Annotated in this window: 50 protein-coding genes and 1 pseudogene (1 of these 51 running past the window's edge); 21 read left to right on the top strand and 30 right to left on the bottom strand. The window is 73.6% G+C overall.

What is annotated here, in order from left to right:
* From ABZ484_RS19945 to ABZ484_RS19915, 7 genes are all read right to left on the bottom strand, one after another.
* On the bottom strand, positions 1–492 hold the 5' portion of the coding sequence (locus ABZ484_RS19945; RefSeq protein ID WP_358867217.1) for an alpha/beta fold hydrolase. The gene continues 378 nt to the left of window position 1, outside the view; only the first 492 of its 870 coding nucleotides appear in the window; its start codon is at positions 490–492; its stop codon lies off the left edge, out of view.
* Between the two features lie 93 nt (positions 493–585).
* Positions 586–1161 (bottom strand): flavin reductase family protein, encoded by a 576-nt coding sequence (locus ABZ484_RS19940; RefSeq protein ID WP_358867216.1) that lies wholly within the window; start codon positions 1159–1161, stop codon positions 586–588.
* A complete protein-coding gene (locus tag ABZ484_RS19935) occupies positions 1154–1639 on the bottom strand; it encodes an SRPBCC family protein (RefSeq protein ID WP_358867215.1) in 486 nt (161 codons plus the stop codon). Before ABZ484_RS19935 ends, ABZ484_RS19940 begins: the two co-directional genes overlap by 8 nt.
* A gap of 64 nt (positions 1640–1703) precedes the next feature.
* A complete protein-coding gene (locus ABZ484_RS19930) occupies positions 1704–2987 on the bottom strand; it encodes an aminotransferase class III-fold pyridoxal phosphate-dependent enzyme (RefSeq protein WP_358867214.1) in 1284 nt (427 codons plus the stop codon).
* Positions 2984–4090, bottom strand: a complete 1107-nt coding sequence (locus tag ABZ484_RS19925; protein WP_358867213.1) for an SDR family oxidoreductase — start codon at positions 4088–4090, stop codon at positions 2984–2986. Before ABZ484_RS19925 ends, ABZ484_RS19930 begins: the two co-directional genes overlap by 4 nt.
* 84 nt (positions 4091–4174) lie before the next feature.
* The gene (locus ABZ484_RS19920) at positions 4175–5308 is read right to left on the bottom strand and encodes an acyl-CoA dehydrogenase (RefSeq protein ID WP_358867212.1); all 1134 of its coding nucleotides are present in this window, start codon (positions 5306–5308) and stop codon (positions 4175–4177) included.
* 716 nt (positions 5309–6024) lie between these two features.
* A complete protein-coding gene (locus ABZ484_RS19915; RefSeq protein WP_358867211.1) occupies positions 6025–6603 on the bottom strand; it encodes a TetR/AcrR family transcriptional regulator in 579 nt (192 codons plus the stop codon).
* 268 nt (positions 6604–6871) lie between these two features.
* Between ABZ484_RS19915 and ABZ484_RS19910 the strand changes: the two genes are divergently transcribed.
* From ABZ484_RS19910 to ABZ484_RS19895, 4 genes are read left to right on the top strand one after another with little or no spacing between them, the layout of a single operon-like run.
* Complete coding sequence (locus ABZ484_RS19910) at positions 6872–7498, top strand: 2Fe-2S iron-sulfur cluster-binding protein (protein ID WP_358867210.1); 627 nt, start codon at positions 6872–6874, stop codon at positions 7496–7498.
* Positions 7495–8487 carry a xanthine dehydrogenase family protein subunit M gene (locus ABZ484_RS19905; protein ID WP_358867209.1) on the top strand — a complete coding sequence of 331 codons (993 nt, stop codon included), beginning with the start codon at positions 7495–7497 and terminating at the stop codon, positions 8485–8487. Before ABZ484_RS19910 ends, ABZ484_RS19905 begins: the two co-directional genes overlap by 4 nt.
* A complete protein-coding gene (locus ABZ484_RS19900) occupies positions 8484–10622 on the top strand; it encodes a xanthine dehydrogenase family protein molybdopterin-binding subunit (protein ID WP_358867208.1) in 2139 nt (712 codons plus the stop codon). Before ABZ484_RS19905 ends, ABZ484_RS19900 begins: the two co-directional genes overlap by 4 nt.
* Entirely contained in the window at positions 10615–11772 is a 1158-nt protein-coding gene (locus tag ABZ484_RS19895) for an XdhC/CoxI family protein (RefSeq protein WP_358867207.1), read from the top strand. Before ABZ484_RS19900 ends, ABZ484_RS19895 begins: the two co-directional genes overlap by 8 nt.
* 104 nt (positions 11773–11876) lie before the next feature.
* Here the strand turns inward: ABZ484_RS19895 and ABZ484_RS19890 are convergent, their stop codons facing one another.
* The 4 genes from ABZ484_RS19890 to ABZ484_RS19875 all read right to left on the bottom strand — a co-directional run bounded on the left by ABZ484_RS19890 (position 11877) and on the right by ABZ484_RS19875 (position 18059).
* On the bottom strand, positions 11877–14786 hold the full coding sequence (locus ABZ484_RS19890) for an AAA family ATPase (RefSeq protein ID WP_358867206.1): 2910 nt from the start codon (positions 14784–14786) through the stop codon (positions 11877–11879).
* A gap of 167 nt (positions 14787–14953) precedes the next feature.
* Positions 14954–16042, bottom strand: a complete 1089-nt coding sequence (locus ABZ484_RS19885; RefSeq protein WP_358867205.1) for a (-)-alpha-amorphene synthase — start codon at positions 16040–16042, stop codon at positions 14954–14956.
* A 5-nt stretch (positions 16043–16047) separates the two neighbouring features.
* Positions 16048–17451, bottom strand: coding sequence for a cytochrome P450 (locus ABZ484_RS19880; RefSeq protein WP_358867204.1), 1404 nt, complete (start codon positions 17449–17451; stop codon positions 16048–16050).
* A gap of 191 nt (positions 17452–17642) precedes the next feature.
* On the bottom strand, positions 17643–18059 hold the full coding sequence (locus tag ABZ484_RS19875) for a DUF5997 family protein (protein ID WP_358867203.1): 417 nt from the start codon (positions 18057–18059) through the stop codon (positions 17643–17645).
* Between the two features lie 59 nt (positions 18060–18118).
* On the opposite strand from ABZ484_RS19875, the gene ABZ484_RS19870 reads away from it, so the two are divergent.
* On the top strand, positions 18119–18970 hold the full coding sequence (locus tag ABZ484_RS19870; protein WP_358867202.1) for a LysR family substrate-binding domain-containing protein: 852 nt from the start codon (positions 18119–18121) through the stop codon (positions 18968–18970).
* A 24-nt stretch (positions 18971–18994) separates the two neighbouring features.
* Here ABZ484_RS19870 and ABZ484_RS19865 read toward each other — a convergent pair whose 3' ends face one another.
* Entirely contained in the window at positions 18995–19471 is a 477-nt protein-coding gene (locus tag ABZ484_RS19865) for an Lrp/AsnC family transcriptional regulator (RefSeq protein WP_306190707.1), read from the bottom strand.
* A 298-nt stretch (positions 19472–19769) separates the two neighbouring features.
* Between ABZ484_RS19865 and ABZ484_RS19860 the strand changes: the two genes are divergently transcribed.
* Both ABZ484_RS19860 and ABZ484_RS19855 read left to right on the top strand, forming a co-directional pair.
* Positions 19770–21320: an FUSC family protein gene (locus ABZ484_RS19860; protein ID WP_358867201.1), complete on the top strand. Its 1551-nt coding sequence runs from the start codon at positions 19770–19772 to the stop codon at positions 21318–21320.
* A 175-nt stretch (positions 21321–21495) separates the two neighbouring features.
* The gene (locus ABZ484_RS19855; protein ID WP_358867200.1) at positions 21496–22536 is read left to right on the top strand and encodes a lactonase family protein; all 1041 of its coding nucleotides are present in this window, start codon (positions 21496–21498) and stop codon (positions 22534–22536) included.
* Positions 22537–22728: 192 nt separating this feature from the next.
* On the opposite strand, the gene ABZ484_RS19850 is transcribed toward ABZ484_RS19855, so the two are convergent.
* The 4 genes from ABZ484_RS19850 to ABZ484_RS19835 form a co-directional block, all read right to left on the bottom strand.
* Positions 22729–23652, bottom strand: a complete 924-nt coding sequence (locus ABZ484_RS19850) for a hypothetical protein (protein WP_358867199.1) — start codon at positions 23650–23652, stop codon at positions 22729–22731.
* 206 nt (positions 23653–23858) lie between these two features.
* Positions 23859–24788, bottom strand: a complete 930-nt coding sequence (locus ABZ484_RS19845) for a BadF/BadG/BcrA/BcrD ATPase family protein (protein ID WP_358867220.1) — start codon at positions 24786–24788, stop codon at positions 23859–23861.
* 68 nt (positions 24789–24856) lie between these two features.
* Complete coding sequence (locus tag ABZ484_RS19840) at positions 24857–25534, bottom strand: uracil-DNA glycosylase (protein WP_358867198.1); 678 nt, start codon at positions 25532–25534, stop codon at positions 24857–24859.
* Between the two features lie 135 nt (positions 25535–25669).
* On the bottom strand, positions 25670–26755 hold the full coding sequence (locus ABZ484_RS19835) for an exo-alpha-sialidase (RefSeq protein WP_358867197.1): 1086 nt from the start codon (positions 26753–26755) through the stop codon (positions 25670–25672).
* 292 nt (positions 26756–27047) lie between these two features.
* Between ABZ484_RS19835 and ABZ484_RS19830 the strand changes: the two genes are divergently transcribed.
* Positions 27048–27668 (top strand): hypothetical protein, encoded by a 621-nt coding sequence (locus tag ABZ484_RS19830; RefSeq protein ID WP_358867196.1) that lies wholly within the window; start codon positions 27048–27050, stop codon positions 27666–27668.
* A gap of 198 nt (positions 27669–27866) precedes the next feature.
* On the opposite strand, the gene ABZ484_RS19825 is transcribed toward ABZ484_RS19830, so the two are convergent.
* The gene (locus ABZ484_RS19825) at positions 27867–28673 is read right to left on the bottom strand and encodes a pectate lyase (protein WP_358867195.1); all 807 of its coding nucleotides are present in this window, start codon (positions 28671–28673) and stop codon (positions 27867–27869) included.
* 392 nt (positions 28674–29065) lie between these two features.
* Between ABZ484_RS19825 and ABZ484_RS19820 the strand changes: the two are divergent.
* A pseudogene (locus tag ABZ484_RS19820) lies at positions 29066–29320 on the top strand (hypothetical protein); the annotation flags it as partial.
* Between the two features lie 584 nt (positions 29321–29904).
* Positions 29905–34254: a cation-translocating P-type ATPase gene (locus ABZ484_RS19815; protein ID WP_358867194.1), complete on the top strand. Its 4350-nt coding sequence runs from the start codon at positions 29905–29907 to the stop codon at positions 34252–34254.
* A 376-nt stretch (positions 34255–34630) separates the two neighbouring features.
* Here the strand turns inward: ABZ484_RS19815 and ABZ484_RS19810 are convergent, their stop codons facing one another.
* Entirely contained in the window at positions 34631–35710 is a 1080-nt protein-coding gene (locus ABZ484_RS19810; RefSeq protein ID WP_358867193.1) for an NADH:flavin oxidoreductase/NADH oxidase, read from the bottom strand.
* Between the two features lie 141 nt (positions 35711–35851).
* Between ABZ484_RS19810 and ABZ484_RS19805 the strand changes: the two genes are divergently transcribed.
* Positions 35852–36250, top strand: coding sequence for a helix-turn-helix transcriptional regulator (locus ABZ484_RS19805; protein ID WP_358867192.1), 399 nt, complete (start codon positions 35852–35854; stop codon positions 36248–36250).
* Positions 36251–36270: 20 nt separating this feature from the next.
* On the opposite strand, the gene ABZ484_RS19800 is transcribed toward ABZ484_RS19805, so the two are convergent.
* From ABZ484_RS19800 to ABZ484_RS19790, 3 genes are all read right to left on the bottom strand, one after another.
* Entirely contained in the window at positions 36271–37617 is a 1347-nt protein-coding gene (locus ABZ484_RS19800) for an FAD-dependent oxidoreductase (protein ID WP_358867191.1), read from the bottom strand.
* Between the two features lie 921 nt (positions 37618–38538).
* A complete protein-coding gene (locus ABZ484_RS19795) occupies positions 38539–39213 on the bottom strand; it encodes a helix-turn-helix domain-containing protein (protein WP_358867190.1) in 675 nt (224 codons plus the stop codon).
* Positions 39214–39368: 155 nt separating this feature from the next.
* Positions 39369–40082, bottom strand: a complete 714-nt coding sequence (locus ABZ484_RS19790; RefSeq protein ID WP_358867189.1) for an NAD(P)H-binding protein — start codon at positions 40080–40082, stop codon at positions 39369–39371.
* A gap of 97 nt (positions 40083–40179) precedes the next feature.
* Here ABZ484_RS19790 and ABZ484_RS19785 point away from each other — a divergent pair, with 97 nt between their 5' ends.
* Positions 40180–40818, top strand: a complete 639-nt coding sequence (locus ABZ484_RS19785) for a TetR family transcriptional regulator (protein ID WP_358867188.1) — start codon at positions 40180–40182, stop codon at positions 40816–40818.
* A gap of 152 nt (positions 40819–40970) precedes the next feature.
* On the opposite strand, the gene ABZ484_RS19780 is transcribed toward ABZ484_RS19785, so the two are convergent.
* The 4 genes from ABZ484_RS19780 to ABZ484_RS19765 all read right to left on the bottom strand — a co-directional run bounded on the left by ABZ484_RS19780 (position 40971) and on the right by ABZ484_RS19765 (position 44211).
* Complete coding sequence (locus ABZ484_RS19780; protein ID WP_358867187.1) at positions 40971–41696, bottom strand: HAD-IA family hydrolase; 726 nt, start codon at positions 41694–41696, stop codon at positions 40971–40973.
* 15 nt (positions 41697–41711) lie between these two features.
* The gene (locus ABZ484_RS19775; protein ID WP_358867186.1) at positions 41712–42395 is read right to left on the bottom strand and encodes a phosphatase PAP2 family protein; all 684 of its coding nucleotides are present in this window, start codon (positions 42393–42395) and stop codon (positions 41712–41714) included.
* A gap of 64 nt (positions 42396–42459) precedes the next feature.
* Positions 42460–43395: a M56 family metallopeptidase gene (locus tag ABZ484_RS19770; RefSeq protein WP_358867185.1), complete on the bottom strand. Its 936-nt coding sequence runs from the start codon at positions 43393–43395 to the stop codon at positions 42460–42462.
* A 213-nt stretch (positions 43396–43608) separates the two neighbouring features.
* On the bottom strand, positions 43609–44211 hold the full coding sequence (locus ABZ484_RS19765; RefSeq protein ID WP_358867184.1) for a DUF5134 domain-containing protein: 603 nt from the start codon (positions 44209–44211) through the stop codon (positions 43609–43611).
* 203 nt (positions 44212–44414) lie between these two features.
* On the opposite strand from ABZ484_RS19765, the gene ABZ484_RS19760 reads away from it, so the two are divergent.
* Complete coding sequence (locus tag ABZ484_RS19760) at positions 44415–46115, top strand: FUSC family protein (protein ID WP_358867183.1); 1701 nt, start codon at positions 44415–44417, stop codon at positions 46113–46115.
* Between the two features lie 182 nt (positions 46116–46297).
* The gene (locus ABZ484_RS19755) at positions 46298–46795 is read left to right on the top strand and encodes a MarR family transcriptional regulator (RefSeq protein ID WP_358867219.1); all 498 of its coding nucleotides are present in this window, start codon (positions 46298–46300) and stop codon (positions 46793–46795) included.
* 64 nt (positions 46796–46859) lie between these two features.
* Here ABZ484_RS19755 and ABZ484_RS19750 read toward each other — a convergent pair whose 3' ends face one another.
* Positions 46860–47642: a VOC family protein gene (locus ABZ484_RS19750; RefSeq protein ID WP_358867182.1), complete on the bottom strand. Its 783-nt coding sequence runs from the start codon at positions 47640–47642 to the stop codon at positions 46860–46862.
* Positions 47643–47744: 102 nt separating this feature from the next.
* Positions 47745–48137 carry a VOC family protein gene (locus ABZ484_RS19745; RefSeq protein WP_358867181.1) on the bottom strand — a complete coding sequence of 131 codons (393 nt, stop codon included), beginning with the start codon at positions 48135–48137 and terminating at the stop codon, positions 47745–47747.
* A gap of 205 nt (positions 48138–48342) precedes the next feature.
* Between ABZ484_RS19745 and ABZ484_RS19740 the strand changes: the two genes are divergently transcribed.
* Positions 48343–48882, top strand: a complete 540-nt coding sequence (locus ABZ484_RS19740; RefSeq protein ID WP_358867180.1) for an N-acetyltransferase — start codon at positions 48343–48345, stop codon at positions 48880–48882.
* A 56-nt stretch (positions 48883–48938) separates the two neighbouring features.
* On the opposite strand, the gene ABZ484_RS19735 is transcribed toward ABZ484_RS19740, so the two are convergent.
* On the bottom strand, positions 48939–49622 hold the full coding sequence (locus ABZ484_RS19735; protein WP_358867179.1) for a glycerophosphodiester phosphodiesterase family protein: 684 nt from the start codon (positions 49620–49622) through the stop codon (positions 48939–48941).
* Between the two features lie 473 nt (positions 49623–50095).
* Here ABZ484_RS19735 and ABZ484_RS19730 point away from each other — a divergent pair, with 473 nt between their 5' ends.
* The 4 genes from ABZ484_RS19730 to ABZ484_RS19715 all read left to right on the top strand — a co-directional run bounded on the left by ABZ484_RS19730 (position 50096) and on the right by ABZ484_RS19715 (position 54065).
* Positions 50096–51493, top strand: a complete 1398-nt coding sequence (locus ABZ484_RS19730; protein ID WP_358867178.1) for a DUF6421 family protein — start codon at positions 50096–50098, stop codon at positions 51491–51493.
* Between the two features lie 35 nt (positions 51494–51528).
* A complete protein-coding gene (locus ABZ484_RS19725) occupies positions 51529–52281 on the top strand; it encodes an SDR family NAD(P)-dependent oxidoreductase (protein WP_358867177.1) in 753 nt (250 codons plus the stop codon).
* Positions 52278–53348: a low specificity L-threonine aldolase gene (locus ABZ484_RS19720; protein ID WP_358867176.1), complete on the top strand. Its 1071-nt coding sequence runs from the start codon at positions 52278–52280 to the stop codon at positions 53346–53348. Before ABZ484_RS19725 ends, ABZ484_RS19720 begins: the two co-directional genes overlap by 4 nt.
* Positions 53349–53471: 123 nt before the next feature.
* Positions 53472–54065 (top strand): transglutaminase domain-containing protein, encoded by a 594-nt coding sequence (locus tag ABZ484_RS19715; protein WP_358867175.1) that lies wholly within the window; start codon positions 53472–53474, stop codon positions 54063–54065.
* Here ABZ484_RS19715 and ABZ484_RS19710 read toward each other — a convergent pair.
* Together ABZ484_RS19710 and ABZ484_RS19705 are read right to left on the bottom strand one after the other, a co-directional pair.
* The gene (locus ABZ484_RS19710; protein WP_358867174.1) at positions 54062–54289 is read right to left on the bottom strand and encodes a hypothetical protein; all 228 of its coding nucleotides are present in this window, start codon (positions 54287–54289) and stop codon (positions 54062–54064) included. The two genes, ABZ484_RS19715 and ABZ484_RS19710, sit on opposite strands and share 4 nt — an antisense overlap.
* Before the next feature lie 72 nt (positions 54290–54361).
* Positions 54362–55090, bottom strand: a complete 729-nt coding sequence (locus tag ABZ484_RS19705) for a lysophospholipid acyltransferase family protein (RefSeq protein ID WP_358867173.1) — start codon at positions 55088–55090, stop codon at positions 54362–54364.
* Positions 55091–55355: 265 nt separating this feature from the next.
* Here ABZ484_RS19705 and ABZ484_RS19700 point away from each other — a divergent pair, with 265 nt between their 5' ends.
* Together ABZ484_RS19700 and ABZ484_RS19695 are read left to right on the top strand one after the other, a co-directional pair.
* Complete coding sequence (locus tag ABZ484_RS19700) at positions 55356–55703, top strand: thioredoxin family protein (protein WP_358867172.1); 348 nt, start codon at positions 55356–55358, stop codon at positions 55701–55703.
* A 196-nt stretch (positions 55704–55899) separates the two neighbouring features.
* Positions 55900–56069, top strand: a 170-nt coding sequence (locus ABZ484_RS19695; RefSeq protein WP_358867218.1) for a flavin reductase family protein, incomplete at its 3' end; no start/stop codon positions are given.

Below are 56069 nucleotides of genomic sequence, written 5' to 3'. Positions count from 1 at the left end.
CGCGATGCCGACCACGTGGTGCACCTTGTCGGCGCCGCCGAGGTACTTGAGGTAGTAGTGCGGGAGCATCCCGCCCTGCGAGTGCCCGACGAGGTTCACCTTGGGCGCGCCGGTGTCGGCGAGCACCCGCTCGACGAAGGCGGCGAGCTCGCGGGCGGACAGCCGGATGTCGGCCAGGCCGTACAGTCCGGGCAGGCTCGGCATCTCCCCGTAGTTCAGGCGGAAGACGCGGTGCCCGGCGGCCTTGACCGCGGGCACCGCCTCCCGCCAGACGTACTGCCGGTCGCCGAGCGTGCCGTGCACGAGGACGACGGGGTGGGGGCGTTCCGGGTCCGGCGGCCGGCCCCAGTCGTCGGCCGCGGTGTCGGGGCCGAGGGCGGCGGCGGCCCGGTGGCCCGCGGCCGTGGCGTTGCCGGACAGCCGCTCCGGCGCGCGGGTCAGCTCCGTCCGCACGTCGTCGGCGTTCACTCCGGGGATGGGGGGCAGGGACATACGACCTCCTGGATGTGGTGAGGTGGTGGGCGGACACGCGGACGCCCGGCCGGTGTGGCAGGTGGCCGGGCGTCCGGGACGGCGAGCGAAACGTCAGCCTCCTTCGGGGGGCGGGCAGGTGAGTGTGCGGAAGGCGCGGTCGTGCCAGAGCAGCGGCCGGCCGTCGCCGACCTCCACCGCCCGTACCCGGCCGACGACCAGGTCGTGGTCGCCGTACCGGCGCACGTCCTCGACCAGGCACACCGTCCAGGCCAGCGCCTCGGACAGCACCGGCAGACCGAGGACGTGCCGTACCGGGACGCCGGTGAAACGCCCGGCGGGCGGCAGGGCCGGATCGGCGAACCGCTCGGCCACGGTGCGCTGGTGCTCCGCCAGGAAGCTGACGGCGAACACGCCGCGCGCCCGCGCGGCGGCCAGCGTTCGCGAGCCGCCGCGCAGACAGGCCAGCAGCAGCGCCGGGCGGGCCGACAGCGAGGTGAGCGCCGACACCGTGGTCCCGGCCTGCCGGCCCCCGGCGTCGAGCGCGGTGACCACGGTGACACCGGCCGTCAGCTTGGCGTACAGGCCCAGGCAGCGCACCGGGTCGGGGCCGGGCTCGTCGCGCAGGGTGTCCCAGCCCGCGCCCTCGGGCGCTCCGGGCCGGCGCGGGGCGAGGGCGAGCTCAGCCATGGGCGGGGGCGGCCATCCGGGCCAGGGGTGCGGAGGGCAGCGCGCTGACCCGGCCCAGCAGCCCCCGCAGAATGAGTTCGATGTTGGTCCGCAGGGTGGACTCCGCCACCGGGTCGAGGAGATCGGCCAGGGTGGGGATGCCGAGGTCGAAGGCGGCGTCGAAGGTGACGGCCGTGCCGTGCTCGGCGGACGCGCACCGCCAGCTGCCCTCGAACACCTGGAAGTCACCGCGCAGTTGGGTGAAGGCGAGGGTCAGCTCCTCCGGCCGGAAGGAGTCGCGTTCCGTCCACCGCATCAGGCCGTTGCGGAAGCGGACGGTCCAGTCCGACACCACCGTGCCGTCGGCGCCGGGCGGATGCACCACCACCTCGCGGACGGTGTCGGTGACGTCCGGATAGCGCCGGAAATCCCTGATCCGCCGGTAGGCGGCCTCCGGCTCGACGTCGTGGGCGGTCATCCGTACGGTCACATGACGCATCGGCATACCTTTCCGCCGCCGCGGGGGACGGCTCCTCCAGCGTGGTTGTGCGGGGCCGGGCCGGTCAGCCGAGGCGGGTCGCCACGGCGTGCAGGGCCTCGGACAGGGCGGTGAGGAACAGGCGCAGTTCCTCGTCGGTGACGACGGCCGGCGGGGTCAGGCGCAGCACACGGCCGGCGTTCAGGGAGTGGTTCACCAGCACGCCCCGGCCGACGAGTTCCAGGATCAGCTCGCCCACGGCCTGCTCGGCGCCGAACTCCAGACCGATCAGCAGCCCGCGTCCGCGTACGTCCCGGACGAGGCCTCCTGTGTAGGGGGTGCAGGCGGTGCGCACACCGTGCAGCAGCCGGATGCCGAGCGTCCGGGCCCGGCCGGGCACGTCCTCCCGGTCCAGCGCCTCCACGGCGGCCAGCGCGGCGGCGCAGGCCAGGGGAGAGGCGGCGAAGGTGGAGGTGTGCAGGTAGGGGTCCCGCGAGAAGGGCGCGTACGCCTCGTCGGTGGCCACCATCGCGGCCACCGGCACCACCCCGCCGCTCAGCCCCTTGCCGACGAGCAGCACGTCGGGGCGGACGTGCTCGGTGTCCACGCCCCACCACGAACCCAGCCGGCCCAGGCCCGTCTGGATCTCGTCGACGATCAGGAAGGCCCCGTGCGTACGGCACAGCCGGCCCACGTCCGCCAGATAGCCGGGCGGAGGGATGCGCACACCGCCCTCGCCCTGCACCGGCTCGACGATCACACAGGCCCGCTCCCCGAACCGGGCGAGCGCCTCCGCCAGCGCTTCCCGGTCGCCGAACGGCACCGCCACGCTGTCCGGCAGCAGCGGGCGGAACGGGTCCTGGTAGGTGGGGTTGGCGGTGACGCTGAGCGCTCCGAGGGTCTTGCCGTGGTAGCCGCCGACGGTGCTGATCAGCGCGGTGTGCCCGTGCGCCCGGGCCAGCTTCAGGCCGGCCTCGGTGGCCTCCGCCCCGGAGTTGACGAAGTGCACCCGGTCCAGGCCGAGCGGGGTGTGCGCGGCCAGCGCGGCGGCGGCACGGCCCGCGACCGGCTCCAGAAAGACCCGGGTGGCCAGCGGGTGCGCGTCGATCTGCCGGTGCACCGCCGCGGTCACGGCCGGGTGCCGGTGTCCCAGGATGAAGACGCCGTAGCCGCCGAAGTCCAGATGGCGGCGGCCGTCCTCGGTGTGCACCCAGGCGCCCTCGGACCTCGTCTCCACCATGCCGCCGAGCACCTCGCCGAGCATCGCCCGGCCCACGGCCAGGTGTTCGCGGTAGAGGCGGGCCGTGTCCACGCGGTCGGCGGGCGGTTCCCCCACCCGGGGGACCGTACCGGTGGGCAGCGCCGTCATGACGCCAGTTCCCGCGGCGCGGAGTCCTGGGCGAGCGCCGGCCGGGCCTGTCGCTGCCGGCGCGGGCCGCCGGGGCCGGCCGCCCAGGCGGTCAGGTTGCGCACCAGCGCCCGGCGCAGGTCGTCCTTGGCGACGGCCGTACCGCAGTGCGCGGAGCCGAGCGACGAGTCGAAGGGCAGCGCACGCTGGAAGACCAGCAGCAGCTCCGCATAGGTGTGGAAACGGCGGCGCAGCGACTCGGGGAAGGCAGGTCCCTCGATCAGCGGCAGCAGCAGGCGGTGCACCGACTCCAGCGGGATCAGCCGCGGCGGATGCGGCCGCGGGCCGTAGCGGTCCGCGAACTCCAGGCAGACGTCGACGACTTCACTTTGCAGCAGGGCCGCCGAGCCGGCCGTCAGCCAGTACTCGCCGCCGGTGACACCGGCGCGCAGCAGGTCGCCGACGGCACGGGCGACGACGTCCTGCGGCACCATGTCGATACGCGCCCCGGGCTCTCCCGGCAGGACCGGGACCTGGCCCTTGACGATGGCGCCCAGCGCCCGGGTCAGACCCTGGGCCCCCGCGATCCGGCCGGTGACGGAGTCGCCCATCACCACCGAGGGGCGCAGGATCGCCCCCGGCACCGGCGCCTCGCGCACCACCTGCTCGGCGGCCGTCTTGGAGGCCAGATAGGCGGCGGCACCCGGGAAGCGCTCCTGCTCCTCCGCGGCCAGCGGGTTCGCCACGAACGCGGTGCTGATGTGGTAGAACGGCGCCTCCGCGTGAGCGGCGAGGTCCAGCATCGTGGCGGTGCCGTCCAGATTCGCCCGCCGGATGGCCTCCGGGGCCGCCTTCCAGTTGGTGGCGGCGGCGGAGTGCACGACGAGGTCCACCTCGGCGGCGAGCCGGTCGAACCCCGCGCGGGACAGACCCAGACCGGGCTCCAGCAGATCGGCGCCGACCTCCTCGACCCTGGGGTCGTCCACGGGAGTGCGGTGACGCAGGCAGATGATGCGGAAGGCGGGCGACAGCTCCTCGATCAGGGCGCGGCCCAGGACGCCGGAGCCGCCGGTGAGCAGGAGCGCCGGGCGGCGGGGCGGCGGAGGCGGCGGAAGATGAGGCATGCGAAGGTTCCCCTCGGTCGGAATGAGTGGAGGGCGCTGGTCGGGCAGGGTCGGCGGGAGGTGAAGTCGTGAATCGACGGCACGTCAGGCGATGGTCAACGGTCCGTCGGCCAGGTAGCCGGCGAGCGGTCCGGTCATCCGTGACCGGGAGGGCGGGTGCAGCGCGAGGCCGTTCGCGCAGGCGGCGAGATAGCCGACCTCGTCGGAGGTCATGAAGTTGAGTCCGCCGAGCAGTTCCACGGCCCGCGGGACGATCCGGGCCAGGGCGTCCTGCACGCCGTAGCGCACATAGAGCGAGTCGGCGAGCGTGCACTCGTCGGGCGTGGCCTCGTCCACCCGCCGGGCCAGGCCCTCGACCGCGGCGGCGGCGCCCTCGACGGCGACCAGCAGGGCGACCCGCTCGCCCTCGGGCACCCGGTCGTTCAGCAGCACCCGCTCCACCAGGGCGCTCGCGGCGCCCAGGTAGCTGCCGGTCATCAGCAGCTCGAACCAGACCAGGCCGACCGTCTGCACCTCGTCCAGCCGGGCACCGGGCGGACACGCGGTACGCACCAGCAGATCGGGCGGCACCAGGACCCCGTCCAGGGTCACCTGGTCGCTCTCGGCGCCGGCCAGGAAGCCGCTGGACCAGAAACCGCTGACGCTCAGGCCCTCGCTCTCGGCGGGGATCAGGGCCACGGCCAGCTCCCGGCCCTCGCCGTCCTCGCACGGCACGAGCACGCTTGCGGTCAGCAGATCCATGGAACGGGCCAGGCTGCACGGCCGTTTCACCCCGCTGATCCGCAGTCCCTCCGGCGTAGGGGTGGCCGTCATCGACGGCGACAGGATGCCGCTGCCGCTGCGTCCCTCGGCGAACCCGGAGGCCATCAGCTTGTTCTCGGTGGCGACGGCCTGGACCAGCATCCACTCCAGCCCCTCACCGGAGTTGCTCAGTCCGACCAGGGTCGCCATCGAGAAGTGGTGCATGGTGGTCGCCACGGCGAGCGAGGGCGAGCGGCTGCCCAGGGCGCGCTGCACCCGTACGGTGTCCAGCGCCGAGGCCCCCCGGCCCTGGAGGGACTCCGGGGCGAGCAGGCCCGGGCCGCCGCTCTCCCGGAACAGTCCGATCGCCGGGCTTCCGGGCTTCTCCAGGGTCATCAGCGGTACGGCTCGCAGACTGTCGTCCAGCCCCGGCAGCAGTTTGGTGAGGGCCGCGCGCTCACGGTCCAGGAATCTCATGTCGTCCCCTGCTCCTTGGTCCTCGGGCGCTGCCGACGGCGACGGTCCACGGTGTCGCTGTCGTGGCAGCGTCGCTTTTGTTTACGCCCGGGACACGGGAACCCCTCGGGGAGAACCGGGATGACGTGAACAGACGGAGCCCCCGGAGCTGTCGGACACGGCCCGCCCGGGGCACTTCCGGCGGGGCCTGCTGGCGCCGGCGGGGTCCGTGGCCGCTGCTGGGGGCTCGTTGTCGCCGCTGGGGGCCCGCTGCCGCCGCCGGTCCGTGGCCGCCGTCGGGGTCCCGTTGTCGCCGCTGGGGGCCTGCTGGCGCCGGTGGGGTCCGTGGCCGTCGTCGGGGACCCGCTGCGGCGCACTACCGCCGCCGGGGCCCGCGATCCGCGTCCCGCTTCCCGCGGCCGGCTTCCTGCGACCCGCTTCCCGCGACCGGCCGTCCGCGACCGCTCCCTGTGACCAGCCGCCCGCACCCGCGCCCGGTGATCGTCGTCCCGCTTCGCGCGCACCCATCGCATGCCCGCGCTGCAACCGGGCGCCTCACATGCCCGCGCCCGCACCGCGCGTCCTGAGGCGGGGCGCGCCCTCCGGGAGCATGCCTGGTGCTGCGTCGGCCTGCGTCCGGGCGCTGGTGGTGTGCCGGTGGCGGCCGTGCGCCCCGCATGGTGCGCGCGGCCCGCGCCGCGCCGCGCCGCACGGCGCTCACGCCGGGCGCGCCGCCGTCACCGGCCGGGCGCTCCCGCGCGCAGGCCGTCCATGACGAGGTCCAGGAGGCGGGTGGCGCGCGACTGCCAGTCGCCGTGGGGATCGAGCTGCCAGAGGCCGGCGATGGCGAGGACGAAGTCCTCGGAGGTCACGCCCGGGCGGATCGTCCCGGCTTCCTCGTTGGCGCGCAACAGGAGCTCGGCCGCCGCCATCAGCGGGCTGTTTCCCGGCTTCGCCGGGCTGCCGGGCCCGGTGGTGGCCTGGCGGATCGCGTCGGCGAGGCCCGCCTTCGTCATGGCGAACCGGGCCAGGTGGTCCATCCACTCGCGCAGGGCCCGGTCCGGTTCCCGGCAGGCCAGCAACTCGGCCGCGCTGTCGGCGACCTGCTTCATCTCGTGGCGGTAGATCTCCAGGACCAGCGCCTCGCGGTTGGGGAAGTTCCGGTAGAACGTGCCCTGACCGACTCCGGCCTTCCGGGCGATCACGCTCAGCGGGGCGTCCGCGCAGCGGGTCAGCTCGGCCACCGCCACTTCCAGGATGGTCTCGCGGTTGCGTTGCGCGTCCGAGCGCAGCGGCGCGTCCTTCTTCTGCCGCACTCGTCCTCCTTTTGGGTGCGTCGCCGAACCCGGTCTTGCTAAGCGGACAGCTGTCCGGTAGGTTTTCGGATAACGGACAGCTGTCCGCTTACTACCACCATAGTTGCGGGACGTGTGTTTCCGCCATGTACGGCACTTTCTCTTCCTGCTCTTTTCTCGTCTCAAGACACCTCCGGCTCCTCGACTCGCTGCTCTCCGTCCGTCCCTGATTCGTCCGTCTGCCAGGCCGTCCCTCGACGTGCTTCCGGATACGCGAAAGAAGCTGATCATGGACCCAGCCTCCCCGGCCCTCCCGACGTACAGCGCCATCACCTTGAACATCAACGGCGAGAAGCACACACTGACCGCCGACCACCGCACCACCCTGCTCGACGCCCTGCGCGAGCGTCTGGATCTGACCGGCACCAAGAAGGGCTGCGACCAGGGGCAGTGCGGAGCCTGCACCGTCCTGGTCGACGGGCGCCGGGCCGTTGCCTGCCTCCAGCTCGCGGTGGCGGCCGAGGGACGCGAGATCACCACCATCGAGGGAGTGGCCGAGGGTGACACGCTCCACCCGGTGCAGCAGGCCTTCCTCGACCTCGACGGCTTCCAGTGCGGTTACTGCACACCGGGACAGGTCTGTTCGGCCATCGCGGTGATCGAGGAGCACGCGGCCGGCTGGCCGAGCGCGGTCACCGACGACGTACGCCCCGAAGCGGGACCACCCTCGCTGACCGCCGACGAGATCCGCGAGCGGATGAGCGGCAACCTGTGCCGCTGCGGCGCATACGTGTCGATCGTGCGTGCCGTCGCCCGGGCCGCCGGGACGGCCGCGGGCAGCGAGGACGTGCGAGCCGTGCGGGCGGGCGAGTCCGCGCCGGCCGCCGAGAGCAAGGACAAGGAGGCCGCCGCATGAAGGAGTTCGGCTATCAGAGGGCCCACGACGTCGCTGGCGCCGTGGCGCTGCTGGGCGCCGATCCCGAGGCCCGCTTCCTCGGCGGCGGCACCAACCTCGTCGACCTGATGAAGACCGGCGTCGAGCGGCCCGCCCGCCTCGTGGACGTCCGCGAACTGCCACTCGACGGGATCGAGGTCACCGAGGACGGCGGCCTGCGCATCGGCGCGACCGTCACCAACAGCGACCTCGCCGCCCACCCCGAGGTCCGTCGCCGCTACCCGGTGCTGACGCAGGCCGTCCTGGCCGGCGCCTCCGGACAACTGCGCAACATGGCCACCGTGGGCGGCAATCTGCTCCAGCGCACCCGCTGCGGCTACTTCACCGACGTGACCCAGCCGTGCAACAAGCGCACCCCCGGCAGCGGCTGCCCCGCGATCCAGGGCGAGCACCACAACCACGCCATCCTGGGCGCCTCCGCGCACTGCGTGGCCGTCCACCCCTCCGACATGGGCGTGGCGCTGACCGCCCTCGACGCCGTCGTCACCTACGAGACGGCCGACGGGCCGGGCGAGCTGCCGCTCGACGACTTCTACCTGCCCGTGGGCGACACCCCGCACCGCGAGACGGCCCTGCCGCCGGGCGCGCTGATCACCGGCGTCACCCTGCCGCCCGTCCCGGCCGCCGCCCGCTCCCGCTACCGCAAGGTCCGCGAGCGCGCCTCCTACGCCTTCGCGATCGGCTCGGTCGCCGCCGCGCTGGACGTCCAGGACGGTGCCGTACGCGAGGCCCGCCTGGCCTTCGGCGCGGTCGCCTCCCGGCCCTGGCGGGCCCGGGCGGCCGAGCAGGTGCTGGCCGGGGCACCGGCCGACGCCGAGACCTTCGCCGCCGCAGCGGACGCCGAACTGGCGGCGGCCGATCCACTGCCCCACAACGCGTACAAGGTGACCCTGATCCGCAACCTGGTGGTGGCCGTGCTCACCGAACTCACCGAGGAGGCCGCCCGATGACCACCGCCACGACCGGGACCCGCACGACCACCAAGGGCTTCACCGGAACCTCGCACACCCGTGTGGAGGGACGCGACAAGGTCACCGGAGCCGCCCGGTACGCGGGCGAGATCCCCTTCGCCGACCTCGCCCACGGCTGGCTGGTGCTGTCCACCGTCGCCCGCGGCCGGATCCGGTCCATCGACACCGCCCCCGTCCTCGCCCGGCCGGGTGTGCTCGCCGTACTGCACCACGAGAACGCCCCGCGCGTGGAGACCGACTACGTCGGCATGCTGGGCGTCCCGGACCCCACCTGCGCCGTCTTCCAGCACGACCGGGTCCCGCACCTGGGCTGGCCGGTGGCACTGGTCGTCGCCGAGACGTCCGAACAGGCCCGCGAGGCCGCCGAAACACTCGTCGTGCACTACGAAAAGGAGCAGCACGACATCGACTTCGCCGCCGCCCGCCCAAACGCCCACCCGGTGGACGGCTACATGCCGGCGGTGGTCGAGAAGGGCGACCTGGACGCCGAACTCGCCGCGTCCCACGTCGTCGTCGACGAGGAGTACACCACCCCCGAAGAGCACCACGCCATGATGGAGCCGCACGCGGCGACCGCCCGGTGGGACGGCGGCCGGCTCGAACTGGTCGACTCCAACCAGGGCACCACCTGGGTCGTCGGCGAACTCGCCAAGATGTTCTCGCTGGACCCGGCCTCCGTGCGGGTACGTTCAGAACACGTCGGCGGGGGCTTCGGCAGCAAGGGCGTCCGCGCCCACCAGGTGGCCGCCGTGATGGCCGCGACCGTCCTCCAGCGCCCCGTACGGGTCGTCATGACACGCCGTCAGATGTTCTCCCTGACCGGCTACCGCAGCCCCACAGCGCAGCGCGTCCGGCTGGGCACGGACGCCGACGGACGGCTGCGGGCACTGGAGCACCGCTCGGTCAACCTCACCTCGACCGTGTACGAGTTCGTCGAGTCCGCGGCCGGCCCGGCCCGGGTGATGTACGACGCCGACGCCCACCACACCGCCAACCGCGTCGTACGGCTGAACGTGCCCACCCCGACCTACATGCGCGCCCCGGGCGAGGCACCGGGCTCGTTCGCCCTGGAGTCCGCGCTCGACGAACTCGCCGAGAAGTGCGGGCTCGACCCGATCGAACTGCGGCTGCGCAACGAACCCGAGCGCGGTCCCGTCTCCGGACTGCCGTTCAGCGGCCGCAACCTGCCCGCCTGCTTCCGCGAGGGCGCCCGCAGGTTCGGCTGGGCGGACCGGGATCCGCGCCCCGGTGTGCGCCGTGAAGGGCGCTGGCTGCTCGGCACCGGTACGGCCGCCGCCTCCTTCGGCGCCGGAGCCGGACCCTCCACGGCCGTCGCCACGGCCGAACCGGACGGCACGTTCACGGTGCGGATCGCCGCCGCCGACATCGGCACCGGAGCCCGTACCGCGCTCACCCTGATCGCCGCCGACGCGCTGGAGGTCTCACCGGACCGGATCGAGGTCCGGATCGGCGACAGCGACTTCGGACCGGCGATGATCGCCGGCGGGTCCATGGGCACCCGCTCCTGGGGCTGGGCGGTCATGACGGCGGCCGGCGAACTGCGGGAGCGGCTGGCGCTCGGTGCCGACATCCCACCGGAGGGCATCACCGTACGGTCCGACACCACCGCTGCCGTCGGCGCCCTCGCGCAGAAGGAACGGCACTCCTTCGGCGCCCAGTTCGCCGAGGTCGCGGTCGACGTCACCACCGGCGAGGTACGGGTGCGCCGCATGCTCGGCATCTTCGCGGCCGGCCGGATCGTCAACCCGCTCACCGCACGCAGCCAGCTCGTCGGAGGCATGACCTGGGGCATCTCCATGGCCCTGCACGAGGAGGCGGTCCGCGACCGCGCCACCGGCGGTCTCTACGGCGCCGACCTGGCGGGCTACCACGTCGCCACGCACGCGGACGTCCCCTTCGTCGAGGCCGACTGGGTCGACGACCCGGACCCGGACGACCCGGTCGGGATCAAGGGCATCGGGGAGATCGGCATCGTCGGCGCCGCCGCCGCGATCGCCAACGCGGTGTGGCACGCCACCGGCGTCCGCCACCGCAACCTTCCCATCCGCCCGGACCGCGTCCTACAGAGCCTCCCCGGGGAACCGCATGCTTGACATCGCCGGCGAGCTGCACCGCTGGATCGAGGAGGGCCGGGACTTCGCCGTCGCCACCGTGGTGGCCGTCGGCGGCAGCGCACCGCGTGGTCCCGGCGCCGCCCTCGCTGTCGACAGCGAGGGCACGGCGATCGGATCGGTCTCCGGCGGCTGTGTGGAGGGGGCGGTCTACGAGCTGTGCCGGCAGGCGCTCCAGGACGGCGAGAGCGTCCTCGAACGGTTCGGCTACAGTGACGAGGACGCCTTCGCCGTCGGCCTGACCTGCGGCGGCGTCATCGACATCCTCGTCACCCCCGTTCGCGGGGACACGCCGCTGCGGGCGGTGTCGCGGGCGGCGCTGGCGGCCGCCGTCCGCGACGAGCCGGTGGCCCTCGCCCGCGTCGTCCGGGGACCGGCCGGCCTCCTCGGTGCCACGCTGCTGGTCCGGCCCGACGGCAGCTACGAGGGCGGTCTCGGCGGCCGTCCGGGGCTGGACCGCACAGCGGCGGCCGAGGCCCGCGCCCTGCTGGAGGCCGGCCGCACCGGTGTTCGGGAGCTGTCGGAGGACGGATCGCACTGCCCGGGCGGCCTGAGCCTGCTCGTCGAGTGCAACGTGCCCCCGCCGCGCATGATCGTGTTCGGGGCGGTCGACTTCGCCGCCGCACTCGTCAAGGCGGGCAAGTTCCTCGGCTACCACGTGACGGTGTGCGACGCCCGCCCCGTCTTCGCCACACAGACCCGCTTCCCCGAGGCCGACGACATCGTCGTCGACTGGCCCCACCGCTATCTACGGAGCACCACGACCGACGCGCGCACGGTGCTCTGCGTGCTCACCCACGACGCCAAGTTCGACATACCCCTGCTGACCCAGGCCCTGCGGATGCCGGTGGCGTTCGTCGGCGCGATGGGCTCACGCCGCACCCACGCCGACCGCGAGCGGCGGCTGCGCGAAGCAGGCCTCGGCGAGCGGGAACTGGCCCGGCTCAGGTCCCCGATCGGTCTCGACCTCGGCGCGCGGACACCCGAGGAGACCGCCCTGTCGATCGTGGCGGAGATCGTGGCCACCCGGCGCGGCGGCACCGGCGTCCCCCTGACCGGCTCCAAGACACCGATCCACCGGGAGGAACGGCGGGAGACGGAGCACGGCGACGGCGGCACCCGCGCGGCCTGAGCACCGGCCGGCCACCCGGACGCCCAGCGGGGACGCCGGGCCCGGGCGCCCGGGGCGACCCGACGCCGGGCCACCGAGGACGCCGGGCCCCCGCCGGGGGTGGGTCACGTCCGGGGCCGGGGAAACGTCTCCAGGGCGGTGGCCAGCCCGGCGGCGTCGGTGCCGACCTTGCGGTACACGGAGGAGAGCAGTTGCCGTACACCCTGCTCCGGGAGGTGCAGCTCCTTGGCGACCACCGCCACCGGATGGCCCTGGGCGGCCCGCTCGGCGGCCTTGCGTTCCTGAGCGGTGAGCGTGTCCGTCTGCGCGTACCGCAGGGGCAACGGCCGCAGTCCGGCCGAGGAGAGCTCCTCCCGGGCCCGGCCGGCCAGGGCCTCCGCCCCGCAGTGCACCGCGGTCTCCAGCCCCTGGTAGAGGCGGTCGGCGGCCTCCTGCAACCGGCCGTTGCGGGACAGCGCGGCACCGTGCCCGACCAGCGCCCGGGCCAGCTCGTACGCGGCGGGTGACCGCTCCAGCTGCTCCACCGCCTCCGCGTGCAGATCCAGCGCCGCCGGCCCGCCGGTCACCTCGGCCAGCGTGTGCAGGGCCTGCCCGGTCGCCGACGCCGCACCGAACTCCCGGGCCCGCTGGACGGCATCCCGCGCGAGCTCCACCGCCCGTTCGGGCTCCGTGGAGGCCAGCGCGGACGCCAGGTCCAGCTGCCACGGACACCAGGCGGGGTTGCGCCACGCCCGCCCGTCCAGCCACTCACCGACGTCGGTCAGCAGCGCGGCCGCATCGGCGTGCCGGCCCTCGGCCAGCAGCAACTCGGCGTACACCGTGCGCGGATCGGGGTAGATGACCGCGTTCGGCACGCCCTCGCCGTAGTGGTAGGCATCGGCGATCCGCCGTGCCTCCTCCGTCCGTCCCCGGGCCAGCAGCGTCTGGATCAGCACCCCGATCGCGAACCACTGCGCGGGCACCGCCCCCTCCACCTTGTCCGCGATCCGCAGCCCCTCCCGCACCAGCTCCTCGGCTTCGGCGAGAGAGCCTCGGTGGTAGCGGATGTAGGCGAAGAGGGTCTGGCCGACGGCCAGATGGGAACCCCGCCAGCCCTTCCTCTCGCACTCCGCGATGCCTGTGGTGAACAGCTCTTCGGCGCGCCGCGGCTGGTCGCAGTACATGAACGTCAGAGCGACCGAGACGGGAATCTCGAAGCCCCGGTTCTCGTCCGTCCAGCTCATGCCGCCGTCCAGGGCCTGTTCCGCGCACGTCAGCACGGTCTGCCGCGGCTCACCGCGCACCAGGGCGTCCCAGGCCCGCAGGCCCAGGATGTACCGCTCCTCCAGGTCCCGGCGGGTCAGTCGTGCGGCCAGCTTCGCCAGCCGTCGGGAGCGGGCGGCCGAGTCCGGCTCGTCGGTGCGGAAGGCGCTCCATACGAAATGATCCGCCTGAAGACGCAGCCGGAGACGTGGGCTGGTCGCCTGCTGCGCCGCGTCCGCGGCCACGGTGGCGGCCTCGGCCAGCCGGTCGGTGTGCGCCAGCGCCTGGGCCAGCCGGTACACGATGGAGGCGCGTAGTTCGGCGTCCACGCCGGGTTGTGCCAGCGCCTCCCGGAGATGGCTGACCGTGGCCGTGGGTTCGATCAGGAAGGTGGACCGGGCCAGTTCATGAAGCAACTCGGCCCGCTGCTCGGCGAGTGGAGGCTCTTGCAGTGCCCGGGTCAACAGACGTCGAGCGGCTTCCGGTGCGCCTGCGCGCAGATACTCACGGGCGGCATCGCTCAGGCATGTCACGGCCTCGGTGCTGCCCTCGCAGGGGACCTCCAGCAGATGCCGGGCGGCCGCCGTGGAGCCCAGGCCGGCGGCGAGGATGGCCTCCGCGGCGGCGTTGTGCAGCCCGACCCGCAGTTCCGCGGGGATGGAGCGGTAGATCGCGGTGGCGATCAGCGGGTGCACGAACTCCAGGTTGCCGTCGGGACCGGGCCCGTCCGCCAGGATCCGGGCGCGCCGCAGCCTATCGACTTCCTGGGCGGCCTGCTCGATGCCGACCACGGCGAGAGCGGCGGCCAGTTCCTGCGAGATGGACGTGCCCAGGACGGCGGCGGCCCAGGCGAAGCGGACGGTGGTCGTGCCGTGCCGGTGCAGGCGATCGAGCAGCCCTGGCCCTTTCACCGCCGAGGCCAGGTCGCGCATGACGGGCAGTTCGTCCCGTGACCCGGTCAACTTCCGTTCGGCGAGCCTGATGGCGAGCTCCACCGTCTCGAAAGGGCTGCCGCCGGTGACCGCGCAGCACTCGGCGCAGAACTCGTCCTCGGCTCCCTCGCCCACGTGTTCCCGGACGATCCGCGCCACCGCGACCGCGCTGAGCGGCTCCAGCGCGTGGGGACGGCTTCCGTGGTGTTCGACCAGCGTGCGGAACGCGGCGGCGTCGGACGGCAGTTCTTCGGGCCGGTAGGCGACGACGATGAGCAAGGGAAGGTTCTCGGCCCGTGGCGCGAAGGAGGCGAGCCAGCTCAGTGACTCGGCGTCGGCCCAGTGGGCGTCGTCGACGAGCAGGACGACGGGCGCCTTCAGCATGGTGAGGCGTGTCACGACCCAGTCCAGACCGTCCCGTACACCTGTCGGGTCCGGCGCCCGGGCCGGGTCCGTGGCCTCCAGACCGAGGGCGGTGGCGACGATCTCGTACCAACTCCCCAGGAAGGCCTGCCGTTCCGGCTCGGTCATCGCCGCCAGCGCGGGCTGCACGAGCTGACGGACCACATGGAAGGCCAGCTCCTGCTCGTTCTCGCCGCCTCTCGCCGAGAGCACCGTGAGTCCGTGGGCCACGGCCCGGGCGCGCACCTGCGCCATGAGTGTCGTCTTGCCCAGCCCGGCAGGACCGGTGAAGGCGAGCAGTCCACCGCGTCGGGCTCCGGGTAAGCCATCGGGTGCCGCGGTGAGGTCGGCCAGCGCGGCATCGAGTGCGTGGAGTTCTCGGTGGCGTTCGAGCAACGGCTGATGCCCGTTGATCGACTGCCGTGGCCCATATGCCATGCGCCCTTCCGCTTCCTGTCCTGTGACCATCGGGGGGCAGGCCAGAGCGTACGCTCGCGTGGCTCCGCGCCGGCCGGACAGAGCGCGGAAGGGACAAGGAAGGGTGAATCGGCGGGCGGAGAGGGTTCGTCCCCGCCACGGAGGGGTATCTCGCGTCGGATGGACGTCTACCAGGCGGGCGCCTCCGCCGTGTCCGCGTAGCGGGGCACACTGCGGGACCAGTAGTAGCAGCCGCGGATCCAGCCGATCATCCCGTCCACATAGCCGATGCCGGCGGGGCTCAGTTCGGGCTCCGTCGCGGCGTACAGTTCCACGAACTCGCGGATCGTCCGATCGATGTGCCTGATGGCCAGTGTGACGGCCACGGGCAGGGTGCACCGATGGGCGCCGTGGTAGGCCAGGGCCAGATTGATCACTCCGCCCGTCCGCTGCTCCTTCACCGCCGAGAACAGGTCCGCCGTCCACACCGCCGCGTCGACCGACAGCCGCCTCAGCCGGCGCATCACGGGATGGTGGATCTCCTCGGCAGGCAACTCACAGGGCTGGGCGGCCTCGTAGAGCGGATAGAACGGCTCCACCCCCGCCGTGAGCGACCGTATCGACGTGCACAGCCCGATGCGCAGCGGGGCGGATCGGGTCTGGGCCACCGCTTCGTACAGCAGGCCGTGCACGTACTCGCGGCTGTTCCAGGCCCAGCGGGCCGCCTGGGCCGGGGTGCAGCGCTGCTGGACCTGCCGGTGGAGGTCGGTCAGGGCCGCGCCGAGGGGGGTGAGCGGCGGCTCGCCGTCCCGGAGGATCGCGATGCTCTCGCACAGCATGGGCAGCAGCCGTTCCGGACCGTGCTGTCCCACCTCCTCCGCACGGTCGTCGAAGACGAACTGGTAGGCGATCTGGCTGGCCACGATCTGAAGGATGTCCGGTGGCACGTCCGGGCTGTTGTACGAGGCGAGCTGCGCCGGACGGGTACGGACGATCATGTCCGCCACGCCGGGTTCCGCCGTCAGCCCCCACCGGTGGAGCCACGCGTCCACGCCTGCCGCCGCCTCGGCTTCGTGCGGGTTGCTGCGGAAGGGGAAGGGCATGTGGAGCTGGGCGTCGATCAGGTCCTTGAGGGTCGTGGCCCGGGGCGTGCCCGGATCGTGGGTCGCCTCCGGGGCCGGGGGGACCGGCTTGCCGGCGGCCGGGGCCGCCGTCGCTTCCCGGGCCGGGGCCGTGCGCTGTGAGGGAACCGTCCATTTCCTGTGCGTCGTCGACACCTTGGTCACCTGGCCTTGGGAGAGTCCTGTGCGAGGGACGTGCGCGGTTCGCAGGTCATCACCAGCGACCGCGGACCGAGCGTCACCGCCGGGCGCGGTGGTGCCACCGGACCGGGCGGATGGCGCAGCCGTACGCGGCTCGCGATGGTGGCGAGGGCCACCGTGGCCTCGGTGACGGCGAACGCGTCGCCGATGCATTTGCGGTTGCCCGCGGCGAACGGCAGCATCGCGCCCTGCCGCACCGCCGGCGCCCGGTCCGGGAGCCACCGCTCCGGAAGGAAGCGGTCCGGGTCGGGGAACGAGGCCGGGTCGTGGTGCAGCAGATAGGGGCTGTACAGGACGGTGGCCCCTCGGGGCAGCCGGCATCCGGCGAGCTCGGTCTCCCGCGTCGTGACACGGGTGAACAGCCACCCGGGCGGCGCGTGGCGCAGCGTCTCGGTGATCACGCTGCGGGTGTGGACGAGGTCCGGCAGTCGGTCGGCGCGGGGAGGCCGGCCGGCGAGCAGCGTGTCGACCTCGGTGTGCACGCGGTGCTCCGCCTCCGGATGGCAGGCCAGCAGGCTGAACGCGGAGGCCAGACACAGGGCGGTGGTCTCCACCCCGGTGAGCAGCAGCGTGATGAGGTGGTCGTGGACCTCCCGCGCGGTGATCTGGGGTCCTTCGGCGTCGCCGCGCTCGGCCGCGAGCAGGGTGCCCAGCAGATCGTCGCGCGGGGCGGCGGCACGGCGCTGAGCGATCATCGTGTCGATGACCGTGTGCAGCCGCCGGACGGCATGCCGGTAGCGGCGGTTGGCGGGGGTGGGCACCCGGAAGGGGGCGTCGACCGGCACGACCGTACGGACGAAGAGGCCGCGCACGACGGCCGACAGACATTCCCTCAGTTCCGCACCCGTCGCCTCGTCGAGCGTGTCGGACAGCAGGACCCGGCTGGTGACGCGCGTCGTCAGCGCCATCATGGCCGCGCTGACATCGACCCGCTGTCCGGCCCGCCAGGTGCGGCACACCGCCGCGGCCTCCTCGGCCATGAGGTCCGTGGACGCGGTGACGCGGGAGGGGTGGAAGCGCGGTTGCAGCAGCCGGCGCTGCCGGCGGTGCGTGTCCTGGCGGCTCGTGACCAGCCCGTCGCCCATCAGCGTCCGGAGCCTGTCGTACTGCGGGCCTCCCTTGTCGAAGGTGCGTGTGTCCATGAGCATGCGGTGGACCAGTTCGGGATGACACACCATCCAGGCGCGCAGGGGGCCCAGGCGGATCCGGACCAGATCTCCGCGCTCCGGCAAGGAATTCAGAAACGCCAGCGGACGGCGGAACAACGCGATACCGTGGCTGAAGAAAGGGAATATGCCCGGTGCAGTACCCACGGTCCAGGTTCGGTCGGCCGTGGGCACGGTACTGCTCAGGGCACCACTCATCGAATACCACCTGCCTCAGTAGGCACACGAAAGTCGGGCGGTTCTTCAGGGCTTGGCGCTCGATGCATGTCCTGCCCAGTTCACCGCGCGTTCGGCTCCCGGTCCGCCCGTCAAAGGGGGCGCAAAGGAGCGCGCAGAAGCGTGCGGCGAACCGCCTTTGTGTGTGCTGAGTCAGCCGGTGGTCTCCGGTGTCAGGCGCGCGATGTGCCGCTCTGGTCGGCGCGGCGTGCCGCGCGCTCGGCGTTCCGCTCCTTCAGGCGGGCCGCCTCCTTGCGGACCTCGGCCTGAGTGGCCCGCTCCTTCTCCAGCCACTGAGGCCGGTCCTGCTTCAGGGCGTCGATCTGCTCGGTGGTGAGCGCCTCGGTGATTCCTCCGCGCGCGAGGCCCGCGATGGAGACGCCCAGCCTGGCCGCGACCACCGGGCGCGGGTGGGGGCCGTTGCGCCGCAGCTCGCGCAGCCACTCGGGCGGCGTGGCCTGGAGCTCGTCGAGCTCCGCCCGCGAGACGACGCCCTCCTGGAACTCGGCGGGCGTGGCGGGCAGGTACACACCCAGCTTCTTCGCCGCGGTGGCGGGCTTCATGGTCTGGGTGCTGCGGTGCGACTTCATGGTGTCCAGACTATCGACCGGTCGCGGGTGGTCCGACCACGCCGGGTAACCTTGGCGGAGTGACAGGCTCGGAAGCATCCCCCTCGTTCCGGCTCGCGTACGTTCCCGGGGCGACGCCCGCCAAGTGGGCGCGGATCTGGAGCGAGCGGCTGCCCGACGTCCCCCTCGAACTCGTCCAGGTCCCGGCGGCCGACGCGCCCGGGGTGCTGCGCGACGGCGCGGCGGACGCGGGCCTCGTACGGCTGCCCGTGGACCGTACGTTCTTCAGCGCGATCCCCCTCTACACCGAGACGACGGTGGTCGTCGTCCCCAAGGGCCACCTGGTGACGGCCGCGGACGAGGTGTCGCTCGAGGACCTGGCCGACGAGGTCGTCTTCCACCCCTTGGACGACGTCCTCGGCTGGGAGCGGCCACCGGGGGAGCCCGCCTTCGAGCGTCCCGCCACCACCGGGGACGCCGTCGAGCTGGTGGCCGCGGGCGTGGGTCTGCTTCTCGTCCCTCAGTCGCTGGCCCGCCTCCACCACCGCAGGGACCTCACCTACCGTCCGGTCGTCGACGCCCCCCAGTCGAGCGTCGCGCTGGCGTGGCCGGAGGAGAGGACCACCGACCTGGTCGACGACTTCATCGGGATCGTCCGGGGCCGGACGGTCAACAGCACCCGGGGACGGGGCGGCGTCCGGACCCCGGGCGGGTCCCAGGACGACCGGGCCGGGGCCGCGGACGCCCGCCGGAAGCCCGCGACGGGCAAGTCGACCGGACGTGCCGGCAAGGCGACCACCCCGAGAGCCGGATCGGGCGGCTCGGGCGGCTCCGGGGGATCGCGCGGCGGCAGGGGCGCGAAGGGCGCGAAGAGCGGGAGGACCACCAAGGAGACCAAGGGCGCCAAGCGCGGCAGGCCGCGCCGCTCCTAGGCACCTCTTCGGTCACCTCTTCGGTCACCTCTTCGCCGTACGGCCGATCGACTCCACCAGCGGCAGCAACCGATGGGGGACGCGCTCGCGCAGGGCCACCTCGGTGCGGGTGCGGACCACGCCCGGCAGGCTGATCAACTTCTGGATCACGTCCTCCAGGTGGGCGTTGTCCCGCGCGACGACCCGGGTCAGCAGATCGCCGCCGCCGGTGATCGAGAACGCCTCGACGATCTCCGGCACCGCGGCCAGCGCGTCCCCGACGTCGTCCAGGTGCCCCTGGGTGACCTCGATGTGCACGAAGGCGAGCACCGGATGGCCGAGTGCGGCGGGGGAGAGCACGGGGCCCGTGCCGGTGATCACGCCGTCGCGTTCGAGGCGGTCCAGGCGGGCCTGGAGCGTGCCGCGTGCGACGCCGAGGACGCGGGCGTACTCGCGCACGCTGGTGCGCGGCTGTTCGAGGAGCAGCCGCAGGATACGGGTGTCGAGTTCGTCCACGGCCATGGCGGCGCCCGTGCCCTCCTGCGTTCGTCGATCGACGCCGACTGTACCAATGGCTCAGTGCGGTGCGGCCCGCCCTGGCCGGGCGCCGTCGTCCATTGGCCCTCCGTCGGTACCGGATATCGACGTCCGGCTGGACCAGTGGCTCAGTGAACCGGGCCTCACTTGAGCCATGGGCAGGATGGATGGTGTTATGGACACGTCGATGGCGCTGCGGACCCCCGCGGCGCCTTTTTCATGCCGGTGTTCCGCACCGGCGTCCCATGCCGGTGTTCCAGGTCTGCCAAGGGGGCGGTACACAGTGCTGAAGAGGGTGTTCGCGGCTCCGGACCCGGGACGGGCGCGGCTGCGGTTCGCGGCCCGTGCCGTCCTCGGCATCGGCCTGGCGGTCGTCGTCTGCGGACTGGCCGGACACTCCCTTCCGGGCGCCGTGACCGGCGGGCTCGCCGCGCTGCTCGCCCTGTTCACCGTCACCGACACCACGGTCCGGGGGCAGGCGGTCACCACCGCGCTGCTGCCGGTCGTCGGCATCCCCGTCCTCGCCGCCGCGGCCGAACTGCACGACCACCCCGTGGCCCGGGACCTCGCCTTCCTCGCCGTGGTCGGCGCGGGCGTGTACGCGCGCCGCTGGGGACCGCGGGGCCACAGCCTGGGCGTGTTCGCGTTCATGACCTTCTTCGTGGCGCAGTTCCTGCACGCGACCGGCGGGCAGCTGCCCGAGCTGACCGCCGCCGTCGTCCTGTCGGTGCTCAGCGCGTCGGCCGTCCGTTTCGGGCTGTGGTGCTACGAACGCCGACTGCCCCCGGCCGCCGCGCCCGCGCCGCCGGCCGGCAGCGCACTGGCCCGGGCGACCACCCGGCAGGCCGTCCAGGCCGCCTCCGGCGCGGCCTTCGCGCTCGTCGTGGGGCAGATGGTCTCCGGACAGCGCTGGTACTGGGCCGTCGGCGCCACCTGGTGGGTCTTCGTGAACACCGTCTCCCGCGGCGAGACCTTGGTGCGCGGCTTCCGCCGCGTCCTCGGCACGGTGCTCGGCCTGGGCCTCGGTGCCCTCCTCGTCGTCCCGCTGCACGGCGCCGTCCTGCCCACCGTCGTCCTCGTCGCCGTCAGTGTCTTCGGCATCTTCTACACGGCCGCCGTGTCCTACACCTGGATGATGCTCTGGGTCACGCTGCTCGCCGAGTCGCTCTACGGCCTCCTCGGCGTCCTCACCCCCGGCCTGGTCGCCCTGCGGCTCGCCGAGACCGCCGTCGGCGCACTGGGCGCCGGGCTGGCCGTGCTGTTCGTGCTGCCCGTCACCACCCACTCCGTCACCGACGCCTGGATCCAGCGCGCCCTGCGCTGCGTCCACGCGTGCACCGCCGAGGCCGCCGCCCGGCTCGCGGGCGTCGCGGACGCCGATCCCACACCCCACGTGGCCGAACTGGAGCAGCTGCTCGGCCGGGTACGGCTCTCCGTGGCTCCGCTGGTCCACCCGCTGAACCCGATGCTCGGCCGCAAGCGGCGCGCCCGCCGGGTGCTCGCGCTGCTCGACGACTGTGCCCGTGAGATCCGCGGTCTGGTCGCCGTGGCCGCCGACCCGGAGGCCTCCCACGACGCGCGCCTGGCCACCGCCTGCTGGCGAGTGGAGGCGGCCGTGGAGGCGCTCACCGGCGGCACCGAACCCGTCACCGCCACCCCCGTCACCGCCACCCCCGCCCCCGCCACCCCCGCCACCGCCACGCCCGCCACCGACACCGTCCGCCCGACCGTGGAAGCGGGCGCCCTGGCCCACCTCCACGGCCTGGAACGGGCCCTGACCGACCTGGCCGCCCCGCTCCGCGCGCCCTCGGGGTCCCCCTTGGTCGGCGCCTGAACACCACGGCGCCCCGCCTCTGGCCGCCGGCCTCTCGGCGCACCGGCCCCGTGCCCGCCCCCACCCCTCCAGGCGTCGGACACCCCGGATTCTCCGTCCTTGGTCTAGACCGCGCTTGATCGACTGCTACCGTCAGCCCGAGACGGGTCGAGCGGGCGAGCGAGAGGGGACAGCGGTGGCAGGCGAGGGCGGCGGGCGGCGGCGGGCGTTCATCGGATCGTTCACGGCGGCGGGAGGACCCGGAGTGGTCACCGCGGCCGTGGCCCACACCGACGGCGCGCTGACCGTGCTGAGCAACGTGGACGGCGTGCTGGACCCGTCGTACCTGGCCCTGTCGCCCGACGGCGGCACGCTGTACGCGGTCAGTGAGACCGCCGAGGGCGCGGTGGCCGCGTACCGGGTCAAGGGGGAGACCGTCGAGCTCACCGGAGCCCCGGTGCGAGTCGGCGGGAGCGGACCGACCCACCTGAGCGTGTTCGACGGGCACGTCCTCACCGCCAACTACGGCTCCGGCAGCGTCAGCGCCGTCCCCGTCCGCGCCGACGGCCGACTCGCCCACGCGCCCTCCGACGTCCTGCGGCACACCGGGTCCGGCCCGCACGAACGCCGGCAGCGCGGTCCGCACGCCCACCAGGTGCAGCCGGACCCGAGCGGACGCTGGGCCGTCGGCGTCGACCTCGGCACGGACTCGGTGCGGGTGTACGCGCTGGCGGACGGCAAGCTCACCGTGCACCGCGAGATCGCGCTGCGGCCCGGCTCCGGACCCCGCCATCTGGCCTTCCACCCGGACGGCCGCCACGCCTATGTCGTCAACGAACTCACCCCCACCGTCACCGCCTGCCGCTGGGACGCCGCCGGCGGCTCCCTCAAGCCGCTGGCCGAGACGCAGGTCCTGCCGCACGCCCCGGCCGGCGACGCCTACCCCTCGGGCGTCGTGGCCGCCCCCGACGGCCGGTTCGTGTGGACCGCCACCCGCGGCGAGGACGTGCTGTCCGTGTTCGCCGTCGAGGCGGACGGAGAGCGGCTGGAACTGGTGGCGACGGTGCCCTGTGGCGGCCACTGGCCCCGGGCGCTCGCCCTCTGTGCCGGTTTCCTCTACGTCGCCAACGAGCGCTCCGGCGATGTGACCTGGTTCGCGGTGGACCCGGACACGGGGCTCCCGGAGCGCACCGGGACGGTGCCGGTGGCCGCGGCGTCGTGCGTGGTCTTCGGCTGACGCCCCTGACCCGGTCCCACAGCGCCACCCATCGCCGATCCCCGATGGCCCAGCGCCCGCCGCACGGCGAAGGGCCCGCCCCGGCTGTCCGGAGCGGGCCCTTCGATGCGGTCGTGCGGGTCGTGCGGGTCATGCGAGTCGTTCGAGTCGTGCGGTGGTTCGCGAAGCCGCCGGACGCCTGCGACGTGCGGGTCAGCGGACCGGCGCGCCCTGCGACTGCGGCGGCGCGATGCCCAGCGCGGTCGTGTACTTGGCCAGGGCGAGCTTGCCGATGGCCGGGTACGCGCCGAGCGCCTCGGCGGCCGGGCAGTCCGCCTCCTTGGCGGCTGCCTCGACCAGCTCCGCGTCGATCTCCGGGCCGATCAGGTACGGCGCCAGCGCCAGCTGCTGGGACCCGGAGGAACGCAGCTGATCGGCGACGGCCGAGATCGAGCCCTCCTGGTCGAGGGCGGCCGCCATCACCGGCACCGCGAGGCGGGCGGCCAGCAGCATGCCGGTGATCCCGGCGGCCTGGACGGCCTCCTCGCCGCCGACCGACGCGAGGATGATGCCGTCGGCGGCGGTCGCCACCGTGAACAGGCGGGCGCGGTCGGCGCGGGCCAGGCCGGCCTCCGACAGGCGCACGTGCAGCGCCTCGGCGAGCAGCGGGTGCGGGCCGAGCACATCGGTCAGCTCGGCGGCGACCCGGCTGTCCATCACGGCCTGCCGGATCTGGCGCAGCAGCGCGCTGTCCGGGCCGGCCAGCAGCGGCACGACGACCCCGACGGGACCGTCGGGCTCCTTGACCTCGACACCGGCGGCGAGCGCCTGCTCGTAGCGGGCGGTGCGCTGGTCGGCCGCGTGCGCGAGCACGGACCGCAGGGTCGGGAACTCCTCGTCGTCCCCGTCGACGTACCCGATCAGGGCGTCGAGGCCGGGCAGCTCGGAGCGGGCGATGCTCACGACCTCCTCGGCAAGGCTGCGCGTGGCGGCGCCGGGCGTGCCCGGCACCGCGAGGACGAGCGCGGGCGCGCCCTCGGGAGCCGCCAGCGGTTCGGGTCGGCGGTGCCGTCCGGGCTGGCGGGGGCGCGGCATTCGTACTGGCAGGCCGGACGCGGGCCCAGTGGAGGAGCTCATGGCGCCGCATGTTACTGGCTTTCCGGGTCCTGCTGTTCGGGGAGGGTGCAGGTGAGCGGTATCCGTCCGCTTTTGTCGGATGGGTGACACGGTGATCCGAACCGTTGGATGTGCGCAAGGGGGGCGGATACGGCAACTCGACCGTGACATGGGCGCACTTGTCCGGCCTGTATCGGACACATGTGGACACGGCGGACGTGAGCGGATCAATCCCCTTGTGCCGGTGGTACGTAGAGCAGTTTCTCGTCACCGGGCAGGGCGAGGGTGCCCCGTGCCAGGTCGGTGGCGATGCGCACGGAGCCGTGCAGCGGATCGCCCTCGGCGGTCACCCGCCGCGCGTGCGGCAGCCGTACGGTCAACTCCTGCGCCAGTGGCACGAGGAGCGGGTCGCCCAGCTTGAACAGGCTGCCGGTGAGGGCGACCAGGGGTTCGCCGAAGGGAGGGCAGACGGCGGCGGCCGACTCGGCCATGTGCCGGGCCGCCGCGCGCAGCACGCCGGCCGCCACGGGGTCCTCGGCGGCACAGGCGGCCACCTGGGGCGCGAAGGAGGCGAGGACGGCGGCGCGGTCGGGGCGCGGATAGATCCTGCCCGGAAGTCCCTGCATCGGTCCGAACGCCTCCTCGGCACGCGCCAGCAACGCCGCCGAGCCACCGTCCCGTCCGTCGTGGGCCCGCAGCGCGGCCTCCAGACCCGCCCGCCCGATCCACGCTCCGCTGCCGCAGTCGCCGAGCAGATGGCCCCAGCCGTCGGCACGGCGCCAGCCGGCCAGGTCGGTGCCGATCGCGATCAGGCCCGTCCCGGCGGCGATCACCGCCCCGGGCCGCGGACCCAGCGCGCCGGCATAGGCGGTGACCGCGTCGGCGACGAGCGCGACCCGGCGCACCCCCAGTTCCCGCGCCAGCGCCCCGGGGAGTTCGGCGCGCAGGGCGTCGCCCAGGGGGGCGAGCCCGGCCGCTCCCACGACGGCCGCCTCCAGCCGCCGCACCCCGGCCTCGGCGGACAACGCCCGTGCCATCGGCACGAGTTGCTCCATCAGGTGTCCGGGATCGATCCCCCGGTCACCCGTGCGCACCGGTTCCTCCGACGCCCGCTGAGCGAGCGGCCCGGCCCCGGGCGCACCGACGACGACCCGCATGCCGGAACCGCCCGAGTCCACGGCGAGGAAACCGGCGGCCGCGTCCACGCCCGGCTCCGTCCGGGCCGTCACGGCAGGCGCCAGTCCACGGGTTGCGCCCCCTGCCGGACCAGCAGGTCGTTGGCCCGGCTGAACGGGCGCGAGCCGAAGAAGCCGCGGTCGGCCGACATCGGCGAGGGATGGGCCGACTCGACCGAGGGCAGGTCGCCCAGGAGCGGACGGAGGTTGCGGGCGTCACGGCCCCACAGGATCGACACCAGCGGCTTGCCGCGTGCCGCCAGTGCCCGTATCGCCTGCTCGGTGACCTCCTCCCAGCCCTTGCCGCGGTGGGCGCCCGGCTTGCGCGGGGCCGTGGTGAGCGCCCTGTTGAGCAGCAGCACGCCCTGCCGGGTCCAGGGCGTCAGGTCGCCGTTCGACGGCTGGGGCAGCCCCAGGTCGCTGTTCAGCTCCCGGTAGATGTTGACGAGGCTGCCGGGCAGCGGACGCACCTCGGGTGCGACCGAGAACGAGAGGCCGACGGCGTGCCCCGGGGTCGGGTACGGGTCCTGGCCGACGATCAGGACGCGTACGTCGTCGAAGGGCTGCTGGAAGGCGCGCAGAACGTTCGCGCCGGCCGGGAGGTAGGTGCGTCCCGCGGCGATCTCCGCGCGCAGGAAGTCACCCATCACGGCGATCCGCCCGGCCACGGGTTCCAGGGCCTTCGCCCAGCCTGCTTCGACGATTTCATGCAACGGTCGTGGTGCCACGGGCGTCACCCTACTGCCGGGCACCGGCCGTTGATCAAGCTGTGGCCGAAACCCGGACCCGGCCGTCACGGGGGACGGCCGGGCGCCGCGTCGGGGCCGGCGGGTGCCGCGTCGGGGCCGCGGGTGCCGTCATGCTCAGCCGATCACCGCCGCCCGTACGCACAGCACGTCCGGCAGATGCGCGGCCAACTGCTGCCAGCTGTCGCCGTCGTCCGCCGAGGCGTACACCTCGCCGTTGCGGTTGCCGAAGTACACGCCGGCCGGGTCGGCGTCGTCGGTGCACAGCGCGTCGCGCAGCACCGTGCCGTAGTGGTCCTCCTGCGGCAGGCCCGCGGTGAGCGGTTCCCAGCTCTTGCCCGCGTCGGCCGTGCGGAACACGCGGCACCGGTGGTCGGCGGGCACCCGGTCGGCGTCGGCGTTGATCGGGAAGACGTACGCCGTGTCGCCGCGGTGCGGATGGGCGGCCGCCGCGAAGCCGAACGTCGACGGCAGGCCCTCGCCGATGTCCGTCCAGTGCGCCCCGCCGTCGTCGCTGCGGTACACACCCCAGTGGTTCTGGAGGTAGAGCCGGTCGAGGTTGACCGAGTCCTGCGCCACCTTGTGGACGCACTGGCCGAACTCCGGGTCGGGATCGGGCAGGAACACCGCGGACACCCCGGAGTTGGAGGGCGCCCAGCTCGCGCCGCCGTCGGCCGTACGGAACACCCCGGCGGTGGACACGGCGACCGTGACGGCCCTCGGATCGCGCCGGTCCGTCACCACGGTGTGCAGGCCCTCACCCCCGCCGCCCGGCACCCACTTCGACCGCGTGGGGTGCTCCCACAGCGGCCGGACCAGTTCGAAGCTCTCACCGCGGTCCTCGGAGCGGTAGAGCGCGGCCGGCTCCGTGCCCGCGTACACCACGTCCGGCTCGGCGGCGGCCGGGTGCAGCTGCCACACCCGCTCCAGCGAGGCGCCCGTGTCCTTGGGGAACTTCACCGCCGGCCGGGCGGGCTCCGTCCACGTACGGCCCAGGTCGTCGGAGTGGAACACGGACGGGCCCCAGTGCGCGCTGTCCCCGCCGGCCAGCAGCCGCGGAACAGCGCCGCGGGTGTCGATGGCCACCGAGTACACGGCCTGCGCGTTGAAGTAGGGGCTGTCGTCGAACTCCCAGGCGCCGTCCCGCCGCCGCCCGATGAACAGGCCCTTTCGGGTACCCACGGCGAGCAGTACCTCGGTCATGCCGATCACCTCCGAGAGGTCTTCGTCCGGACATCCTTGTCTCGGACACCGGCCAGTCTGCACCCCACCACTGACAGTCTCCCGTGCGATGACGTCGTCGCAGGTCAGACCGGCATGGTCGGCGTGCCCCGCGAGCCGGGGGCGCGGGGGAGCGGCGGTTTCGCGCCGCCGCCGGACTCATGGGCGCGCCGGGCCGGGGAACCCGTGATGAGCGACGAGGAGCCGGCTGCCGTAAGGAAGGGCGGTGGGGCAGGTCCGTGTGATCCGTGAGCTTGTGAGGAGGATGCCGTCGATGGCGTTCCGGGGTCCCGAGGTGTGGTTGTGGCGATGGCGCCGCAATCCGCTCAAACGCCGTTCGGACACGGTGGAGGCCTGGGTCGTGCTCGGGGCGTGGGTGCTCACCGTGGTCGCCGGCGTGCTCACCGGATGGACCGTGGCCGGCGCAGTGGAGGGCGTCATGGCCCGTGAACGCCTCGAGTGGCGGCCCACGGCGGCTCTGGTGACCGAGCAGGCGCCACGTCCGCGCTCCGGTGACACGGACCCGGCGGGCGACGGAAGCGGCCGCGGAGTCGCGCAGGGGACCGACACGCCCAGGGTGTGGGCGAAGGTGCGCTGGACCACGCCGGACGGTTCGGCGCACACCGGCCAGGCCCGGGTGCCGTCCGGCAGCGCGCCCGGCACCCGCGTCACCGTGTGGACCGATCCCGACGGCCGGCTGGTCGCCAGGCCCGCCACACCCGCCCAGGCCCACACACGCGCCCTGTTGATCGGTGGGCTGGCGGGCCTGAGCGCCGCCGCCGTCCCCCTGGCCGGCAGCCGCGTCCTGCGCGGCCGTCTGGAACGCCGCCGCCTGGACCGGTGGGGCACCGAGTGGGCCCGCTTCGATCCCCTGTGGGGCCGCAAGACCTGGTGACGGCGCGGTACCCGGCGAACCGCGTGCCCCGGGGACGCCGGAGCCGGCGCTTCAGCAGCTGATCCGACGACACAAACGTGGCGTCCACGGGGGCGGGAGGACCCTCCAGGACCCTCCACCACCGTGGACGCCGCGTGCGTGCCGCGTCAGCTGTGCGTCGTATCAGTCGTATCAGCTGCGTATCAGCTGTACGTCGCGTCAGCGGTAGGTGATGTCCGACGCCGAGTAGCGGCAGTACGTGCCGTCCGGGCCGCTGCCGATCTCCGTCGGTTCCGCGCCGGTGTTGTTGCCCTGATAGCGCACGCACGGCTTGATCTTCTTCGAGCTGTCGCCGTGGATGCGGATCTTGCTCAGGGTCGCCGTGTCACCGTAGTTCTGGTTGATGCCGACGATCGCCTTGCCGGGGGCCGTGACGTCGACGTCGCTGACCGCGATCGTGCGCTTGTACTGCGTCTTGCAGTTGCCGCAGGAGCGCACCAGTTTACCGAAGTCCTCCACCTGGAACTGAGAGACCGTCAGCTTGCCCGCGCCGTTGAACTGGAAGACCTTGTCCGACGCCTTCCTCGCGCCGCCCCCGACCACGCTGTACGAGGAGGACGACGACTTGCCCAGGAAGGTGGCGGCGTCCTCGCCGACGTCCTCCCACCAGACGTTCTGGAGCGTGCAGTTGCCCAGGCAGTGGATGCCGTCGGCGGCGGGAGAGCCGATGATCACGTTCTTCAGGACGGCGCCGTCGGCCAGTTCCAGGAGCGGCCCCTGGTCCTCGTCCTGGCTGCCGCTGCCCAGGTCTCCGCTGCCGTAGAGGCGCTTCATCCCGTAGTCCTTGGTGCCGGAGACCGAGATGGTCGTGGAGACCGCCTGGCTGCCGTTGGCGGTGGGCCAGCTCGCGGCGCTCGCCGGGGAGAGCGCCGCCTCTGTCATGATCATGACAAGAGTGAGCCCGAGGGCGGCGAGGCCGCCGGTCAGTGCGCGCCGCCGGGCGCGCGGACGTGCTTCAGAAGTCATGTCCCGTTTCCTTCTGTCCGGTCGGGGGTGGGGGGTTGGCGTTCTTCCGTGGTGCGCGGGGCGGGGCGAGGGTCCCGGGGGTCAGAGCATGAACGACGTACACCTATTGGAACGCGGTGCGCGGCAGTGTGGCCGAGGGGACCTCTTTCGCGCCTGTCGGTCACACTGCTGAACGGAACGTAGACGGCAAGCGCTTTCTAGTCAACGCCTGGCGCGGAAAGTCATGGGAGCGCTCCCTCGGGGGGTCCGGAGAGTCCGGGGAGAGCCTCGCCGGACCGGGGCCGGGTGGCGCGGGCGCGGCCCCTGGCGTTCCCTGAGAAATGACGGGATGACCAGCACTGTCGCGGGCACCCGGCCACGGAAAGGGATCTCACCCCCAGGCGAGGAGAGTCATGGCTGAGCAGAAGTCGTCGTCGATCCTTACGGCGCCCCTGCACGGCGCTGCCTCGGTGCTGCGGCGGGTACCCGGCGCAGGGCTCGTGGGCAGGGCCGCCCAGGGAACGCTCGACAAGGTCGGCGCCGTGTCGCCGAGGGGCCGGCGGATCGCGGTCTACACGGGGGCCGGGGTGCTCGGCGTCGTCGGGGTGGTGGAGTGGCCGGTCGCCCTCACGGGCGCGGCCGTGGCCTGGCTGACCCAGCCGAGGCCCGATCACCCCGAAGGAGCCGGACAGCCGTCGCGGGCCCTGGTCACCGCACCGGACGGCGGCCCGGAGACCGGAGAAGCCACGCCGGTCAGCGAGCCGGCGGCCCGCAACGTCGCACGGCCGACCGGCACCACGGCCGCCGCCCGGCAGGCCGCGCGCAAACGCGTCGCCGCCACCCGCGAAGGCGCCGAGGACGTCGGCACCGCCGCCCTCAGGTCCGCCGGCACCCGCGGCCGGACCAGGCCGTCCGCCGGCCGGACCCCCGCGGCCAAGTCGGCGACGGCCAAGTCGGCGACGGGCAGGCCGGCGACGGCCAGGGCCGCCACCGCGAAGGCGCCGACGGGCGGGACCGCCACCAGCAAGGCGTCCACGCGCAAGGCCGCCACGGCGAAGGCGGCCACCACGAGGTCCGCCACCACCACATCCGCCACGAGCAAGGCCACCCGTAAGACCGCCACGGGCAAGACGGCCACCGGCAAGGCCACCACCGGCAAGACCGCCACGGCGAAGGCGTCCGCCGGCAGGTCCACCACCGGCACGCTCGGCCCGACGGCGCGGCGCGCCCGTACCACCGGCTGAGGGACGTCATGGTGCTCGGTCTGCTGACGGCTCCCGCGGCAGCCGCCCGGCGCCTGCGCGAGACGCCCCGGCTGCTGGTGCGAGCCGCGGCCCCGGCGTACGGGGTGGCCGCCGGGACGGCGGCCGGTACGGCTCGCGCCGGCGTGCGCGGCATGGACGCGGCGGCGCGGGTGGTGCGGGTCGCGCGCAACGCGCTGCCGGGCGCCGGGGTCCACTGGCGCTCCGGCACGCGCACGCATCTCGCGCTGCGCCCCGCGGAGCCTGAGCGGGTCCGGCGCGCCGGCGGCACCGAGCATCTGGCGCGCCGCGTCGCGGCCGCCCTGGCCGAGCACCCCGACGTCCTGTTCGCCTACTGGGACCAGGGGCTCGGCCGCCTGGTCGTCACCGCCACCCGGGAGGAGGCCGCCGATCGGGTGATGGATCGGGCGGCCGAGCTGGCGGCCCAGCACGATCTCACGCTCGCCGGCGGCGACCCGGAGGAGACGACCCATCCGGCCGACCCCGCGGGGGTGCGGTTCGCCGCCGCCACGCTCGCCGCCGACGTCGTCGGCATCGCGGTGGGACTGACCGCCTGCGCCCTGCGGCTGCCGCCGTCACCGCGCATGGCCACCGCCATGCTGACGCTGCTGCGCGAGAACCCGCGTTTCCGCGCCCGGCTGCGCGCCCGGCTCGGCCACCAGCGGATGGACCTCCTGCTGGCCTGCGCCAACGCGGCCGTCCACGGCGCCGGCCAGACCCCCACCTCGCTCGTGCTCGACGGGGTGCTGCGCTCCTGCCAGCTGGCCGAGACGGTGGCCCGCTCGGCCGCGTTCGACACGGTCCACGACCGGCTGTGCGCCCCGGACCGGGTCAGCGTCGCCGCCGGCGCCCTCCCCCGCCCGCCGCTGCGGCTGACGCCGGCCCAGGAGTACGCCGAACACGCCTCCGCGGGCAGTCTGCTGGGGGCGGCGGTGACCCTGCTGGTCAAACACGACGCGGCCGAGGCGGCCGAGGCGGTGCTGGCCGGCTCGCCCAAGGCCGCCCGCTACGGCCCTGCCGTGTTCCACTCCGTGCTGAGCGCGTCGCTGGCCCGCACCGGCGTGCTGGTGCGCGACCCGGAACGGCTGCGGCAGCTGGGGATGACCGGCACCGTCGTGCTGCACCCGAGCGCGCTGCGCACCGAGACCGGGGACGCCGATCCGTGGGCGGAGGCCGTGCTCGACGCGGCCCGCCGGGCCCGGCTCAGGGTCGTCCTCGTCGACGACCCGGCCCTGGAGGACCTCACCGGCCTCGCCGACGAGGTCGTGGACGCCCGGCGGCCCCTGGACGACGTGGTGTACGGACTGCGCGGCGGCGAGGACGAGGGCGTGGTGCTCACCGTCGCCCGGATGCGGTCGCACGACGAGCCGGGCCTCCTGGCCGGGCTGCGGAGCAGCGACATCGCCGTCGCCCTCGCCGACCGCGACAGCGCCGTCGTCTGGAGCGCGGACATCCTGGCCGTGCACGGTCTGCCCGACGTGTGGCGGGTGCTGACCGCGGTCGCGGCCGCCCGCGCCGTCGGCCACCGGGCGCAGACCCTGGCCCGGTCCGGCGCCGCGCTGTCCGGGCTGCTCGTCGCCGTCGGCGAGTCCAAGGGCGGACGCGGGCGCCGGGCCGTACTTCCCGGCCTGCGCCACGCACCGGTCGACGCGGCGGCGGCCGCCGCCCTGCTGTCCGGGGCGCGGGCCGCCCTGGGTGTCGCGACCGCCCGTGCCCCGCGCCCGAGCCCGCGCGTGCACTGGCACGAACTGGACTCGGAGGAGGCGCGCGAGCAGCTGGAGCACGAACCGGCCGCCGTACCCACCACGTTCGACCGGACCACCGGCCGCCTCCGCAAGGCGGCCGACGGCGTCGCCCGGCACCCGGCCCTGGCCCCCGTGCGCTGGACCTACGAACTCGGCGCGGCCGTACGCGGCGAACTGCACGACCCCCTCACCCCGGTGCTGGCCGTCGGCTCGGCGGCCTCCGCGATCCTCGGCTCGATGCTGGACGCCCTGCTCGTCGTCGGCGCCCTGGACCTGAACGCCCTCGTCGGCGGCGTGCAGCGGCTGCGCGCCGAGCGGGCGCTGTCGGGGCTGCTCGCCGACCAGAAGCGCAAGGCGCGCATCGCGCCCCCGGAGGCGGAGGCGCCGGCCGGGGGCACCCGCACGGTCGACGCCGGCAAGCTGCGTCCGGGCGACGTGATCGAACTGAAGGGCGACGACGTGGTGCCCGCCGACGCGCGCCTGCTGTGGGAGGACGGCCTGGAGGTCGACGAGTCCGCGCTGACCGGGGAGTCCCTGCCGGTGCAGAAGCAGACCGCCCCGACCCCGCACGCGGCCGTCGCCGACCGGCTGTGCATGGTCTTCGAGGGCACGACCGTGGTGGCCGGACGGGCCCGGGCCGTCGTGGTGGACATCGGAGAGCACACGGAGGCCGCCCGCGCCGTGCACCTCGCCGCCCGTACGCCCCCGGCCGCCGGAGTCCAGGCCAGGCTCCAGGAACTCACCCGCAAGGCACTGCCGTTGACGCTGGCGGGCGGGGCCGCGGTGACCGGCATCGCGCTGCTGCGCGGCACCCCCGTCCACGAGGCGGTCAGCGGCGGTGTGGCCGTCGCCGTGGCCGCCGTGCCCGAGGGCCTGCCGCTGGTGGCCACGGTGGCCCAGCTGGCGGCGGCCAGGCGGCTCACCCGGGGCGGCGTGCTCGTGCGCACCCCGCGCACCCTGGAGGCGCTGGGGCGCATGGACACCCTCTGCTTCGACAAGACCGGCACGCTCACCGAGAACCGCCTGCGCCTGGTGCGCGTCTGCGACGCGGACGGCACGGTCCACGCGGTGCGCGACGAGGCCGCCGCGGAGACGCTGCGCGCGGCCGCGCGGGCCTGCCCGCGGATGAACGGCGGCTCCGACCGGCCGGTGCACGCCACCGACGAGGCCGTCCTGGACGCGGCCCGCCCCGACCCGGAGTGGACCCAGCTCGAAGGCCTCGGCTTCGAGGCCGCCCGCGGCTACGCGGCCGCCGTCGGCCGCGGCGCGGACGGCCCGCGGGTGCTCGTGGTCAAGGGCGCCCCGGAGACCGTCCTGCCCGCCTGCTCGGACCTCCCGTCCCACGCCTCGGACGCAGCCCACGCGCTGGCCGGTGACGGGCTGCGGGTCCTGGCGGTGGCCCGGCGGCGGCTCGCCGCGCGCGAGAAGGAGACGGACGTCCTCGAACAAGCTCTGGCGGGACTGGAGTTCGTCGGCCTGCTGGCGCTGTCGGACGTGCCGCGCGAGACCTCCACGGCGCTCGTCCACGGCCTGTACGAGGAGGGCGTCCGGCCGGTCATGCTCACCGGCGACCACCCGCAGACTGCGCGGGCGATCGCCATGGAACTCGGCTGGCCGGCCGACACCCCGGTGGTCACCGGGGACGAACTGGCCGCCGCCGACCGCTCGGCCCGGGCCCGTATGCTGCGCGACGCGGGCGTGGTGGCCAGGGTGGCGCCCGAGCAGAAGCTCCAGGTCGTCGAGGCGCTGCGGGACGCGGGCCGGGTGGTCGGCATGGTCGGCGACGGCGCCAACGACGCGGCGGCGATCCGCGCCGCCGACATCGGCGTGGGCATCAACGCGCGCGGTTCCGCCGCCGCGCGGAACGCCGCGGACATCGTGCTCACCGACGACGACCTCACCGTCCTGATCGACGCGATCGGCGAGGGCCGTGCCCTGTGGCACAGCGTCGCGGACGCCATCGCCATCCTCATCGGCGGCAACGCCGGCGAGGTCGGCTTCGGCATCCTCGGCACCCTGATGTCGGGCAGGGCGCCGCTGTCCACCCGGCAGATGCTGATGGTGAACCTGTTCACCGACCTGTTCCCCGCGATGGCGGTGGCGGTGACGCCCAAGGAGGACGTCGAGCAGACCCGGGCCGGATCGCCCGAGGACGCGGCCGGCGGCGTCCTCGGGGAGCCGCTGATCCGGCAGATCCGCCACCGCGCCCTGACGACCTGTCTGGGTGCGGTCACGGCCTGGCTGATCGGACGCTTCACACCGGGCACCGCCCGCCGCTCCGGCACGATGGCCCTGTGCGGTGTGGTCGGCACCCAGCTCGCCCAGACGCTCCTCGACCGCCGCGACAGCCCACTGGTCCGGGTGACGTCCCTCGGCTCCGCCGTCGTCCTCGTCGCCCTGGTGCAGACCCCGGGCGTCAGCCGCGTCTTCGGCTGCACCCCCCTGGGACCGGTCGCCTGGGCCGGCGTCGCCGCGGCCATCGCCCTCGCCCTCGCGGGCCAGCGGACACTGCCCCGCCTGGAGGAGACGGTGTCCCGCCTGCTGCCGCCGCGCTGGAGCGGGGCCGGGGCCCACCCTCCGGCCGGCCGGGCGTGACTGCAGGGCTGACGCGCGACGCGGCGAGGGCCGCGGTGAGCGGCACGGGGGACGGGGGACGACGTGACCCGGGTATGGCTCCGGGCGTCGCTGCCGTCTTCGGTCGCCTCCGCTGGGGTGGTCGCCCGCGTGGGTGCCGTCGTGCGTGATCGCTCCGGCCCCGACGGGCTGCCGGACGCCGCCCTGCCCTGAGCGGACCTGCCCTGCCCTGAGCGGACCTGCCCTGCCTTGAGCGGGCGCCGCCCTGCCTTGAGCGGACGGTGGCCGCCTGCTGCCGCCGCGCCGGGCGTACGGTGCTCGGACCGCCCGGCGGGCGCGGGCGCGGGTTTCAGGACTGACGGGGGTCGCGCCAAGCGGTCGTCAGGCCGAGCGGTCGTCAGACGGAGCGGTGGTACTGGTCGGGGACGTGCACGTGGCCGCCCAGCTCGCGTGCCGCGTGCCGGGCCCAGGAGGGGTTGCGCAGCAGTTCGCGGCCCAGGAGGACCGCGTCCGCCTCGCCGTTGGCGACGATCTTCTCCGCCTGCTCCACGTCGGTGATGAGTCCGACGGCGGCGACCGCCAGCGGCGATTCGGCCTTCACACGCGTGGCGAACGGCACCTGGTACCCGGGTCCCGTCGGAATGCTCACGCCGGAGGCGTTGCCTCCGGTGGAGACGTCGAGCAGATCGACGCCGTGCGCGTGCAGGTCGGCCGCGAAGCGCACCGTGTCGTCCGCGGTCCAGCCGCCGTCCTCCAGCCAGTCGGTCGCGGAGACGCGGAAGAAGAGCGGCTTGTCCTCGGGCCACACCGCGCGCACCGCGTCGACGACCTCGAGGGCGAAGCGCACCCGGTTCTCGTACGAGCCGCCGTAGGCGTCGGTGCGGTGGTTGGAGTGCGGGGAGAGGAACTCGTTGATCAGGTAGCCGTGCGCGCCGTGGATCTCGGCGATCTCGAAGCCCGCGGCCAGGGCGCGTCCTGCCGCGTCCGCGAACTGCCGTACGACGTCCCGGATCTGATCGGCACTCAGCTCGTGGGGAACCGGGTGCCCGTCGGCGAAGGCGACGGCACTCGGCGCCACCGGCCGCCAGCCGAGCTCCTCCGGCCCGAGGGGCGCCCCGCCCTTCCACGGCTGGTCCGTCGACGCCTTGCGGCCGGCGTGCGCCAGCTGGATCGCCGGCACGGTGCCCTGGCTCTTCAGGAAGCCGGTGATCCGGCGGAACGCCTCGGCCTGGGTGTCGTTCCAGATGCCGAGGTCGTACGGCGAGATCCGGCCCTCCGGCGACACCGCGGTGGCCTCCACGATGATCAGGCCCGTGCCGCCGGTCGCCCGCGCCGCGTAGTGGGCGAAGTGCCAGTCCCGCGGCACACCGGCCGCGGGGCCCACGGGCTCGGCCGAGTACTGGCACATCGGGGGCATCCAGACCCGGTTCGGGATCGTCACTTCGCGCAGTGCGTAGGGCTCGAAGAGCGCACTCATGGCGGACTCCATTTCGTCACGGGGACCGGTCGTGTTCGGCACCGGATCGATCGCGACTTGTACGATAACTCTCGTAGTACGGTGAGTGTCAAACTACGATGATTCTCGTAGGATGAGGACCTCGTACGAAGTGGAGCCGCCGTGAACGCCACCGCCCCCGCCTCGGTCCCCACCGCCGGCAGCCGTGACCTTCCGCATCCCGCGCGGGAGGAGATCCGCCTGGAGGACGTGCTGCACGCGCTGTCCGATCCCCTGCGGCTTCAGATCGTGCGGGAGCTCGCCGCCGGCGCGAGGGAGCTGACCTGTTCCCAGTTCGACCTGCCCGTCTCCAAGTCGACGAGCACGCACCACTTCCGGGTGCTGCGCGAGGCCGGTGTGATCCATCAGATCTACCGGGGCACGGCGAAGATGAACGGCCTGCGCCGCGACGACCTGGACGACCTCTTCCCGGGGCTGCTCGACAGCCTCGTCGATGCCGCCGCGAGGCAGGCCACCCGCCACGGGGACGGTGAAACCGCCGGTCGCGGCGGAAAAGGGTGAAGCAGCCGGTCGGCCCACCCCTACGGCACGGAGGTGCGCGCCGCCGTCCGCAGTGACTCCCAGTCGGGGAGCTTGACCACGCTCCGCCCGAGCGAGGCGCCGAGTTCCGCCTCGGCCCGCTCGATGGCCCGCCACCCCTCCCACTCGACCGGCTCGACGCCCTCGGCACGCAACACGTCGACGGCGTCCTCGGGTACCTGCGCACGTACGAGCGACGGCGCGTCCGCGAGCAGTGAGGTCACCGTCTCCTTGGCGCACGGCCGGTTGGTGCCGATGACACCGGTGGGTCCCCGCTTGATCCAGCCGGCCACGTACTCGCCCGGAGCGACCGCCCCGTCGCGCAGCACACGCCCCTCCTGGTGCGGCACCGTGCCCGTGCCGGCGTCGAACGGCAGCCCTTCCAGCGGCACCCCGCGGTAGCCCACGGACCGAAGCACCAACTGCGCCGCCACGTCCTCGTACCGCCCCGTGCCCGTGACGCCGCCCCGGCCGTCCGGAACCGTCCGCTCGAACCGTACGGCCCCCACCCGGCCGTCCTCGGCGAGCAGCTCCACGGGACGCAGGAAGAAGCGCAGCCGGATCCGGCGGGCGGCGCCCCGCGGAGGCGTCGCCGCCCACTCCCGCAGCACCTCCACGTTGCGGCGCTGGGCGGCGGGCAGCGCCGAGGGGTCCGCGTACCCCGGATCCAGCGCCAGCTCCTCCGGGTCGACGACGACCTCGGTGTCCGGCAGGGCGCCCAGCTCACGCAGTTCCTTGGTGGTGAAACGGGCCTGCGAGGGGCCGCGCCGGCCCACCATGTGGATCTCGGACACCCGGCTCGCGGCCAGCGCGGCGAGCGCGGCCTCGGGCACGTCCGTGGGGCTCAGTTCCGCCGCGCCGCGGGCCAGCATGCGGGTGACGTCCACGGCCACGTTGCCCACACCGATCACCACGGCGCTGTGCGCCCCGCGCACGAACCCGTCGTCCACGGCGTCCGGGTGGGCGCTGTACCAGGACACGAACTCCGTCGCCGACCAGCTGCCCGGCAGATCCTCGCCCGGGATGCCGAGGTGGCGGTCGGTCGCGGCGCCCACGCAGTACACGACCGCGTGATACAGCTCCCGCAGCCGCTCGGCCGGCACCCCGCCCGGGCCGCCGACCTGCACGCCGCCCAGGAACCGGACGCGGTCGTGTTCCAGGACCGTCCGCAGGTTGTTCTGCAGGGACTTGATCTTCTCGTGGTCCGGCGCCACGCCATAGCGCACGAGCCCGTACGGGCACGGCAACCGGTCGAGGACGTCGACACGCACCGAGGGATCCTGCTGGACGAGACCCTGAGCGGTGTAGCACCCGCTCGGACCCGAGCCGACGACGGCGACACGCAGCACGGCGGAACTCCTTACCCCGGTGGTCGGAGGAGATCGCTGATGAGTCCAGCATGGCAGCAAGCGGCCCGCCGGGGGAGTGCGGCGACACGCCACCGGACGGCGTGTCGCCCGCCCGTCTTCTCCCGAGCGGGCCGACGACCCCCGACCGGCCCGTCCGCTTCTGCCGAGGAGCATCAGTGAGCTCAGGGTTTTCAGTGAGCTCAGGGTGTTCAGTGAGCTCAGGGTGCTCAGGCGGCTCAGCTGTCCCGGTCCCGGGACCCGCTCCTTCTGGCTCCGGACCCGCGGATCCGCGGGTCCGCGCAAGGACCTGCCCGGGGGGCCTGGGCGGTCCGCTCCCGGGACCGCGGGCCGGCGCTGGGGCCCGCTCCGGTAGACCTCGCGCGTCGGCGGGCGCGCGGCGCGGCTGGTGGCGACTGTTTGGGGGTCGGCCCGCGGGCCCGCGCCGTACCCCGCTCCTGCGGACCTGTGCCGGCTGTTTCGGGGCCTGCCTCGGGGGCCCGCGCCGGGCCACGTCCCGCTGGCCTGTGCCGACTGTTCCCGGCCTGCGGATCCGTGCCGTGCCCCGGCCCCAGCGGATCTGTGCCGTCCCCTCCGGGCGCGTGGATCCCCGTCGAGCTCCGTTCCTGCGGACCTGTACCGGCTGCTTCCGGGCCCGTGAATCCGCGTCGTGTCCCGACCGCGTGCCGCGCTCGGCCCGGCTCCGCGGACCCGTGCTGCCTCCTCCCGGGCCCGGGACCCGGGCCGAGCCTCGCCCCCCGGGCCGCTGCCTTCGCCGGAACCCGAAGCCGGCTCCTGCCCGAACCTCAGGCCGAACCACACCCGAACCCGAAGCCGGCTCCCGCCCGAACCACACCCGAACCCCGCCCGAACCACAGGCCGGGCCAGGCCCGAAAGCAGGCCGAATCCCGAACCCCCGGCCGGTTACTTCCCGCGGTCCGCCGGGCGCTGATCGGTCGCGAAGAAACGGGAGATGTCCGTGCGGCACGAGCCGGTGGGCGCCTCGGTGTCGGGCGGGAGGCCCATGTCCCAGTCGAGCCGGTAGCGCTTGAACAGCTCGGCTCGCAGCACCGGCACCGGCATCGGCGCTCCGGGCATCAGAGCCGAGTAGACCGCCCCCATCAGCAGCGCCCGCAGCATCGGGTAGTCGGCGTCGACGTCCGTCGAGCCGTGCCGGGCCACGGTGTCCCGCAGCAGGTGGGACAGCCGCTGCTGCTCCGGGCACTGCACGAACCCCTCGGCCTGGAGGATCCCCGCCATGTGCTGGCGCATCAGCACCGGCCGGTCCCGGGCCAGCCCCAGGATCGCGTCGATGGCCCGGGCCATCCGCTCCCGGCCGTCCTCCGTGCGCGGCTCGCGCTCCAGCGCCTCCTCCAGCGTGCGGTGCATCAGTCGGTGCACGGCCGACTGCACGAGCTGGCGCTTGCCGGGGAAGTAGTACGACACCAGGCCCCGGGCCGATCCCGCCCGGTCGGCGATGTCGCCGAGCGTCGTCGCGTCGTACCCGTGCTCGCCGACCAGCTCGACCGCAGCCTGGAGGAGCCGTTCCCGGGAACGCCGCCGCAATTCTTCATTGACCGAGGCGCTGCGCGGGGACATGCTGAAACTCCTGCGTTGACTGGCTGCCAGCCAACTATACTCAACGCGAGCGGACCAGCCCCCGATTCGGGGGTCAGGTCGTGCTGCCGCCCGTCTCGGGCGACGCGGGGGATCGTCCGAGACGGGCTCATCTGTACCTGAATGGTGTCCTGAGGCTACTTTTCCGGTCGTCCGGCACGGGCGTTCTTCCGTATCTCGCGCCAGATCATGCGCGGAACACTGGGCCGCACCCGGGTGGTGGCCACCCCCATCACCCGGCGCACGAAGCGGTCGTCGGTCAGCTGGGCGAGCATGCTCGCGGCGAGGTCGGAGCGGGCCGTGAAGACGCCGTCCGCGCTGTTCTCGGCGAGCAGGTAGGGCGTCGGGCCTGGATGGTCGAAGAGACCCGAGGGGCGCACGATCGTCCAGTCCAGGTCGTGGGCGCGGACCACGTCCTCCATGCGCCGCATGTCCTCGTGGGCGGCGCGGGCGATCACCCGGTTGACGTAGGGGTCGAGGACGTTGTTGAAGAAGAACGCCCCGCTCGGCCGCCAGCCGGGGTCCAGGACGCTGGAGCTGACGACCATCAGCCGTTTCACCCCGTGCCGCTCCATGGCGGCGGTCATATGGGCGGCAGCGCCCGAGTAGAGGCGGACCGGCCCTTTCCCCGGCGGGACGCCGAGCGCCGAGAGGACCGCGTCCCGGCCGGCGACCACGGCGTCGACGGCCCGCGCGTCCAGCGCGTCGGCCTCGGTCACGACGAGACCGTCGCGGGCGGGGATGAGCTCCGGTCTGCGGGTGACCGCGGTGACCTCGTGCCCGTCGGCGAGAGCCTGGTCGAGCAGTTCGCGGCCCGTGGGGCCGCCGGCTCCGAAGACGGTGATGCGCATGGGTCTCTCCTCGTCGAGGGCTGTGGGGCCGACGCGGAGGCCCCGGTTCGCGGTACGCCTTGACGGTGCCGCCCGGGGGCCTGGATATTCAACGCTGATGAATAAAAACCGTGGCCGTCCGCGCGGCCGTCCCGCCACCAAGGCCCGGATCGCGGAGAAGGCCCGCGCCCTCTTCCTGGCCCACGGCTACCAGGGCACGACGTTGCGGGCCGTCGCCGCGGCGGCCGACGTGGACGTGGCGCTGATCGGCTACCACTTCGGTTCCAAGCAGGGCCTGTTCGGCGAGGCGATGAATATCGACTGCGGCCGCTCCACGGCGATCGTCCGCGCCCTGGACGGCGATCCGGCGTACCTGGCCGAACGGCTCGTCGACGCGGTCACGGCGCTGTGGGAGGAGCCGGACGCGGACGGCGCCGGGTTCGCGGCGCTGGAGCCGGTGGCGATGCGGGACGAGGACGTCATGCGGGTGTTCCGGGAGTTCCTGGAGCGCGAGGTGCTCGGCCGGATCGCCGATCACCTCGGCGGCCGGCACGCGAGGGAACGGGCCACGGCCGCGGTGGCCGTGCTCGGCGGACTGATCTTCACCCGCTATCTGAATCCGCTGGGCCCCGTCGTCGCCCTCGACACCGCCGACGTACGGCGGATCCTGGCCCCCGCGCTGCGGGCGGCGCTGTACGGCGGACCGGTGCCGGTCCGCGCGAAGCGGCCGCCCGCACGCCTGCCGCGGACCGTGTGACAGGCGGCACCTCGGGTTCGGGTTCACGCCGGCCGTTCAGCCCGGCGGTCAGCCCGGCGGTAAGCCCGTGCGGTCAGCCTGGCGGTTGAGCCCGGCCGTTCATCCGGGCCGTTCGTCCGGGCCGTTCATCCCGGCCGTTCATCCCGGGCTGGTCAGCCCCGGCGGTTCAGCTCCGGCTGTTCAGGTGCCGCGGCCATCAGGTCGAGCACCGGCCGCAGCGCGTCCGGCCGCTTCTCCACCGGCAGATGGTCCACGAAGTGCACCGCGCACCCCAGGGCCGCCGCACCCCCGTCGTCGTAGCGGTTGTCCCCGACCATCAGCACGTCACCGGGGTCCGCGCCGATTGCCTCGCACGCCACCGTGAACAGCCTCGGATCCGGCTTCTGGATGCCGTGCTCGTACGACAGGACGTACGCGTCGACGTAGGCGTCCAGGCCGTGTTCGCGGAACACCGGGCGCAGGTCCCAGCCGATGTTGCTCACCACGGCGACCGCGATCCCGCGCTCGCGAAGGGTGCGCAGCACCTCGGGTGCGTCCGGGTACGGGGACCAGGCGGCCGGTGTCTTGTGCCGGTCGTACAGCGCGTCGTGCAACGCCGGGTCGGGCAGCCGTACGCGACGCGACAGACCGGTGTAGGCGGCCCGGTGCTGCTCGGCACTGCGGTCGCGGTTCTCCCAGAGTCCGGCCAGCTCGTCGGGGACCCGCTCCGGGGACGCCCCGCCCGGCAGCGCCCCGGCCTCCTCCAGCGCCCGCGCCGCCTCGGCCAGCTCCCGCTCCCCGAGCGCCAGACCTGCCTCGTCCAGCACGGCACGCAACCAGGATTCGGTGGACTCGATACGGAAGAGGGTCCCGGAGAAGTCGAAGAGAACGGCAGCCATGGAGGTGATCATCGCTCATCCGGACGACGCGGGCCACCGGTTGTGGACGGTCGCCGCACCGGCCACCACCGCCGCGCCCAGCAGCCAGCCGCCGAGGACGTCCGAGGGCCAGTGCACGCCCAGCCAGACGCGGGTCATGCCGGCCCCGGCGACCGAGAGCACGGCCAGCCCCACGGCGGCGCCCCACAGCGTGCCTGCGACGCCCCCGCGGCGCAGCAGCCACAGGAGCAGGCCGCACACCACCGTCGCGGTCATGGCGTGACCCGACGGGAAGGCCGCATAGTGGGCGGAGTCCACCGGGTCGGGCCACACCGGGCGGGGCCGGCCGACCGCGGCCTTCAGCCCCTGTTGCAGCACGGTGCCCAGCGCACACGCGCCCACCAGCCACGCCGCCGTCCACCAGGCCGAGCGACGCCACAGCAGCCACACCGCGGCCGCCGCGCACATGAGGCGCATCGTCAGCGGGTCCCACACCCAGTCGGTGAGGACGCGGAACACGTGCGTGAGGCCGCGCTCGTCCACCGCCCAGCCGTGGGTGGTGCGGGCGACGGCGCCGTCGAACGCCATCAGCGGCCGCCATCGGACGACGACCAGCATCGCCGGCACCGCCGAGCACAGGGCCAGGACCGAGGCGGCCCGCGCGGTGACGGTGCGCCGGACGGGCGGACGGGGTGGGGAGTCGACGGGGGCGGCAGGCATGACTCGATCCTCGCCCACCGGCGGACGGACCCACGGCCAAACGCCGAACGTCGCCCCGGCCCGGTCAGCCCAGCGCCCGCAACCCCGGTACCAGCGTCACCAGGACCGGGATCACCGGGACGAGCGAGGCCAACGCCGTCAGACGCAGTCGGCGGGCCGCGGTGAGCCGGTCCGGCGGAGTGAGCAGGCGGTGCACCCGCTGCGGAACATGGGCCTGCGCGGTGGGGCAGGGGCCGAAAACGCCCCGGTCCTCGTTGAGTTCGACGAGCGCCAGCGCGGTCGTCAGCCGGCCGAAGCGGCGCGAGGCCATGTCGTCGGCGGCGAGTTCGACCAGGCGGTGCATCTCGTCGCGGAACGCGGCGAACACCGGCACCTGGGGAAAGCCCCCCGCCAGCGCGGCCGAACAGTGCAGCAGCCAGTCGTGCCGGGCCCGTGCGTGACCCTGCTCATGGGCGAGGACGGCGTCCAGCCGGCGCCCCTTCAGACGGCGCAGCGCGGCCGTGCTGACGACCAGCCGCGGTGGAGCACCGGGCAGCCACCAGGCCTCCGGCCGCTCGCCCTCCAGGACCACGAGCCGGTCGGCGCCGGGCTGCTCGCCGGGCAACAGCGGGGCACGGACGAGGAGTTCGGCACGTCGGTGGTTGCGGCGCGCCCGGGCCCGTACGACCTCACGGACCAGCATCGCCGCGCTCCACACCCCCGCGCACGCCAGCGCCACCGCGGTCGTCGGCGCCCAGGCGCCGGCCGCGCCGAAGGCGTAGGCATCCACCACCGCACGGGGAGCCGTGGCGAACACATGGCCGCGCACCGCCTGCCAGGCGGCCGCCGCGCTGAGGGTCATCGACAGCGCGCAGCACAGCAGGACGCCGGCCACCACGCACTGCCAGGCCCACAGGGCGACCACCGGTTCCCGGTCCGTCCAGTCGGCCCGGGCGAGCAGCCGGGGAGCGGCTACGGCGGTCAGCGCGCCGAGCAGCAGCAGGACCGCGGGCACCATCATGCGATCACCCTATGAGCGGCCGACCGCTCGGAACACGGTTCCCCGCGCCGAAGTGACACAGACCACGGCCCCAGGGCATGCCGTGCGCCCGGCCCGCGTCCGGCCCGGCCCGCGTCCGGCCCGGCCCGCGTCCGGCCCGGCCCGCCTCGCGGTCTCACTCGGGGTACGTCGGCGGCACGGTGCTCACAGGAGCAGCGCCCACAGGGGCAGCGCTCACAGGGTCAGCAGCATGGCGACCATCGCCATCCCCATCGACAGTCGGCACGCCCGCGCCAGCTCCGGCCGGTCGCCCCAGCGCAGGACTCCGGCTCCCGGCGTCCCTGGACCCGCACCAGCGCCCGCGCCCCCACCGGCGCCGGCAACCGCCGTCGCGGTCACCGCCGGCACCAGCCGGGCGCCCGACAGCAGGACGTAGCCGGCGAAGTACAGCAGCAGGACGCCGGTGAGGAGGGGGATGCCGGATCCGGCGTGCCCATGGTGGTGGGACTCCGGCGCGGCGGCCATGACGACGGACATGTAGACCATGGCGCCCGCGCCCACCAGGTGGTGCAGATGGTGCGGGCTCGTCCGCGCCGACCACAGCGCGCGCAGTGCCGCCGCGCCGAAGACGGCCGCGTAGCCGGGCCAGGCCCACGCCGGCGGGGTGAACACGGCCGCGGGCACGGCCATGGCGGCCATGCCGAAGCCCATCAGCGCCTCGCCGCCCGCCGCGCGGCGCTGCTCCTCCACGGGGCTGCGCATGCGCAGCAGACAGTAGGCGCCGGTCGCCGCGCAGAGCGCGACCAGCAACCAGCCGGGCGAAGCCGGTCCGTGCACCCGCCACCTCCCCGTTCGACGGTTCCGGGCCGCCGGGCGGCGATCCGGTCGGTCGCTCTTGCGATGCCCGGGGCACGCGGTGCGCACACGAGCGCAAAGGTGTACGCGGGGAGCATTCCCGGGGGCACGAGCCCTCACCCCATGCCCACGGGCGGCACACGGCCAAAGTTCTTTACTAGTAAAACACCTGTTAAACTTATCCCATGAGCAGTGCGACCCCCACCCCCGACCCCACCCTCACCCCCGCGACACGCCCCGCCCGCCGCCTCCCGCTCACCAGCGTGCTGAGGCTGGGCCGTCCCTCCGACATCTGGTTCAAGCCCGCCCTGAGCGTCGTCGTCTCGGTCGCCCCGCCCAATCTCACGCTGCTCGCCCTCGGCAGGCTCGACCTGGCCATGTACACGATGGCCGGATCGCTGTGCGCCCTGTACGCCCACAACCGCCCCTATGCCGCGCGGGCCCGCGTCCTGGCGTGGGTGGTGCTGGGCATGCTCGGTGGTCTCGCGCTCTCCCTGGTCGCCGCCTCCCTCACCTCCGACGCGGTCGTCCTGGTCGCCGTCGGCGCCCTCATGGCGGCCGTGCAGAAGGCGCTGTGCGACGCCACCCGCGTCGGCCCGCCCGGCAACGTCGTCCTGACCTTCATCAGCTCCGCCTCCCTGTTCGTCCCGCAGACCCTCGGCCAGATCCCCGGCCATCTGGCACTGGCCGCCGCCGCGGCCGCGTGGGCGTGGCTGGTCGGCATGGCGCCCGGCCTGCTCCGCCCGCACGGCCCGGAACGCCGCGCCACCGCCCAGGCGCTGGACACGGCCGCCGCGTACGCCGCCACGCGCGGTACTTCGGACGGCCACGCCCGGACCCGTGCCGCCGCCGCCACCGCCGTTCAGGCGGCCTGGCAAGCCCTGTCGGCCACCGGCGCGCGCCCCGGGCCCCGGCGCGCCCTGGAGCGTCTGATCGTCCGCGCCGAGGTCGCGCTCGCCGCCCCCGACGAGACCGACCCGGACCGGCTGCGGAGCTGGGCGCGGCAGCTGCGCGGCACGGGCCCGGTTCCGAGTGCCGGCGAGACGGCGGCGGCCACGGAGGAACTCCTCGGCGTGCACGCCGAGGACGCCGCCCCGCACCGCCCCTGGTGGAGCCGGCTCGGCCCGCTCGCCCCGGTCGCCGTGCGCACCGCCCTCGGCTGCGCGCTCGCGGGGTACGCCTCCCTTGCGCTCGGTATCGGCCGCCCCTACTGGGCCCTGGTCACCGCGGCGTCCCTCTACCAGGCCAACCTCGCGCTCACCTGGAGCCGGAGCGTCCAGCGCGTCGTCGGGAACCTCGTCGGCGTCCTCGTCTTCGCCGCGATCGCCCCGCTCGCGCACTCCGGCGGCCTCGCCCTCGTGCTGTGCTGCGCCGCCCTCAACTTCGGCGCCGAGGCGCTGATCGGCCGGAACTACTGGCTCGGCACGATCTGCGTGACCCCGATGGCGCTGCTCATCACCGAGTTCGCCGGACGGCAGGCCGAGGGCGAGCTGATCACCGAGCGGGCCGTGGACACCGTCGTCGGCGCCCTGGTCGGCTTCGCGGCCGCCGTCGCCGTCACCAACCGCCGGACCGGCGACCGCGTCGAGCACGCCCTGACCGCCGTCGACCGGGCCCGCGAACGCGCCGCGCGCCTGCTCGCCGAGGAACGGCCCGCGCCCGCCGCGCTGGAGGCCGCCCGCCGGAGCCTGGCCGCCGCGCTGGTCGAGCTGCGCGCCACCGTCGACGCCGCGTCCGGCGAGTGGTGGCAGCGTGCCCTGCCCCAGGAGCGGGTCGTGCTCACCGAGCAGTCCGCACACCGTACGCTCGCCGCGACGGTACGACGCCTGGGCCTCGACGCCCCGGTGGCGAGCACGGGCAGGACGACGGAGGACGTACGGCCATGAGGGCGCACAACGGACGGCCGGAACCGGGGGAAGCGGCATCCGGAGAGGCGGTCGCGGGGGAAGCGGCGGTGAGGCGGACGGCGCCCGGAGAAGCGGACGCCGCCGAGGGCCACGGGCGCCCTTCGCCGTGGCCCACCGGGCCCGGGCCGCAGCCGGTCCCCGGCGACGCCCGCGACGACACCGTGGCCGGAGTCGTCCGCCAGTGGCGGGCCGTCCACCCCGACCTGGACACGGGCCCGATGGAGATCATCGGCCGCGTCAACCGCTGCGCCGCCCTCCTCCAGCAGGCCGAGGACGCGCCACTGCGCCGCGCGGGGCTCAGCCGGGCCGAGTTCGACCTGCTCGGCGCGCTGCGGCGCACCGGCCACGAGCTCACGCCGAGCGAACTGGCCCGCGAGACGTTCTCCTCGGGCGCCGCCGTCACCAAGCGGCTGAAGCAGCTGACCGAACGCGGCCTGGTGGAGCGTCGCGGCGACACCCGTGACCGCCGCGTGGCCCACGTCCACCTCACGGAGGCCGGGCGGGACCTGGTCGACGGCATCCTGCCGGAGCAGCTCGCCTACGAGCGGACCGTCCTCGCCGGACTGGACGGCGAGCGGCAGGACGAACTGGCCGGCCTGCTGTGCGTGCTGCTGGCCCGCCTGGAAGGCCGTCAGGGCGTGGCACGGACGACAGGGTGAGCCGGCGCCGACGGTGCGGCGAGCAGGGGCCGGCGGGCCTGGCGGGGGCCGACGGCGGGGTGACTCAGATTCCCTCCGGTCGGGGCTCCTCGTCCCCGGCCACGTAGATCCCGAACGCCGCGCCCTGCGGATCCCGCAGCACCGCGATACGGGGCCCGCCCTCCACGGACGTGGGCTCCTGGAGGGCCTTGCTGCCGGCCCGCACGGCGACCTCTGTCGTCGCGTCGACGTCCTCGACCGCGAAGTACGGCAGCCAGTGCGGGGGCACATCGGCCGGGAAGCGTTCGTGCAGCGCCGTCACGCCGCCGAAGTCCATGCCGTGCATGCCCCACTGCGTGTACCACTCCGAGGCGTTGACGCTCCACCCGAAGACGCTGGTGTAGAAGTCCCGGGCCCGCCGCACGTCCCGGGTCGCGAGCTCCACCCAGCCCAGCGCGCCGGGCCGGTTGAACACCCCCGCGCCCGGGAATTCCTTGGCCTGCCACATCTGGAAGGCCGCGCCGGACGGGTCGAGCGCCACGGTCCGGCGGCCCTCGTCGAAGATGTCCATGGGACCGCGGATCACCGTCCCGCCGGCCTCCACCACCCGGTTCGTGGCCTTGTCGGCGTTGGCGACGGCGAACGTGACGTTCCAGGCGACCGGCTGCGTGGGCCGGTACAGCGGGCCGATGCCCGCGACCGCCGCGTCCCCCAGCCGGGCGATGGCGTATCCGCGCAGTTCAGGACGGGGGTCCGTCTCGCACCGCCAGGCGAAGACCTCTCCGTAGAACTGCTGCGCCGCCGCGAGATCGCTGGTTCCCAGCTCCGCCCAGGAGGGGCCGCCGATCACCGGTTTGTCGAACTCCATGGCATTCCTCCGGGAAGGCTCGCCCCCACCACAAGCACGCTATCGCCGGTCACCCTCGGTGGCCAGTGGGAGCCGTCCCGGAGCCGTCCCGGCCGCGTCCGCCTAGATTCCCGCCCGGTAGCGCAGCGGATGGTCCGCCGGTACCTCGACGAGGACGATCGGCGTGCCGTCCGGGTCGGCGATCCACATCTCGATCAGTCCCCACGGCTCCCGCACCGGCGGGCGTACGATCTCGACGCCCCGCTCGCGCAGCTCCTCGTGGGCCGCGGCCACGTCCGCCACCTGGAGCCACAGCCGCACGGCGGGGGAGCGCGGGGCCTCGGAGCGGCCCGACAGCTCCAGGAAGCCGCCGCCGAGGAAGTAGACGGTGCCGCGCTCCGGACCCGTGCCGAACTCGCGGTAGACGGCCAGTCCGAGCTGCTCGCCGTAGAAGACGCGGGAGCGCTCGGGGTCGGTGGGCTGGAGCAGCGTCCGGCTGCTGAGTACGTGCACCATGCTGCCGGAGCCTAGGGCCTGTCCGGCGGATCATGTCGCAGACGCGGGGCCTGGCACGCAGACCACGCTCACCTGGGTCGAACCGGCGCTGTGGATTCCCTGCGACCTGATCCGCCGGACAGGCCCTAGTGGCAGGATTGCCTTCGCCCCCGCCCTGCCGCGCCCGAGAACCCTCGGCCGCGCCCGAGACCGAAAGGCATCAGCCATGGACACCGCCGCCCTCGGAATGACCTTCCGTGACGCCACCGACGCCGACGTCGACACCCTGGTCGCGCTGATCGAGTCGGCGTACCGGGGGGAGTCCAGCCGGGCGGGTTGGACCACCGAGGCGGACATCCTCCAGGGGCAGCGGACGGACCCGGAGGGCGTGCGGGCCGTGATCAAGTCGCCGGACAGCAGGCTGCTGACGGTGGAGCGGGACGGCGGCGTGGTCGCCTGCTGCCAGCTCGAGCACCGCGGCGCCCACGCCTACTTCGGCATGTTCGCGGTGAGCCCCACCCTCCAGGGCGGCGGCCTGGGCAAGCTGATCATCGCGGAGGCGGAACGCCAGGCCCGTGAGACGTGGGGCGTGACCGAGATGCACATGACGGTGATCTCCGTGCGCGAGGACCTGATCGCCTGGTACGAGCGCCGCGGCTACCGCCGTACGGGACGGATGACCCCCTTCCCGTACGGCGACGAGCGCTTCGGCATCCCGCAGCGCGACGACCTCCAGTTCGAGCTGCTGGTCAAGGAGCTCGCGTAGCCACCACGCCGCCGGCCGGCGTCACCCGGTGAAGCGGCCGGTGCGGCCGGTGCGTCTCACGCGGTGAAGCGGCCGGTGCGTTTGATCTCCGGGAAGTCCGTGGTGGCTCCGTCCAGCTCCAGGGCGCGCACGAACCGGAGATGGGCCAGGGTGTTCACCACCCAGCCGATGATCCTCAGGTCCGCCGCGCGCGCGTGCTCGACGATCTCCAGGGTGAGCCGGCGGATGTTGAGGACGAGGGTCGCGGCGCCGACCGCACCGGCGCGCTCGACGACCTCCGTGCCGTAGTGGTCGGCGACCAGGGCGGTACGGACGCCGGGCACCAGACGCGCGATCTCGGCGATCGCCTCGTCGTGGAACGACAGCACCTCCACCCGGGAGACCAGATCCCGCCGGCGCATGACCTCCGCCAGCGCCCGCGCCGCCGACACGTCCTTGATCTCGGCCTGGAGCGGCGCCCGGACCGCGTCGAGGACCTCCTCGAAGACCGGGATCCGCTCGCCCTTGCCGGCGTCGAGCGCGCGCAGTTCGGCGAGGGTCTTGTCGGCGATCGGACCGCTGCCGTCGGTCGTGCGCTCCACGTCGGCGTCGTGCATGACGACGAGTGCGCCGTCCTTGCTCAGGTGCAGATCGAGTTCGATGGCGTCGAGGCCGGCCTGCTGGGCGGCGACGAAGGAACGGAGGGTGTTCTCGGGTTCGACACCCATGACTCCGCGGTGACCGATGGTAAGGAAGTTCAAGGTTCAACTCGCTTCCGTCGACGGCGGCTCGGCACGCACGCGGACCTTCAGGGACCTCGTCGTCCACGCGGCAGTGCCGCAGCCTAACGGCCCGGACCCGCGTTGAACCCATGCGTACACGGGGCAGTGGGGTGACGGCCGGGACGCGACGGGCCCGTGGTCACCTGGATCGTCACTCCGTCGTGGGCGAGTCCGGCGGATGTTGACCGCGGTGGCACGAGGCCGTCCCCCCGTCGCCGGAGGCCGGAATCCGACCCCGGATCCGGAGCGGATCCAGAGAGGATCCGGAGCTGCTCCGGCGCGGTGGCTCACCCGACCGGCCTAGCGGAAGTGGCCGCGTCCGGGGTGGCCGACAGGAAAATGGGCGGCGGTGACGGTCGGCGGCAGGATAATTTTCGGAGGGCGCCCTTGCTGCGAGAAACCCGACATGTATACGGTCTTCTTACGCGAGCTTCTCCCGTGGAGGATGGGTCATGACGGAAATTCTTGTGCAAGTGGGTGCGGAGGGACAGGTTCCTCCGGTGAGCAGGGTGGTTGAGCACCCGTCATGGCCCGTGCTCAAGGATGCCGTGGAGCAGATCCGGCCATGGCAGTCGAAGGACGGCTCCATCGACTTCGAGGCCGAGGGAGCCCCGGCCCGGGAGGACGTCGAGGCCGTCCTGGGCCGCGTGATCGACGCGGTGGAGGAGCTGTCCCCGCTGCTGCCGCACGACGCCGCCTACCACGAGGCTCTGGCCAAGGACCTCCGGCGCTGGGCCGAGGGCGGCTTCCAGGTGCCGGACTTCCTCGACTCCCTGCTGGCCTTCCAGCCCGCCGCGCACCGCGAGGACGGCCTCCAGCACCTGGTCGTCTTCCCGATGTACACGCAGAACGGCAACCCGGACCGCAACCTCGAGGCGGTCGTGCTGCGCATGGTCTGGCCGGACTGGCTGGCCGAGCTGGAGCGCACCCGCTACGACAACCCGCTGTTCTGCGGCATCACCTTCGAGGACTTCACGGCCGGCTACGACACCAACTCCGCCGTCCTGTTCCCCGAGACCATCGCCGTGCGCGAGGCCCCGGAACGCTTCTCCTGGGGCGGCATCTTCTGCGACCGCGAGGCCGCCCGCTTCCGCCGGGTGACCGCCGCCGCCGTCGACCTCCTGGGCCTCGACCTGCCCGAGGACATCGCCGCCATGGTCCACGACCAGAAGCGCTGCGAGGAGGCCTTCGTGCTCTGGGACATGGTCCACGACCGCACCCACAGCCACGGCGACCTGCCGTTCGACCCGTTCATGATCAAGCAGCGCCAGCCGTTCTGGATGTACGGCCTGGAGGAGCTGCGCTGCGACCTCACCGCCTTCAAGGAGGCCGTGCGGCTGGAGAAGGACGGCGTCCCGCAGGCCCGTGACGTGCAGTACGCGGTGCTGTTCGACCGCATGTTCCGCTTCCCGGTCACCGGCGAGCGCGTGCGCAACTACGACGGACTCGGCGGCCAGCTGCTCTTCGCCTACCTGCACAAGCACGACGTGGTGCGCTGGACCGACAACAAGCTCTCCATCGACTGGGAGCGCGCCCCGCAGGTCACCAACCAGCTGTGCGCCGAGATCGAGAAGCTGTACCGCGACGGCATCGACCGTCCGAAGCTGGTGCACTGGTTCGCCGGCTACGAGCTGGTCTCCGGCTTCCTCGCCCCGCACCCCGGCTCCAAGTGGGCCAAGGGCCCCGACGCCCTGGACCTGACCCAGCCGCCGCGCAAGCTCGTCGACGACGTGCTTCCGGACGAGTTTCCGCTGAGCATGTTCTACGAGGCCCTGTCCAAGAAACTGAAGAACGTGATCGCCTCCACCAAGGGCATCACGGCGGACAGTACCGAGCGGGTCGCCGCGTGAGCGACCGCACCGGGAAACTTGCTCAGGAGGAGAAGATGGGGAACGGCAACGGGCCACTGAGCGGTGCGGTGATCGCGGTGGCGGGCGCGGGCGGACCCGCCGGCCGGGCGGCGCTGCTCAGGCTCGCCGAGGCGGGCGCGACCGTGGTCGGGGCGGACAACGACCCAGAGCGGCTCTCCCAGGCCGTCGACGCGGCCCGGTACGCCTGCGGCGGCGCCACCGTCACCGGGGACACCGTCGACCTGCTCGACCTGAAGTCCACCCAGGACTGGGCGGCCCACGTCGAGAAGGACTTCGGGCGGGTGGACGGCCTGGTCCACCTCGTCGGCGGCTGGCGCGGCAGCGAGACCTTCACCAAGACCAGCCTCGACGACTGGGACTTCCTGGAGCTGCTGCTCATCCGCACGGTGCAGCACACCTCCCTCGCCTTCCACGAGGCGCTCCAGCGCAGCGAACGCGGCCGCTACGTCCTGATCAGCGCCGCCGGCGCCACGAAGCCCACCGCGGGCAACGCCGCCTACGCCGCCGCCAAGGCCGCCGCCGAGGCGTGGACGCTGGCGATGGCCGACTACTTCCGCAAGGCGGGGGGCCCTGAGGGGCCGACGTCGGCGGCTGCGATCCTGGTGGTGAAGGCGTTGGTGCACGACGCGATGCGCGCCGAGCGCCCCAACGCGAAGTTCGCGGGCTTCACGGACGTCAAGGACCTGGCCGAGGCCATCACCGACGTCTGGGACAAGCCCGCCGCGGAAGTGAACGGAAACCGTCTGTGGCTGACCGAGAAGCCGTGAACCCTCCCAGGACCGACGCGCGTCGCCATCACGACCCGGAGGTCCGCGGTTTCGCCAGCGACAACTACGCCGGGGTCCACCCGGAGGTGCTCGCCGCCCTGGCCCTGGCCAACGGCGGGCACCAGGTCGCGTACGGAGAGGACGACTACACCGAGAACCTCCAGCGGATCGTCCGCAGCCATTTCGGCGCCGGCGCCGAGGCGTTCCCGGTGTTCAACGGAACGGGTGCCAACGTCGTCGCACTCCAGGCCGTCACCGACCGCTGGGGCGCGGTGATCTGCGCCGAGAGCGCGCACATCAACGTCGACGAGGGGGGCGCCCCCGAGCGCATGGCCGGCCTGAAGCTGCTCACCGTGCCGACGCCGGACGGCAAGCTCACGCCCGAGCTGATCGACCGGCAGGCCTACGGCTGGGAGGACGAGCACCGCGCCATGCCGCAGGCCGTCTCGATCACCCAGAGCACGGAGCTGGGCACCCTCTACACGCCCGAGGAGATCCGGGCGATCTGCGAGCACGCCCACGCGCACGGGATGAAGGTGCACATGGACGGCTCCCGCATCGCCAACGCGGCCGCCTCCCTGGACGTCCCCATGCGGACGTTCACCAACGCGGTCGGCGTCGACATCCTCTCCCTGGGCGGGACGAAGAACGGCGCGATGTTCGGCGAGGCGGTCGTCGTCCTCGACCAGGACGCCGTCCGGCGGATGAAGCACATCCGCAAGATGAGCATGCAGCTCGCCTCCAAGATGCGCTTCGTCTCGGTGCAGTTGGAGGCCCTGCTGGCCAGGGACCTGTGGCTGCGCAACGCCCGGCACGCCAACGAGATGGCCCAGCGGCTGGCGGAGGGCGTGCGGGCCGTGCACGGGGTGGAGATCCTCCACCCGGTCCAGGCCAACGGTGTCTTCGCCCAGTTGCCGCACGACGTGAGCGAGCGCCTTCAGAAGCGGTTCCGCTTCTACTTCTGGGACGAGGCGGCGGGTGTCGTGCGCTGGATGTGCTCCTTCGACACGAGCGAGGACGACGTGGACGCCTTCGTGGCGGCGCTGAAGGAGGAGATGGCCCGCTAGCGGGGCCGCCGGGCTGTCGGGCCGCCGGGGCCGGCGCCGAGCTGCCGGTGAGATCTGCATAGTTATGCGATCACTTGAAAAGTCATTGACTGGCGAGTGATCGCATTTCTATGCTCTGCGACCATGGAGCTGATCCAGAACACTCCCGACCTGTCCGCCTATTTGGCCGCGGACGAAGCGATCGACCACGACCATCCGGTGGTCCGCGAGACGGCCGCGCGCCTCGCCGAGGGGGTGGCGGACTCGTATGCCTATGCGCGATCCGCGTACGAGTTCGTGCGCGACACCATCCCGCACTCGCAGGACTCCGGCGACCCGCGCGTCACCTGGCGGGCCTCCGACGTCCTGACGCGACGCACCGGCATCTGCCACGCCAAGGCCCATGCGCTGGCCGCCCTGCTGCGGGCCGAGGACATCCCGACGGCGCTGTGCTACCAGCGGCTGACGTACGACGACGGCGGCGGGCACGTGGTGCACGGCCTGGTCGCCGTACGGTTCAACGGCGCCTGGCACCGGCAGGACCCACGCGGCAACAAACCGGGCGTGGACGCCCAGTTCTCCCTCGCCGGTGAACGGCTGGCCTTCGTTCCGGACCCGAGAGCGGACGAGACGGACTGTCCAGAGCTGTACGCCGGGCCGCATCCGGCCGTGCTGAGCGCCCTCAAGGCCGCGCCCGACCGGCCGTCGCTGTCGAGGGCGCTCCCCACCGCGCTCTAGGGACGAGGCCGGTACTGGTCGCTCATCGTCGGTGTGGAGTTGTGCATCGCGATGCTGGTGTAGGAGGTCCGGTCCGTGCGTGCCTGGATACGGCTGGCCTGCTCGATCAGGAGCCCGTCGGCGTTCTCCGTGGCGCCGCTGCGGCGTCGCAGCAGCGTGACGACCAGCAGCAGCGCCGCCGAGCCGAGCAGACCGAACAAGACACCGAGCGCGACCATGGACATCCCCCGTCCGCTGCACCAGGACAGACTGACCGTCAGATTAGCGCCGCCCGCCCGCGCCGTTCCAGTGATGGATCAGTGCGCCGTGGCCATGCGGAGCTGTTCCGGGGTCGGGGCCGTGCCGCCGAGGTGGGCGGGCATCCACCAGGTGTCCTCCGGGCCCTTGGGGCGTACAGGGTAGGCGCGCTGGGCCGCCTCCAGCAGCTCCTGGACGCGCTCGCGCAGCCGGCGGGTGATGACCCCCGCGTACTGGTCCCGAGGGGCCTCCACGGCCTCGCCCACCCGGACCGTGATGGGGGTGTGGCTGCGCCGGAAGTTGCGCGGATGGCCCTTGGTCCACAGCCGCTGGGTGCCCCAGACGGCCATCGGGATCAGCGGGACACCGGCGTCCTGGGCCAGGCGGGCCGCACCCGACTTGAAGCTCTTGAGGGTGAAGGACTCGGAGATGGTGGCCTCCGGGAACACGCCGATGACCTCGCCGGATTTCAGCGAGTCCAGCGCGTGGGCGTAGGCCGCCTCGCCCTGGGAACGGTCCACCGGAATGTGCTTCATGCCGCGCATCAGCGGACCGGAGATCCGGTGCCGGAAGACCGACTCCTTGGCCATGAAGCGCACCAGGCGCTTCTGGGGAAGCGCCGCCAGGCCGTTGAAGATGAAGTCCAGGTAGCTGATGTGATTGCTCACCAGCACCGCGCCACCCGAGCGCGGGATGTTCTCCGACCCACGGCAGTCGATCTTGAGGTCCCACACCTTGAACATCGTGCGGGCCAGGCCGATGACCGGACGGTAGACGAGCTCTGCCATGGGCGGGGTGGACCCTTCTGTCTGCCAGGGACGGGGACTCCCGGCAAAGTTACGCTGCCGTAGGTTTACGGCCTGTCGCAGATCGTGCCCGAAGAACGGCCGGGGGGCCAGTCAGCGTGCCCGTCCCCGGCGAGATCCTCGTCACGTCGGGGGAATCCTCGCGGGCCGGTGAACGCTGAACGGGGCGACAGCGGCGCGCTCACGGCGGCGCTACGGCGGCCGCGCGGCGACGGCCGCGCGATGACGGCGGAACAGGAGAGAACAGGTGGGCGGACGGAGCGGGGACCGGCGGCTGGGCGCGGCCGAGTTGGGTGAACGGCTGGGGGCACGTGCCACGCTGGTGCAGTTCTCCACTGCCTTCTGCGCCCCCTGCCGGGCGACCCGCAGGGTCCTGAGCGAGGTGGCCGGCATGGTCCCCGGGGTCGTCCACGTCGACATCGACGCAGAGGACCACCTGGACCTCGTGCGCGAACTGGACATCGTCAGGACCCCGACCGTGCTGGTCCTCGACGCCGGTGGCCGCATCGTGCGGCGTGCGGCCGGACAGCCCCGCAGGGCGGACGTCATCGCTGCCCTCGGAGCGGCGGTCGTGGGCCCCGGCCCGGCCCAGTGAGCCATCTCGCACGTTCAGGGGCGTACTTGACTGCGCGTACCACCTATCGTCAGCCTGACTGTATGCCTTGGGAACTCCTTCGACCCGGACGGGAACGCCGTCGGACGGCCGTCCTCGCCCGCACCGCGAGCGCGCGCTGTCCGGACTCCTGAGCAGCCACGGATCCCGCGCCTCCCTCCATCAGAAGGACAACTCCATGACGGCCCCGTCCGACCTCGTCTCGCCCGCCGCCGCCCGGCTCGCCTCCCCCGATCTGCTCCGCTCCGTCTTCCGGCGGCACGCGGCAGGTGTCGCGGTGATCACCGCACTCGACGAGGCGGGACCGGTCGGCTTCACGGCCACCTCCCTGACGTCCGTCTCCGCCGA

The organism is Streptomyces sp. NPDC006393 (genome assembly GCF_040628575.1).
In the GTDB taxonomy this organism is placed as follows: Bacteria; Actinomycetota; Actinomycetes; order Streptomycetales; family Streptomycetaceae; genus Streptomyces.
Note: the sequence above shows the minus strand (reverse complement) of the source record. Positions and strands in the feature narration are given on the sequence as shown.

Excerpts from the sequence above, each read along its gene's own strand:
- ABZ484_RS19745 (WP_358867181.1), bottom strand. The coding sequence starts at position 48,137 with ATGGTGCACGTACTCAGCAGCCGGACGCTGCTCCAGCCCACCGACCCC.
- ABZ484_RS19880 (WP_358867204.1), bottom strand. The coding sequence starts at position 17,451 with ATGAGTGGTGCCCTGAGCAGTACCGTGCCCACGGCCGACCGAACCTGG.
- ABZ484_RS19785 (WP_358867188.1), top strand. The coding sequence starts at position 40,180 with ATGAATAAAAACCGTGGCCGTCCGCGCGGCCGTCCCGCCACCAAGGCC.
- ABZ484_RS19740 (WP_358867180.1), top strand. The coding sequence starts at position 48,343 with ATGGACACCGCCGCCCTCGGAATGACCTTCCGTGACGCCACCGACGCC.
- ABZ484_RS19940 (WP_358867216.1), bottom strand. The coding sequence starts at position 1,161 with ATGGCTGAGCTCGCCCTCGCCCCGCGCCGGCCCGGAGCGCCCGAGGGC.
- ABZ484_RS19770 (WP_358867185.1), bottom strand. The coding sequence starts at position 43,395 with ATGATGGTGCCCGCGGTCCTGCTGCTGCTCGGCGCGCTGACCGCCGTA.
- ABZ484_RS19725 (WP_358867177.1), top strand. The coding sequence starts at position 51,529 with ATGGGGAACGGCAACGGGCCACTGAGCGGTGCGGTGATCGCGGTGGCG.
- ABZ484_RS19850 (WP_358867199.1), bottom strand. The coding sequence starts at position 23,652 with ATGAGCTCCTCCACTGGGCCCGCGTCCGGCCTGCCAGTACGAATGCCG.
- ABZ484_RS19930 (WP_358867214.1), bottom strand. The coding sequence starts at position 2,987 with ATGACGGCGCTGCCCACCGGTACGGTCCCCCGGGTGGGGGAACCGCCC.
- ABZ484_RS19830 (WP_358867196.1), top strand. The coding sequence starts at position 27,048 with ATGGCGTTCCGGGGTCCCGAGGTGTGGTTGTGGCGATGGCGCCGCAAT.
- ABZ484_RS19835 (WP_358867197.1), bottom strand. The coding sequence starts at position 26,755 with ATGACCGAGGTACTGCTCGCCGTGGGTACCCGAAAGGGCCTGTTCATC.
- ABZ484_RS19905 (WP_358867209.1), top strand. The coding sequence starts at position 7,495 with ATGAAGGAGTTCGGCTATCAGAGGGCCCACGACGTCGCTGGCGCCGTG.
- ABZ484_RS19865 (WP_306190707.1), bottom strand. The coding sequence starts at position 19,471 with ATGGCCGTGGACGAACTCGACACCCGTATCCTGCGGCTGCTCCTCGAA.
- ABZ484_RS19715 (WP_358867175.1), top strand. The coding sequence starts at position 53,472 with ATGGAGCTGATCCAGAACACTCCCGACCTGTCCGCCTATTTGGCCGCG.
- ABZ484_RS19730 (WP_358867178.1), top strand. The coding sequence starts at position 50,096 with ATGACGGAAATTCTTGTGCAAGTGGGTGCGGAGGGACAGGTTCCTCCG.
- ABZ484_RS19705 (WP_358867173.1), bottom strand. The coding sequence starts at position 55,090 with ATGGCAGAGCTCGTCTACCGTCCGGTCATCGGCCTGGCCCGCACGATG.
- ABZ484_RS19750 (WP_358867182.1), bottom strand. The coding sequence starts at position 47,642 with ATGGAGTTCGACAAACCGGTGATCGGCGGCCCCTCCTGGGCGGAGCTG.
- ABZ484_RS19815 (WP_358867194.1), top strand. The coding sequence starts at position 29,905 with ATGGTGCTCGGTCTGCTGACGGCTCCCGCGGCAGCCGCCCGGCGCCTG.
- ABZ484_RS19895 (WP_358867207.1), top strand. The coding sequence starts at position 10,615 with ATGCTTGACATCGCCGGCGAGCTGCACCGCTGGATCGAGGAGGGCCGG.
- ABZ484_RS19925 (WP_358867213.1), bottom strand. The coding sequence starts at position 4,090 with ATGCCTCATCTTCCGCCGCCTCCGCCGCCCCGCCGCCCGGCGCTCCTG.
- ABZ484_RS19825 (WP_358867195.1), bottom strand. The coding sequence starts at position 28,673 with ATGACTTCTGAAGCACGTCCGCGCGCCCGGCGGCGCGCACTGACCGGC.
- ABZ484_RS19900 (WP_358867208.1), top strand. The coding sequence starts at position 8,484 with ATGACCACCGCCACGACCGGGACCCGCACGACCACCAAGGGCTTCACC.
- ABZ484_RS19810 (WP_358867193.1), bottom strand. The coding sequence starts at position 35,710 with ATGAGTGCGCTCTTCGAGCCCTACGCACTGCGCGAAGTGACGATCCCG.
- ABZ484_RS19890 (WP_358867206.1), bottom strand. The coding sequence starts at position 14,786 with ATGGCATATGGGCCACGGCAGTCGATCAACGGGCATCAGCCGTTGCTC.
- ABZ484_RS19710 (WP_358867174.1), bottom strand. The coding sequence starts at position 54,289 with ATGTCCATGGTCGCGCTCGGTGTCTTGTTCGGTCTGCTCGGCTCGGCG.
- ABZ484_RS19795 (WP_358867190.1), bottom strand. The coding sequence starts at position 39,213 with ATGTCCCCGCGCAGCGCCTCGGTCAATGAAGAATTGCGGCGGCGTTCC.
- ABZ484_RS19760 (WP_358867183.1), top strand. The coding sequence starts at position 44,415 with ATGAGCAGTGCGACCCCCACCCCCGACCCCACCCTCACCCCCGCGACA.
- ABZ484_RS19790 (WP_358867189.1), bottom strand. The coding sequence starts at position 40,082 with ATGCGCATCACCGTCTTCGGAGCCGGCGGCCCCACGGGCCGCGAACTG.
- ABZ484_RS19845 (WP_358867220.1), bottom strand. The coding sequence starts at position 24,788 with ATGCGGGTCGTCGTCGGTGCGCCCGGGGCCGGGCCGCTCGCTCAGCGG.
- ABZ484_RS19875 (WP_358867203.1), bottom strand. The coding sequence starts at position 18,059 with ATGAAGTCGCACCGCAGCACCCAGACCATGAAGCCCGCCACCGCGGCG.
- ABZ484_RS19775 (WP_358867186.1), bottom strand. The coding sequence starts at position 42,395 with ATGCCTGCCGCCCCCGTCGACTCCCCACCCCGTCCGCCCGTCCGGCGC.
- ABZ484_RS19780 (WP_358867187.1), bottom strand. The coding sequence starts at position 41,696 with ATGGCTGCCGTTCTCTTCGACTTCTCCGGGACCCTCTTCCGTATCGAG.
- ABZ484_RS19920 (WP_358867212.1), bottom strand. The coding sequence starts at position 5,308 with ATGAGATTCCTGGACCGTGAGCGCGCGGCCCTCACCAAACTGCTGCCG.
- ABZ484_RS19910 (WP_358867210.1), top strand. The coding sequence starts at position 6,872 with ATGGACCCAGCCTCCCCGGCCCTCCCGACGTACAGCGCCATCACCTTG.
- ABZ484_RS19935 (WP_358867215.1), bottom strand. The coding sequence starts at position 1,639 with ATGCGTCATGTGACCGTACGGATGACCGCCCACGACGTCGAGCCGGAG.